The sequence below is a fragment of the Stenotrophomonas sp. Steno-Z1 genome (genome assembly GCF_056393175.1).
Genome location: NZ_JBWJPB010000005.1, coordinates 1 through 57,671 on the forward strand (window position 1 = coordinate 1; position 57,671 = coordinate 57,671).

At 69.5% G+C, this 57,671-nt stretch carries 33 protein-coding genes (1 of these 33 running past the window's edge); 19 read left to right on the forward strand and 14 right to left on the reverse strand.

The window, feature by feature from the left end:
- Positions 1-1,085 precede the first annotated feature (1,085 nt).
- The 3 genes from AC06FD_RS13985 to hemH all read right to left on the reverse strand — a co-directional run bounded on the left by AC06FD_RS13985 (position 1,086) and on the right by hemH (position 5,025).
- A complete protein-coding gene (locus tag AC06FD_RS13985; RefSeq protein ID WP_478078246.1) occupies positions 1,086-2,801 on the reverse strand; it encodes a methyl-accepting chemotaxis protein in 1,716 nt (571 codons plus the stop codon).
- Between the two features lie 416 nt (positions 2,802-3,217).
- The gene (locus AC06FD_RS13990) at positions 3,218-4,066 is read right to left on the reverse strand and encodes an alpha/beta fold hydrolase (protein WP_478078140.1); all 849 of its coding nucleotides are present in this window, start codon (positions 4,064-4,066) and stop codon (positions 3,218-3,220) included.
- Positions 4,063-5,025 (reverse strand): ferrochelatase, encoded by a 963-nt coding sequence (hemH, locus tag AC06FD_RS13995; protein ID WP_478078142.1) that lies wholly within the window; start codon positions 5,023-5,025, stop codon positions 4,063-4,065. Before hemH ends, AC06FD_RS13990 begins: the two co-directional genes overlap by 4 nt.
- Before the next feature lie 204 nt (positions 5,026-5,229).
- Here hemH and AC06FD_RS14000 point away from each other — a divergent pair, with 204 nt between their 5' ends.
- The 4 genes from AC06FD_RS14000 to tatC all read left to right on the forward strand — a co-directional run bounded on the left by AC06FD_RS14000 (position 5,230) and on the right by tatC (position 7,742).
- Positions 5,230-6,120, forward strand: a complete 891-nt coding sequence (locus tag AC06FD_RS14000) for a lipid-binding SYLF domain-containing protein (protein WP_259209321.1) — start codon at positions 5,230-5,232, stop codon at positions 6,118-6,120.
- Between the two features lie 75 nt (positions 6,121-6,195).
- A complete protein-coding gene (gene tatA, locus AC06FD_RS14005; RefSeq protein WP_259209323.1) occupies positions 6,196-6,423 on the forward strand; it encodes a Sec-independent protein translocase subunit TatA in 228 nt (75 codons plus the stop codon).
- Between the two features lie 15 nt (positions 6,424-6,438).
- Entirely contained in the window at positions 6,439-6,999 is a 561-nt protein-coding gene (gene tatB, locus AC06FD_RS14010) for a Sec-independent protein translocase protein TatB (protein ID WP_478078143.1), read from the forward strand.
- Positions 6,996-7,742, forward strand: a complete 747-nt coding sequence (tatC, locus tag AC06FD_RS14015) for a twin-arginine translocase subunit TatC (protein ID WP_259209326.1) — start codon at positions 6,996-6,998, stop codon at positions 7,740-7,742. The genes tatB and tatC overlap by 4 nt, the downstream gene beginning before the upstream one ends.
- A gap of 57 nt (positions 7,743-7,799) precedes the next feature.
- Here the strand turns inward: tatC and AC06FD_RS14020 are convergent, their stop codons facing one another.
- From AC06FD_RS14020 to AC06FD_RS14030, 3 genes are all read right to left on the reverse strand, one after another.
- Positions 7,800-8,705, reverse strand: a complete 906-nt coding sequence (locus AC06FD_RS14020; RefSeq protein WP_259209328.1) for a BPSS1780 family membrane protein — start codon at positions 8,703-8,705, stop codon at positions 7,800-7,802.
- 128 nt (positions 8,706-8,833) lie between these two features.
- The gene (locus AC06FD_RS14025) at positions 8,834-9,553 is read right to left on the reverse strand and encodes a glutamine amidotransferase (protein ID WP_259209330.1); all 720 of its coding nucleotides are present in this window, start codon (positions 9,551-9,553) and stop codon (positions 8,834-8,836) included.
- A complete protein-coding gene (locus tag AC06FD_RS14030) occupies positions 9,525-11,375 on the reverse strand; it encodes a GspE/PulE family protein (protein ID WP_259209333.1) in 1,851 nt (616 codons plus the stop codon). The genes AC06FD_RS14025 and AC06FD_RS14030 overlap by 29 nt, the downstream gene beginning before the upstream one ends.
- A gap of 117 nt (positions 11,376-11,492) precedes the next feature.
- On the opposite strand from AC06FD_RS14030, the gene glyQ reads away from it, so the two are divergent.
- From glyQ to AC06FD_RS14050, 4 genes are all read left to right on the forward strand, one after another.
- Positions 11,493-12,404, forward strand: coding sequence for a glycine--tRNA ligase subunit alpha (gene glyQ / locus AC06FD_RS14035; RefSeq protein ID WP_259209335.1), 912 nt, complete (start codon positions 11,493-11,495; stop codon positions 12,402-12,404).
- Positions 12,401-14,497 carry a glycine--tRNA ligase subunit beta gene (gene glyS, locus AC06FD_RS14040; RefSeq protein ID WP_449334735.1) on the forward strand — a complete coding sequence of 699 codons (2,097 nt, stop codon included), beginning with the start codon at positions 12,401-12,403 and terminating at the stop codon, positions 14,495-14,497. Before glyQ ends, glyS begins: the two co-directional genes overlap by 4 nt.
- A gap of 256 nt (positions 14,498-14,753) precedes the next feature.
- A complete protein-coding gene (locus AC06FD_RS14045) occupies positions 14,754-16,559 on the forward strand; it encodes an autotransporter assembly complex protein TamA (RefSeq protein ID WP_449334734.1) in 1,806 nt (601 codons plus the stop codon).
- Positions 16,556-20,398: a translocation/assembly module TamB domain-containing protein gene (locus AC06FD_RS14050; RefSeq protein WP_478078144.1), complete on the forward strand. Its 3,843-nt coding sequence runs from the start codon at positions 16,556-16,558 to the stop codon at positions 20,396-20,398. The genes AC06FD_RS14045 and AC06FD_RS14050 overlap by 4 nt, the downstream gene beginning before the upstream one ends.
- Positions 20,399-20,437: 39 nt before the next feature.
- Here AC06FD_RS14050 and AC06FD_RS14055 read toward each other — a convergent pair whose 3' ends face one another.
- From AC06FD_RS14055 to AC06FD_RS14065, 3 genes are all read right to left on the reverse strand, one after another.
- Positions 20,438-21,835: a hypothetical protein gene (locus AC06FD_RS14055; RefSeq protein ID WP_478078145.1), complete on the reverse strand. Its 1,398-nt coding sequence runs from the start codon at positions 21,833-21,835 to the stop codon at positions 20,438-20,440.
- Positions 21,836-21,905: 70 nt separating this feature from the next.
- A complete protein-coding gene (locus tag AC06FD_RS14060; RefSeq protein ID WP_478078146.1) occupies positions 21,906-23,429 on the reverse strand; it encodes a hypothetical protein in 1,524 nt (507 codons plus the stop codon).
- Positions 23,426-25,114 carry a molecular chaperone HscC gene (locus AC06FD_RS14065; RefSeq protein ID WP_259209347.1) on the reverse strand — a complete coding sequence of 563 codons (1,689 nt, stop codon included), beginning with the start codon at positions 25,112-25,114 and terminating at the stop codon, positions 23,426-23,428. The genes AC06FD_RS14060 and AC06FD_RS14065 overlap by 4 nt, the downstream gene beginning before the upstream one ends.
- Positions 25,115-25,242: 128 nt before the next feature.
- Between AC06FD_RS14065 and AC06FD_RS14070 the strand changes: the two genes are divergently transcribed.
- The 5 genes from AC06FD_RS14070 (at position 25,243) to AC06FD_RS14090 (ending at position 40,683) form a co-directional block, all read left to right on the forward strand.
- Positions 25,243-27,390, forward strand: a complete 2,148-nt coding sequence (locus tag AC06FD_RS14070; RefSeq protein ID WP_478078147.1) for a S46 family peptidase — start codon at positions 25,243-25,245, stop codon at positions 27,388-27,390.
- Between the two features lie 76 nt (positions 27,391-27,466).
- Positions 27,467-28,213 carry a response regulator transcription factor gene (locus AC06FD_RS14075; RefSeq protein WP_259209557.1) on the forward strand — a complete coding sequence of 249 codons (747 nt, stop codon included), beginning with the start codon at positions 27,467-27,469 and terminating at the stop codon, positions 28,211-28,213.
- 209 nt (positions 28,214-28,422) lie between these two features.
- Complete coding sequence (locus tag AC06FD_RS14080; RefSeq protein ID WP_478078148.1) at positions 28,423-36,309, forward strand: SdrD B-like domain-containing protein; 7,887 nt, start codon at positions 28,423-28,425, stop codon at positions 36,307-36,309.
- The gene (locus AC06FD_RS14085; protein ID WP_478078149.1) at positions 36,306-39,662 is read left to right on the forward strand and encodes a hypothetical protein; all 3,357 of its coding nucleotides are present in this window, start codon (positions 36,306-36,308) and stop codon (positions 39,660-39,662) included. Before AC06FD_RS14080 ends, AC06FD_RS14085 begins: the two co-directional genes overlap by 4 nt.
- 10 nt (positions 39,663-39,672) lie before the next feature.
- Positions 39,673-40,683 carry an OmpA family protein gene (locus tag AC06FD_RS14090; RefSeq protein ID WP_478048208.1) on the forward strand — a complete coding sequence of 337 codons (1,011 nt, stop codon included), beginning with the start codon at positions 39,673-39,675 and terminating at the stop codon, positions 40,681-40,683.
- A 12-nt stretch (positions 40,684-40,695) separates the two neighbouring features.
- On the opposite strand, the gene AC06FD_RS14095 is transcribed toward AC06FD_RS14090, so the two are convergent.
- A complete protein-coding gene (locus AC06FD_RS14095) occupies positions 40,696-42,627 on the reverse strand; it encodes a GGDEF domain-containing protein (RefSeq protein ID WP_478078150.1) in 1,932 nt (643 codons plus the stop codon).
- A gap of 148 nt (positions 42,628-42,775) precedes the next feature.
- Here AC06FD_RS14095 and AC06FD_RS14100 point away from each other — a divergent pair, with 148 nt between their 5' ends.
- Both AC06FD_RS14100 and AC06FD_RS14105 read left to right on the forward strand, forming a co-directional pair.
- Positions 42,776-44,143, forward strand: a complete 1,368-nt coding sequence (locus tag AC06FD_RS14100) for a sensor histidine kinase (protein WP_478078151.1) — start codon at positions 42,776-42,778, stop codon at positions 44,141-44,143.
- 33 nt (positions 44,144-44,176) lie between these two features.
- Positions 44,177-47,623: a hybrid sensor histidine kinase/response regulator gene (locus AC06FD_RS14105; RefSeq protein WP_478078152.1), complete on the forward strand. Its 3,447-nt coding sequence runs from the start codon at positions 44,177-44,179 to the stop codon at positions 47,621-47,623.
- 23 nt (positions 47,624-47,646) lie between these two features.
- On the opposite strand, the gene mntP is transcribed toward AC06FD_RS14105, so the two are convergent.
- From mntP to acs, 3 genes are all read right to left on the reverse strand, one after another.
- Entirely contained in the window at positions 47,647-48,231 is a 585-nt protein-coding gene (gene mntP / locus AC06FD_RS14110; RefSeq protein WP_394163074.1) for a manganese efflux pump MntP, read from the reverse strand.
- 404 nt (positions 48,232-48,635) lie between these two features.
- Complete coding sequence (locus AC06FD_RS14115; RefSeq protein WP_259209365.1) at positions 48,636-49,301, reverse strand: response regulator transcription factor; 666 nt, start codon at positions 49,299-49,301, stop codon at positions 48,636-48,638.
- Positions 49,302-49,499: 198 nt separating this feature from the next.
- Positions 49,500-51,443: an acetate--CoA ligase gene (gene acs, locus AC06FD_RS14120; RefSeq protein WP_478078153.1), complete on the reverse strand. Its 1,944-nt coding sequence runs from the start codon at positions 51,441-51,443 to the stop codon at positions 49,500-49,502.
- Between the two features lie 438 nt (positions 51,444-51,881).
- Between acs and AC06FD_RS14125 the strand changes: the two genes are divergently transcribed.
- The 3 genes from AC06FD_RS14125 (at position 51,882) to AC06FD_RS14135 (ending at position 56,614) form a co-directional block, all read left to right on the forward strand.
- A complete protein-coding gene (locus AC06FD_RS14125; RefSeq protein ID WP_478078154.1) occupies positions 51,882-53,309 on the forward strand; it encodes a DcaP family trimeric outer membrane transporter in 1,428 nt (475 codons plus the stop codon).
- 61 nt (positions 53,310-53,370) lie between these two features.
- Positions 53,371-55,026 (forward strand): MFS transporter, encoded by a 1,656-nt coding sequence (locus AC06FD_RS14130; protein ID WP_259209371.1) that lies wholly within the window; start codon positions 53,371-53,373, stop codon positions 55,024-55,026.
- 172 nt (positions 55,027-55,198) lie between these two features.
- On the forward strand, positions 55,199-56,614 hold the full coding sequence (locus AC06FD_RS14135) for a coniferyl aldehyde dehydrogenase (protein ID WP_478078155.1): 1,416 nt from the start codon (positions 55,199-55,201) through the stop codon (positions 56,612-56,614).
- 164 nt (positions 56,615-56,778) lie between these two features.
- On the opposite strand, the gene AC06FD_RS14140 is transcribed toward AC06FD_RS14135, so the two are convergent.
- Positions 56,779-57,114, reverse strand: a complete 336-nt coding sequence (locus AC06FD_RS14140; RefSeq protein WP_478078156.1) for a hypothetical protein — start codon at positions 57,112-57,114, stop codon at positions 56,779-56,781.
- Between the two features lie 94 nt (positions 57,115-57,208).
- Between AC06FD_RS14140 and xth the strand changes: the two genes are divergently transcribed.
- A protein-coding gene (gene xth / locus AC06FD_RS14145; RefSeq protein WP_478078157.1) for an exodeoxyribonuclease III crosses the window boundary here: on the forward strand, positions 57,209-57,671 show its 5' portion. Its footprint extends 305 nt past the window's final position; only the first 463 of its 768 coding nucleotides appear in the window; its start codon is at positions 57,209-57,211; its stop codon lies off the right edge, out of view.

Here is a 57,671-nt window from a genome sequence, read left to right on the forward strand (position 1 = left end):
TCTTTGTGCGTCTTCCCGGCGTCGATCGTGTTCCTGTCTCGGCACAGTCCCGGCGTCGCTTCAGCGTGTCCCTGCCTCGGTAGAGCCGAGCCATGCTCGGCTGCTTTCACGACACCGGTGCACGATCCCCACCGCTACGGTGCCGAGCATGGCTCGGCACTACCGGGCCGAAGGGAATGCGTTCACCTGAGGTGCGACGCATGGCGCGCTCCGCTCCCGGTGTCGGTTCCGCGTATCCCTGCCTCGGTAGAGCCGAGCCATGCTCGGCTGCTTTCCCGACACCTGTGCATGATCCCCAACGCTGCGGTGCCGAGCATGGCTCGGCGCTACCTGACTGCGGGGAATCGGCTCACCTGAGTTTCGCCACGCTCCCGGCGTCGGTTCCGCGTGTTCCCGCCTCGGTAGAGCCGAGCCATGCTCGGCTGCTTTCCCCACACCTGTGCATGATCCCCACCGCTGCGGTGCCGAGCATGGCTCGGCACTACCGCACTGCGGGGAATCGGCTCACCTGAGGTTCGCCGCGCTCCTGGCGTCGGTTCCGCGTATTCCCGCCTCGGTAGAGCCGAGCCATGCTCGGCTGCTGTCCCGACACCTCTGCATGATCCCCACCGCTGCGGTGCCGAGCATGGCTCGGCACTACCCCGATCGCGGGAAATGAACTCACCTGGGCTGCCGAGCATGGCTCGGCACTACCCGATCGCGGGAAATGAACTCACCTGGGTTGCCGAGCATGGCTCGGCACTACCCGATCGCGAGGAATGAACTCACCTGAGCTGCCGAGCATGGCTCGGCACTACCCGATCGCGAGGAATGAACCCACCTGGGCTGCCGAGCATGGCTCGGGACTACCCGGCACGGTCGTTTCACACTCCGCCCCCGATCCTGCCTGCGACCGCGTCGACGCATGGGCCTCTCCGGCGATCGATCAGGATGCGACGCTGCCAAGGCATGCAGTTCGGCCCGGACCCGCATCCTCATCCCGAGAAGGCCTTTGCTGCACGCACGCAGAAAAACGGCGCCCTTGCGGGCGCCGTTCGTCTGTCAGCCGTGCAGCAATGACCTGCCGCACTTCCGATGCCGCAGTGTCAGGCCGGCACGGCCTGCGCCTGGCGCAGCCGCGCGCCCGGTGGCGCCTGCTGCGCGTGCCGGAACACGGCCACCGCCTCGGTCAGTTCGGCGGCCTGTTCCTCCAGCAGGCGCGCGGCCGCGCTGGCTTCCTCCACCAGTGCCGCATTCTGCTGGGTAGCGTCATCCATCTGTGCCACGGTCTGGTTGACCTGGTCGATGCCGCTGGCCTGCTCCTGCGAGGCCGAGGAGATCTCGGCCATGATCCCGCTGACCGCGGACACGCTGCCGACGATCTCGGTCATGGTGCTGCCCGCATCGTGCGCCAGGCGCGCCCCATCGGCGACCTGCAGCACCGAGGCGTCGATCAAGGCCTTGATCTCCTTGGCGGCGTCGGCCGAGCGTTGCGCCAGGGTACGTACCTCGCTGGCCACCACCGCAAAGCCCCGGCCCTGCTCGCCGGCACGCGCGGCTTCGACGGCGGCATTGAGGGCGAGAATATTCGTCTGGAAGGCGATACCGTCGATCACGCCGGTGATGTCGCCGATCCGCCGCGACGCGGCCTGGATGGCCTCCATGGTGGTGACCACGCGCCCGACCACGTCGCTGCCGCGACTGGCCACGTCCTGCGCGCCCTGCGCCAGCGCAGTGGCCTGGCGTGCGTGCTCGGCATTCTGGCGCACGGTGGAGGTGAGTTCCTCCATCGAGGCGGCGGTTTCCTCCAGGTGCGCGGCCTGGCGTTCGGTGCGCTCGGAGAGGTCGCTGTTGCCGGTGGCGATCTCGCCAGCCGCCAGTGAGATGGCACCGGTGCACTGCTTGATGCGCTCGACCATGGCGGTGAGCTGCGCCGCGGTCGCATTGGCGTCGCGCTGCATGGCGGCGAACGCGCCGTCGAACTGGCCCTGCATGCGCTGGTCCAGGTCGCCCTGGGCCAGGGCGGACAGGACGCGACGGATCTCGCCGACGGTGCCGCCGACGCTCTCCAGCAAGTGGTTGATGCCGCCGGTCAGGCCGTCGAGGAAGCTGGTGCCCGCGTTGGCGGTCGGCAGGCGCTGGTCCAGGTCGCCCCGGGTGGCAGCGGCCACGATGTCGGCCACCGCCGTCTCCAGCTGCAGCTCCTGGGTACGGTCATGCCATTCCACCGCGAAGCCCAGGCGCGCGCCGGCCGCGTCGAACACCGGCGTCACCACCTGGGCGAAATGCACCGGACCGATCCGCACGCGACCGTGATGCACCTGCTGCAGCGTGTTGAGGATGGCGCGGATGCGGTCGGGGTCCACGTGGAAGCGATGGATGCTGCTGCCGACCAGGCGCTCGGCGTCGAAGTCCGGGAAGGCCTCGCGCAGGCTGACCTGCTGGTTGCGCAGCAAGGTCACCACGGACTGGTTGACGTAGCGGATGACGTGGTCGTTGTCGGCGATCATCATCGCGGTGCGCGACACGTCCAGCGCCTGGCGGATCTGCGCGTTCTCGGCGTGCCCCGCGGCGGCCCCTGCATGCACGTCGGCGCGGGCACGCGCGTCGCTTTCGGCGCGGCGTAGCTCGCGCTGCACCTTCTGGGCGTCCCGGCGCAGGCGTGCGCCCAGGATGCTCAGCACCACCGCGGCCAGTGCCAGCGGCAGCAACAACCACGGCTGTGACTGCCAGACGGCGGCACCGCCGGTGATGGCCAGCAGCAGCGCGGCGGCGATGCAGAGCAGGGTATGCGCCGTGTGGCGGACGACCGATGGCTGCATGGCGCGGACGGGATCGGGCGGGCGTGACGGGGCGAGCGGATGGGCAGACATGACGACTCCGGGGTCAGAAACAGGCGGAAAAGCCCATCGCGCAGCGATGCGGACAGGCCGGGGGAGCGCCGGTCACCGATACGGTGGGCGCTGCGAGGATGCGGAAGATGGGGGGGCGGCGCGCGGCGCACGTGGCCGCGGCGACGGTACGGAGCACCGCCGGCATGGCCCGGTCCTGTGGGCGGTGGCACGGCCAACACGGCATTGCGACGACGTTCCCTGAAGCCTTGGGGTGGTGCGCGGCTTCGCGGCGGCGGAGCATGCGACGGCACAGGACGAAGACATCGTCCTGCCTTATCGGTATCGGTCCAATCGCGTGGAAATTGAGTGCGTCAGGTTGTCGCAGTACCTCGCGACCGATGGGCTCAGTCGGCGAGGAACGCGTTGATCACGTCGCCGACGCGCTGCGGATGTTCCATGTGCAGGTGATGCGTGCCGGGAAACACCGCCAGCCGGCCATCGCGCAGCAGGCCGATGCGCTGGCTGCGCAGCGGCTCGGGATAGTAGGACTGCGCTGGCGTGGCATAGATCACCTGGGTGGGGCACTCGATGGCGGCGAGCAGATCGTCGATCTGCGCTTCGCTCAGGCGCATCGCCGTGGGCAGCATCAGGCGCGGGTCGCTGCACCAGCTGTACCCGCCTTCCACCGGCTTGACCCCACGCTCGACCAGCAGGCGCGCGCACGCCTCGCTGAGCTGATTGGTCATCATGCGGGCGCGGATCGGCGCGGCCAGGTCGGCAAACACGCGCAGGTTCTTTCCCGGCAACGCGCGGGCGGCACGTACGTGCTCGCGCAGGCGCGTGGCGGTTTCATCCTCCGGGCCGCGCAGGCCACCCAGCGCTTCGATGGCCACCAGCCGCTCCACCCGCTCCGGCGCGGCAGCGGCGGTGAGGCTGGCGATGCCGGCCCCCATCGAGTGGCCGAGCAGGGTGAAGCGATCCCAGCCCAGCGCATCGGCCACGTCGAGTACGTGGCAGATTGCACCGGGGGTGTTGTATTGGGTGCCGGCGGGCAGGTGCGCGCTGTGGCCATGGCCAGGCAGGTCGAGCGCGACCAGGTCCAGGCCCGGCAACTGCGCGGCCAGCGGCACGAAGCTGGCCGCGTTGTCGAGCCAGCCGTGCAGGGCCAGGACGCGCCGCCCGCCCGGGTTGGCGGCGCGCAGCCCGGCGGCAACGAAGCCGCCCACCGTCATGGAGAACGGCTGCAGGGTCATGCCAACGCCGCGATGCTCAGCCGCGACAAGGCCAGCGCGTGTCCGGGGGCATCATTGAGGCAGGGGATGTAGCGCATCTGCGCGCCACGTTCGGCCACGGTCTCGGTGAACCCCAGCGCGACTTCCTCCAGGGTTTCCAGGCAGTCGGTGGCAAACCCGGGGCACACCACGTCGATCCGGCGCACGCCGCTTTCGGCCATCGCCCAGAGGGTGGGCTCGGCATAGGGCTGCAGCCACTTTTCGCGGCCGAAGCGCGACTGGTAGGTAAGGCGCCAGGCGTCGTCGGGCAGCCCGAGCGCCTGCGCGATCGCCTGCGCACTGGCCTGGCAACGCTGCGGATAGGGATCGCCGGCGTCAGCCAGCCGCTGCGGGATGCCATGGAAGGAGAACACCAGCTGCTCGCCGCGACCGTGTTCGGCCCACCACTGGCGGATGCTCTCGGCTACCGCCTCCACCCAGTCCGGATCGACCGCGTAATCGCGCACCAGAGTGACCGTGACGCCCGGATGGCGCGGCTGCCAATCGCGGACCTGGTCTTCGATCGAGGCGGTGGTGGTGGTGGAGTACTGCGGATACAGCGGCAGCACCACGATCCGATGGATGCCCTCGGCCGCCAGCCGGTCCAGCTCGGCGGTCAGGGCAGGGGTGCCGTAGCGCATCGCATGGCGCACCCGCAGGTTGGGCATCAGGGCCTGCATGGCCTCGGCCAGCCGACGCGTGTACACCATCAGCGGCGACCCATCGGGCAGCCAGACCTGGGCGTACTTGGCCGCCGAGCGGCCGCTGCGCAGCGGCAGGATCAGCCCGTACAGCAGGGGTTTCCACAGGATCGGCGGGATCGCGACCACGCGGCGATCGCTGAGGAATTCAGCCAGGTAGCGACGCACCGCCGGGGCGGTTGGCGTCTCGGGCGTGCCTAGATTGACCGCCAGCACGGCGGTGTCGGGTGCGTCGAGCATGGGGCCATTCTCGCAGGTCTGCGCGATTGACGGGATGGAATCAACCAATGGATGTCATGTGTTTCGCATATCCATAGGCGGTATCACTCATTGCCGATTCATCGGCGTGCTTCTAACGTCGGGAAAGCATATTGATCGCCCTTGCGCGACGTTGCCCGCGCCGACTTGCTTTATCTTTGTATGAATCGACTTCTGGAGCCCACCATGCGCCGCCTTAGCCTTGCACTGTTGATCTCCGCCAGCCTGATGCTGTCCTCCCAGGCGATGGCCGGGCCGCAGGAAGACCAGCGCGCCCGCAACGCGGTGCGGGTGCTCAATGAAATCCAGGAGATCCCCGAGCAGGGCATTCCGGACAAGTTGCTGGATGAAGGCCGCGCGATCGTGGTCATTCCCGACACGATCAAGGCAGGCCTGGTGATTGGCGGGCGCCGTGGCCATGGCCTGATGTCGGTCAAGAACCCCGACGGGAGCTGGTCCAACCCGGTCTTCGTGAAGCTCACCGGGGGCAGCATCGGCTTCCAGGCCGGCGTGCAGTCCTCGGACGTGGTGCTGGTGTTCCGCAATGACCGCAGCCTGGACAATCTGGTCAACGGCAAGTTCACCCTCGGCGCCGATGCCGGCGTGGCCGCTGGCCCGGTCGGCCGCAATGCCGCGGCCGCCACCGATGGCCAGCTGAAGGCCGAGATCTGGTCGTGGTCGCGGGCGCGCGGCCTGTTTGCCGGCGTGGCGCTGGATGGCGCGGTGCTGCAGATCGATGATGCGGCCAACCTGGATGCCTACGGCACCAACACCACGCCCCGCATGGTGTTCGAAGGTCGCATGGGCGAACCGCCGTCGATCGACGTGGTGGCCTTCCGTGATCGCCTGGAAGAAGCCACCTATACGGCTCGCGAGAAGCGCGGTACCGCCGGCACGGCGCCGCCCCCGGCGGCACGCCAGGCCGCCCCGGTTGCCGCGCCCGTGACTGAACAGGCCCCGGTGGGTGGGGCGACCACCGCACCGCTGCAGCCGACCCCGGCCCAGCCGGCGCCGCAGCAGGGTTTCCAGTCGGTGGGTGAGGGCGAGGTCCGCACTGAATCGCTGGACGGCAACTGACTTTCGTCACGCGCGCCGGCCCATGGCCGGTGCGCTATGCTCAACCGTCTGATCACTACGTAACGCGAGCCGCTCATGGGCAGTTTCAGCATCTGGCATTGGTTGGTCGTGCTGGTCATCGTTCTGCTGGTGTTCGGCACCAAGAAACTGACCAGCGGCGCCAAGGACCTTGGCAGCGCCGTCAAGGAATTCAAGAAGGGCATGCGCGACGAGGACAAGCCGAACGCGCAGCTCGGCGACAGCTCGCGTCCGCAGGACTCGACGACGACGTCGCAGACCGAGCACGACCGCGACCCGCGTTGATCGGGACGGATCGGCGTGTTCGATATCGGTTTCAGTGAACTGCTGGTCATCGCGGTGGTGGCCCTGGTCGTGCTCGGCCCCGAGCGCCTGCCCAAGGCGGCGCGCTTTGCCGGGTTGTGGGTGCGCCGTGCGCGCAACCAGTGGGATTCGGTGAAGCAGGAGCTGGAGCGCGAACTGCACGCCGATGAGATCAAGCGCCAGTTCCGCGACGTGCAGTCGTCCGTGCAGGACACCGAGGCACAGCTGCGCGCCAGTGGCGAAGCGGTGCGCCGCGAGGCCGAGATGATGCGCCAGGACGTGGCACGCCACGGCGATGCGGTGGCGGCTGCGGCCAGCGACGAACCGGTGATGACCGGCCCGGCGCCGGGTTCGCCGGCCAGTGTTGCCCAGCACGTGGTGGCGCCGGATGCGGCCGACGCCCAGACGCCGCCGCGTGACGCGATGGCGCCGCCGGGTATCGATGGCACCTCGCCGCGCGCGACCCCGGCACCGGTCGCGCCGGACCCCGTGCGACTGCCGCACACCGACGACGCAGCGGCCGAACCGCCGTCGCCGGGCAACGAGGCGCCGCGATGAGCGACCACGAGTATCCGGAAAGCTCGCTGGTGGAGCATCTGATCGAGCTGCGTGCGCGCCTGGTGCGCGCGATCATCGGCCTGCTGGTGGTGCTGCTGCTGTTGCTGCCGTTTTCGCGCACGATCTATACGTGGCTGGCCGAACCGCTGATTTCGCAGCTGCCCAACGGGCAGACGATGATTGCGACCAATCCGGCCGGTGCCTTCTTCGCACCGCTCAAGCTGACCTTCTTCGTGGCTGTGTTCGTGGCGGTGCCATGGCTGCTGTACCAGCTGTGGTCGTTCGTGGCGCCGGGGCTGTACGCGCGTGAAAAACGCCTGGCGGTGCCGCTGCTGGTGTCGTCGGTGCTGCTGTTCTACCTGGGCTGCGCGTTCGCCTACTTCCTGGTGTTGCCGGCGGTGTTCCACTTCCTGACCACCTTCCGCCCGGAGGTGATCGCGATCACCCCCGATGCCAACGCCTACCTGGACTTCGTGCTGGCGATCTTCTTCGCGTTCGGCAGCAGCTTCGAGCTGCCGGTGGCGATGGTGATCCTGGTGCTGCTGGGCTGGGTGACGCCGCAGCAGTTCAAGGACAGCCGCGGCTATGCGGTGGTGGGTATCTTCATCGTGGCGGCGGTGCTGACGCCGCCGGATGTGGTGTCGCAGCTGTTGCTGGCAATCCCGATGTGCGTGCTTTACGAGCTGGGGATCCACGCGGCCAGGTGGCTGGTGCCCTCCTCGGTGGTGAAGCCGGCCGGGTGACGGGCCGCGTCAACAACAAAAAACCCCGGCCTTGGCCGGGGTTTTTTTGTTGGCGCATCAGGCCGCGAACACGTTGCCTGGGCCACCCGGTGCCGGGGGCGGCGGGGTGCGGCCGCGGTGCGCGAACATCTGCTTCCAGGCAGCGTACACGGCACCGACATACAGCGGCATGATCACCGTGGCCACCGCCAGCTGCATCACGAACGTCGCCGCACCCATGCCGCCGACCAGCAGCGCCACCTGCATCAGCACGAACACCAGGAAGTAGATGCACAGCGTGGCGATCAGGCCGAGCACCATGAACACCGCCATCGCGCCGAAGTTCTCCAGGCAGCCCTGCAGGCTCATGCGCAGCGCATGCATGCCGCTCTGGCGGTCGAACACGACCAGCGCCGGCTGGGTGAACATGGCCATGCTCAGCGCCACGAACGCGGCGAACGCGATCACCATCCACAGCAGGATGCGCTTGACCGGCACATCGGCCATCACGGCCATGATCTGATCGTTGCTGGGCTGGGCCGTGGATTGCTGCAGTTCCTGCAGCTTCTGCAGCATCTCGCTGGAGGCGGCCAGGCCTTGGGTACCGACCAGGGCCAACAGCAGGGTGCCCAGCGCGATCACCGCGATCAGCTGGATGGCCAGCGGCACCAGCAGGTGGGTGACGCGGCGATCGCGGATCGGCTGCAGCAGGTGGTTGGGCACGGCGCGGTTGCCACGGTCGATTTCGCCCACCGCCCACAACATGCCGCCGAACACCAGCGGCCCGACCGCGAGCGACAGCAGCTGCACCAGCACGCCGAGCCAGCCGGGCAGCATCTGCGCCAGCACCAGGATCAACGAGCTGACCAGCATGCCGATCACGCCAAGCACCGCCAACTGCATGGGGGCTCGGCCATACACGGAAAACGCGTCCAGCAGCCATTGGGCGCCCGCAGAGGCGGGCAGCTTGCGAATCTCGCTCATACCATTCCGGAACAGGGGAAGGGGCCTGTTGGCCCCGAATCCTTTGGATTATCCCTGTTTTCCGTGCGCGGCACCTGAAGGCCGGGTGGGTTGGCCGGGACACGCCATCGGCACACCCGGCGCGCGGCTCAGGCGTTGCGCGCCTGACGCACGAAACGGCGCAGCAACTGCCGCGCCAACGGCGCGGCGCTGACCCCGCGGGCGACGCTGCGCGCGCAGCCGCCGTGGCTGCGGATGCACTCGGCGCGGGCGCGTACATAGCCGCGCATGTGGTGGGTGGCGAACTCCGGATGGAACTGCACGCCCCAGGCCTGGCGGCCGAAGCGGAAGGCATGGCAGTTGTCCTGGGCCGAGCGCGCCAGGATCGCCGCCCCGTCCGGTGCGCGCAGCACCGTCTGCAGGTGGGTGGCGTGGGCCGGGAAACGCTCGGGCAGGCCGGCGAACAGCGGGTCGCTGCTGGCCGAGGGGTCCAGGGCCAGCTCGATGGTGCCGGACTCGCGGCCGGCCGGGTTGTAGGCCACCTCGCCGCCGAGGGCATGCGCCAGCAGCTGGTGGCCGTAGCAGATGCCGAACACCGGGCGCTCGTCGTGGACGGCGCTGCGCAGCCACTGCGCGCTGCGTTCGCTCCACTCGGCCCGGTCGGTGACGTAGGCCGCCGAGCCGGTGACGATCACGCCGGCGAAGTGGCGGTGGTCGGGCAGGGCACCCCCATGTTCGACGTCCACCACCACCGTTTCGTCCGCGTCCAGCCCGGCGGCCACGCGGATCCAATGCGGGAACCGCCCGTAGCGGCGCAGCGAGGCGACGGGTTGGCCGGTTTCAAGAATCAGGAACGGGGCGGAATTCATCCGGGGGCGGCAGCACTGACAGGACTTCCTCGATTGTAGTCAGCCCTGCGGCCACCTTTTCAAGTCCCGCGCGGCGCAGGGTTCGCACCCCTTCAGCACGCGCAGCCCGGTTGAATGCGGCCAGATCCATGTCCGCGCGGATCAGGCTGCGCAGGCGCGAGCCCAATGGCAGCAACTCATACAGCCCGACCCGACCCAGGTAACCGGTGCGTCGGCAGTCGATGCAGCCGGCCGGTGCATATGGCGTGGGTGCCTGAGGTAATGCTTCTTCGGCATCAGAAAGTACCGCCCATTGGGCGGCGCTGAGCGGGCGCGGCACCTTGCAGTGGGGGCACAGGGTGCGCACCAAGCGCTGGGCCAGGACGCCGTTGAGGGTGGAGGCCAGCAGGTAGTGGGGCACGCCCAGGTCGAGCAGGCGGGTGATCGCCGAGGGGGCGTCGTTGGTGTGCAGGGTGGACAGCACCAGGTGGCCGGTGAGCGAGGCCTGCACCGCCATCTGCGCGGTTTCGAGGTCGCGGATTTCGCCGATCATGATGATGTCCGGGTCCTGCCGCAGCAGGGTGCGCACGCCGCTGGCGAAGTCCAGGTCGATGTTGGTCTGCACCTGCATCTGGTTGAATTCCGGGGCGATCATCTCGATCGGGTCTTCCACCGTGCAGACGTTGACGTCCGGGGTGGCCAGGCGCTTGAGCGTGGAATACAGGGTGGTGGTCTTGCCCGAGCCGGTCGGGCCGGTGACCAGCACGATGCCGTGCGGGCGCTCGACCAGGGCGGTCCAGCCGGCCGCTTCCTGCGGGCTGAAGCCGAGCTGGTCGATGCTCTTGAACGCCGCATCCGGGTCGAAGATGCGCATCACGCACTTCTCGCCGAACGCGGTGGGCATGGTGGACAGGCGCATTTCCACTTCGCGGCCCCCCGGCGAGCGGGTCTTGATGCGGCCGTCCTGCGGGCGCCGCCGTTCGGCCAGGTCCATGCGCCCGAGCACCTTGATCCGGCTGACCACGGCGGTCATCACCGCCGGTGGTACCTCGAACACCTTGTGCAGCACCCCGTCGATGCGGAAGCGCATGCGGCCCATGTCGCGGCGCGGCTCCAGGTGGATGTCCGAGGCGCGCTGTTCGTAGGCGTACTGCAGCAGCCAGTCGACGATGTGCACGATGTGCTGGTCGTCGGCGTTGACGTCGCCGGCGCGGCCCAGTTCGACCAGCTGCTCGAAGCTGGGCAGGGTGCCGTTGGTTTCGCCGCGCACGTCGCCGCGGGCACCGCGCACCGAGCGGGTGACCCCGAAGAACTCCATGGTGTAGCGGTGCAGGTCGAGCGGGTTGACCATGGCCAGCTCGATCCGGCGCCGGGTCAGGTGCTGCAGGTCGCGCAGCCATTCCTGGGCGAGCGGTTCGCTGGTGGCCACCAGCAGGCGTTCGCCATCCACCGCCAGCGGCAGGAAGCGATGGCGGCGGGCGTAGGCATGGGAGACCAGCGCGGTGACCGAGGCGACGTCGACCCGGGTCGGGTCGATCCGCAGGTAGCGGCTGCCGGTACGTTCGGCCAGCCATTCGGTCAGCCGTTCCAGGCCCAGCTCGCCGCCGCCGCTGGCGGTCAGCTTGAGGTTGGCCAGCAGGACCAGCGGATGCACTTCGCTGGCGTTGCGCGCGCCCTGGGCGGAAAAACGGATCCGTTCCAGGTCGGCATCGGCGACCAGGCCGTCGGCGACCAGCGCGGTGGCGACCTGGTCGAAGCCGAGGCGGCCGGTCGGCAGTGGCACCGGGGCGGCCACCGCAGGGTCGGGGGCAGGGCCGGAAAGGTCCGGGGGGCGCTGGTCCATCCGCCAAAGTCCTCGTAGCGCGCCGGGCGCGCAGTAATGGGGTGGGGCCGTCCGGGAGGCGGCAACGCAGTCGCTGGCTATACTAGCGCACCCCTCCTGCAGGCAAGAATCCGCCGCATGTCCGTCACGAAGAGCGTTCCGATCACTTTCCAAGGCCTGATCCAGACCCTCAACCAGTATTGGGCGCAGCAGGGCTGCGTGCTGATCCAGCCGCTGGACCTGGAGGTCGGTGCGGGCACCTTCCACCCGGCCACGTTCCTGCGCTCGATCGGTCCGGAAAGCTGGAACGCGGCGTACGTGCAGCCCTCGCGTCGTCCCACCGACGGCCGCTACGGCGAAAACCCGAACCGCCTGCAGCGTTACTACCAGTACCAGGTGGCGATGAAGCCGAGCCCGGACAACATCCAGCAGCTGTACCTGGAGTCGCTCAAGGCGCTGGGCATCGACCCGCTGGTGCACGACCTGCGCTTCGTCGAGGACAACTGGGAATCGCCGACGCTGGGCGCCTGGGGCCTGGGCTGGGAAGTCTGGCTCAATGGCATGGAAGTCACCCAGTTCACCTACTTCCAGCAGGCCGGCGGCCTGGAGTGCAAGCCGGTGCTCGGCGAGATCACCTACGGCCTCGAGCGCCTGTGCATGTACCTGCAGAACTGCGACAACGTCTACGACCTGGTCTGGACCTACGGTCCGGATGGCACGCCGGTCACCTACGGTGATGTGTACCTGCAGAACGAGATCGAGCAGAGCACCTACAACTTCGAGTACGCCGACGTGGAGGAAATGTTCCACCGTTTCGATGCGTGCGAAAAGGAAGCACAGACGCTGGTCGACGTCGGCCTGCCGCTGCCGGCCTACGAGCAGGTGTGCAAGGCCAGCCATGCCTTCAACCTGCTGGACGCGCGCCGCGCGATCAGCGTGACCGAGCGCCAGCGCTACATCCTGCGCGTGCGCGCGCTGGCCCAGGCGGTGGCCAAGCTGTACGAGGCCAAGCGCCTCGAAGCCGTCGCCGCCAAGGAGGTGCAGGCATGAGCACGATGCTGCCGCTGCTGATCGAACTGGGCACCGAAGAATTGCCGGTGAAGGCGCTGCCGGGCCTGGCCCAGGCCTTCTTCGATGGCGTCGTGGACGGCCTGGGCAAGCGTGGCGTGGCCATCGAACGGGGCGATGCCAAGCCGCTGTCGACCCCGCGCCGCCTGGCCGTGCTGTTGCCCGGCGTGGCCGTCGAACAACCGGAACAGCACAGCGAAGTGCTGGGCCCGTACCTGAACATCGCGCTGGATGCCGAGGGTCAGCCGACCAAGGCGCTGCAGGGCTTCGCGGCCAAGGCCGGGATCGAGTGGACGGCGCTGGAGCGCACCTCCGATGCCAAGGGCGAGCGCTTCGTGCACCGCTCCACCACCCCGGGCGCGCGCACCGCGACGCTGCTGCCGGAGATCCTGCGCGAGGCGATCGCGGCGATGCCGATCCCCAAGCCGATGCGCTGGGGCAGCCATGCCTACGGCTTCGCCCGGCCGGTGCACTGGCTGGTGCTGCTGCACGGCAAGGACATCGTGGAGGCCGAGCTGCTGGGCCTGACGGCCGACCGCATGAGCCGCGGCCATCGCTTCATGCACGACAAGACCGTGTGGCTGTCCTCGCCGGAAGACTACGTGAGCTCGCTGCAGGCTGCCTTCGTGCTGGTCGATGCCGACGTGCGCCGCGCGCGCATCGTCGAGCAGGTCAATGCCGAAGCCGCCCGGGCCGGTGGCCAGGCGCGGATTACCGATGACAACCTGGAACAGGTGGTCAACCTGGTGGAATGGCCGGCGCCGGTGCTGTGCAGTTTCGAACGCGAGTTCCTGGCGGTGCCGCAGGAAGCGCTGATCGAGACGATGGAGATCAACCAGAAGTTCTTCCCGGTGCTGGATGCCGGCGGCAAGCTGACCGAGAAGTTCATCGGTATTGCCAACATCGAATCCAAGGACGTGGCCGAGGTGGCCAAGGGCTACGAGCGGGTGATCCGTCCGCGTTTCTCCGATGCCAAGTTCTTCTTCGACGAAGACCTCAAGCAGGGCCTGGACGCGATGGGCGACGGCCTGAAGACCGTCACCTACCAGGCCAAGCTCGGCAGCGTGGCCGACAAGGTGGCCCGCGTGGTGGCGCTGGCCGAGGCGATCGCGCCGCAGGTGGGCGCCGATCCGGTGCTGGCGCGGCGCGCCGCGGTGCTGGCCAAGAACGACCTGCAGTCGCGCATGGTCAACGAGTTCCCGGAGCTGCAGGGCATCGCCGGCCGCCACTACGCGCTGACCGGTGGTGAATCGCCCGAGGTGGCGCTGGCCATCGACGAGGCCTACCAGCCGCGTTTCGGCGGCGACGACATCGCGCTGTCGGTGCTGGGCAAGGTGCTGGCCATCGCCGAGCGCCTGGACACGCTGGCCGGCGGCTTTGCCGCGGGCCTGAAGCCGACCGGCAACAAGGACCCGTTCGCGCTGCGCCGCAATGCGCTGGGCCTGGCGCGGACGATCATCGAGAGCGGGTTCGACCTGGACCTGCGCGCGCTGATCGGTACCGCCATCGCCGGACTGCCGGCGGGCGTGCAGCCCAGTGCCGAGCGCAAGACCGAGGCGCTGCCGCAGGAGCTGTACGACTTCATCCTCGACCGCCTGCGCGGCTACTACGCCGACAAGGGCGTGCCGGCCACGCATTTCAACGCGGTGGCCGAACTGAAGCCGGCCTCGCTGTACGACGTCGACCGCCGCATCGATGCCATCGGCATCTTCGCGGCGTTGCCGGAGGCCGGGGCGCTGGCCGCCGCCAACAAGCGCATCCGCAACATCCTGCGCAAGGTCGAGGGCGACATCCCGGGCATGGTCGATCCGGCGCTGTTGGCCGAGCCGGCCGAGAGCGAGCTGGCCGAAGCGGTGGAAGCGGCCATCGACGACAGCAACGCCAGCCTGCACCAGAAGGACTATGTGAGCGTGTTGAACCGGCTGGCGCGCCTGCGCCCGCAGGTGGATGCGTTCTTCGATGCGGTGATGGTCAACGCCGAGGATCCCGCGCTGCGCGGCAATCGCCTGGCCCTGCTCAAGCGCCTGGGCGACCGCCTGGGCAGCGTGGCGGCGATCGAGCATCTGTCCAGCTGAGGTGGCCGGGGCATCCATTGCCCCGCGGAACCTCCGAAGGCGCGAATGGCCAACGCCGTTCGCGCCTTCTGTTTTTCCGGCGTCCCTCGCATCGTGGGGCCGCGTGGCGAGGGGCGGGCGAACCGTTGCGGACGGTTCTGTCCGACCACCTGCCGGCATCGATCAGGCAGTTAACGTCACACGCCGTCTTCTGGCCGATTTTAACGGGTCCTTCACTGCCGTTCTGAAACAGCCACGCCGATTTCGCATGCTTGCGATGGCCCGTTATGCTGTGTCCATGCAGCCAAAGAATTACGCCCTTCCCCTGATGTTCCTGTCGCTGGCCACCGCTTCGGTGGCACACGCCCGCGGAACGATCGACAAGGTGGACATCAACGGACTGGACAAGGGCGACGACGCCGAGATGATCGAGAACATCGAGGTCTCGCTGTCGCTGTACGACACCATCGGCAAGCCGCAGGGCGAATCGCGGTTGGAATACCTGTTGTCCCAGGCCGAGCGCCAGACCCGCGAGGCGCTGGAGCCATTCGGCTATTACAACCCGGTGATCAAGGTCGAGAGCCCGCGCGAGGGCGAGAACCTGCGCGTGGTGATCCACGTGGAAAAGGGGCCGCCGACCCTGGTGCGGCGCGAGAACATCGACATCACCGGCCCGGCGCAGAACGATCAATACCTGCAGGAAGACCTGGAGAAGTTCAAGCCGCGCAAGGGCCAGCGCTTCGAGCATACCCAGTACGAAGCCAGCAAGATCACGGTGACCCGGCGCCTGGCCGAGCGCGGCTATTTCGACGCCGACTACACCCAGCGCCAGGTGCAGATCACCCGCGCCGAGAACGCCGCGGACATCGACCTGACCTGGGACAGCGGCCGCCGCTACAACATGGGCGATATCCGCTTCCACCAGGACTATTTCGTCGATACGTTGTTCGATCCGCTGGTGTACTGGGACAAGGGCAGCTACTTCCACGAAGGCAAGCTGGACCGGCTGCGCGAGTCGCTGACCAAGCTGGACTACTTCAGCGTGATCGACATCCAGCCGCGCCCGGACCAGGCCGACGACAATGGCGACGTGCCGGTGGACGTCAACCTGACCCGCGCCAAGCGCACCATCTACACCGCGGGCCTGAGCTACGGCAGCGAGAGCGGCGCCGGTGTGCGCGGCGGCCTGGAGCGGCGGTTCCTCAACAGCCGCGGCCACAAGATGAACACCCAGCTGGACTATGCGCAGAAGCGCAAGAGCCTGGTCACCAGCTACCGCATTCCCGCGTTCGCCTGGCTGGACGGCTGGTATGCGTTCACCGCCAGTGCGTATGACGAGCAGACCGATTACATCGACCTGCGCAACTTCAAGCTGTCGGCCAGCCGCAGCGGCGAAATCAACGAACACTGGACCGCGATCGCGTCGATCAACGCACTGCGCGAGCGCTGGCGCTATGCCTCGGGCACCGAGTTCACCGACGCGGTCTACAACACCTCCACGCTGGTGTACCCGCAGCTGGTGGCCGACTACGTCAACGTGGACGACGACCTGTTCCCGCGTAGAGGCGTGAGCGGCAGCGCCACGCTGCGCGGCGGCGTGGAAGGGGCGGGCTCGGACACCAGCTTCGTGCAGGCCAACATGGTGCTGCGCTGGTACGTGCCGATCGGCGACAGCGACCGCCTGATCCTGCGTGGCGAAGGCGGCACGACGTGGACCAGCGACCTGGTGGCGATGCCGCCGAGCCTGCGCTTCTTCGCTGGCGGCGATCGCAGCATCCGCGGCTATGCCTACCGCGAAGTCGGCCCACGCACACCCGCACCGGATAAATACGCGCTGGGCGCGAAAAACCTGGTGATCGGCTCGGCCGAGTACGAGCATTATTTCAAGGGCGGGCCGTGGGGTGCGGCGGTGTTCGTCGATACCGGCAGCGCGTTCGACAACACCATCGACCTGCACACCGGCGTGGGCTTCGGCGTGCGCTGGAAATCGCCGGTGGGTCCGGTGCGCGTGGACATCGCGCATGGCTTGAATGACCCCGATTCGCAGTTCCAGCTGTACCTGAACATCGGAGCGGACCTGTGAGCACGCCGACGCCTCCCGCCACCCCGACACCGCCGCATCGCGTGCGTTTCTACCGCAAGCGCCGCTTCTGGGCGTGGTCCGGGTTCACCGTGCTGGGCCTGGTGCTGCTGGCGCTGCTGCTGCTGTACTGGCTGCTGCAGACGGTGGCCGGCCGCGACGTGCTGCTGGCCCAGGTGGTGGCGCGGTTGCCGGTCGGTGCGACGCTGACCTGGAGCAAGGTCGACGGCCCGGTGGCCGGGCCGCTGGTGCTGCACGACCTGGACTTCCGTTACGACGACATCCACTTCACCGCCGAGCGCGCTTACCTGGATCCGGACATCCGGCCGCTGCTCGGGCGCAAGCTGCAACTGGATGCGCTGCAGCTCAAGAACGCCACCTTGAACCTGGCCAAGAGCGATGAGCCGTTCGAGCTGCCGTCGTGGCCGGAGTCGCTGCCGCAGATCGAAATGCCGCTGGCGATCCAGGCCGACACCATCATCATCGATGGCTTCCGCATCACCCAGGCCCAGCAGCCGCTGATCGACATCGCCAAGGTGCGCGGCGGGGTGGAGATCGCCAACGGCGAGTTCCGCGCGAGCCAGCTCAAGGTCGACAGCGACATGGGCGATTTCCGCGTGGACGGGCGCTACCTGCCGCGCAGCGATTACGACACCGACATCACCATCGGCGCGCTGCTGCCGGCCCCGCGCGGGCGCACCCCGGCGCGCCTGGGCCTGGTCGCACGCGGCGACCTGGGCCATATGGAAGTGGCGATTGCCGGCAATGCACCGGCACCGCTGCAGGCCAGCCTGGTGTTCGACGGCCGCACCGACCCGGTGTGGAAGGCCGGCGCACGCAGCAGGGAACTGGATCTGGCACTGCTGGTGCCGGGCATGGACGCGACCACCCGTACGCCGATGGCGCTGGATGTGCAGGCCGACGGCAAGGGCGGCCAGGCCAACCTGCAAGGCAGCTTCAAGCAGGGCGACATCGCGGTGGAACTGGCCCCGTCCAAGGTCGGCCTGGCCGACCAGGTACTGACCGTGGCACCGCTGCAGATCAAGGCGTTCGGTGGGCAGGCGCGGTTGCAGGGCAAGGCCGATTTCACCGACAAGGAGAACGCAAGCCTGCGCTTCTCGGTGGTGGCCAACGACCTCACCTTCGTGCCGGCGCCCGACACCACCACCGCCGGCGCTGCCGCACCGGTGCCGGTGACGCTGAAGGAGGCCCGGCTGGGGTTGGCGGGCACGCTGAAGAACTGGGCGGCCGTGGGCAAGGCCTCGGTCGAGCGCGAGAAGCAGAGCGCCGACCTGCAGTTCGACGTGCGCGGCAATGACCAGGCCGCCGCGATCAAGCAGTTGCTGGCCAGCACCCCGGGCGGGTCGCTGGATGTGACCGGCCAGGTGGCCTGGGCACCGCAGCTGGATTGGGATGTGGCGGTCAAGCTGGCCGCGTTCGACCCGGGCTATTTCGTCCCGGGCTGGGACGGCAAGCTGTCCGGCGCGCTGGCCTCCAAGGGCCGGCAGTTGCCGGCACCGGCGGGCAGCCCGGCGGGCACCGCCGGCAGCTACGAGGCGACCGTCGACGTACCCGGGATCAAGGGCACGCTGCGCAAGCGCGCGGTGGATGCACAGGGCCGGTTCGCGTTGCGCGGCGAACAGGGCGAGGGCAACGTGAAGCTGGCGGTGGGCAACAGCCGCCTGACCGCGAAGGGCTCGGTCGGTGACCGGCTCGATATCGATGCACAGCTCGACCCGGTGCAGCTGGACGACCTGCTGCCCGGCAGCAGCGGCAGCCTGCGCGGCCACGTGCTGGTGAAGGGCCCGCGGACCGCGCCGGACATCACCGCCGACCTGGTCGGCAATGGCCTGCGCTGGGACGACTGGAGCGCCGAGGCGATCAGCATCAAGGGCCGCCTGCCGTGGCAGGGCGACAGCGGCACGCTGGCGGTGCAGGGCAGCAAGGTACAGGTGGGCATGCTGCTGGACAGCGTGAACGTGGACGCCCGCGGCAGTGTGTCCAACCTGCGGCTGGATGCGCAGACGAAGAACGAGCTGGGCGCGGTGGCGTTGAGTGGCAGCGTGCGCCAGCAGGGCCAGGCGTGGCGTGGCGAGCTGGGCGCGCTGCGCATCGCACCGGTCAAGGGCGATGCGTGGAGCCTGCGCGCGCCGGCGACCTTCAGCATGCAGGGCAGCAACGTCACCCTCAGCGACGCCTGCCTGGGCGCGGCCACCGGCGGTGCGCTGTGCGCCAGTGCCAACTGGCCGCGCGAGGGCCTGCTGGTACGCGGCGATGCGCTGCCGCTGGCGCTGGTGCAGCCGTGGCTGCCACCGCAATCCGGCCGCCGCATGTACCTGCGCGGCGAGCTGACCCTGGATGGGCGCATCCGCCCGCGCGGCAACGCGTGGGAAGGCAGCGCCAAGATCGCCTCGGCCGAAGGCGGGATCCGGCTGGGCGACAACGCGCGCGGTGAACTGGTGCGCTACGACCACTTCTCGGTGGACGTGGAGATGACCCAGTCGCAGATCAACGGCAAGCTCGGCGTCGGCTTCCAGGGCGACGGCTTCGTGGATGCCAAGGTGCAGACCGGCTGGGACGCCAACGCGCCGCTGACCGGCGAGCTGTACATGAACATCGCGCGGCTGTACTGGCTGGAGCTGTTCTCACCGGACATCGTGCGCCCGACCGGGCTGATCGAAGGCCACGTCAGCCTGCGCGGCACGCGCGGTACGCCGTCGCTGGGTGGCGAGGCCACGCTGAGCAAGTTCAAGGGCGAGTTCCCGGCGCTGGGCCTGACCTTCGATGAGGGCAAGGGCAGCTTCACCGCGCAGCCGGATGGCTCGGCCAAGATCACCGCGCAGGCCAATTCCGGGAAGGGCACGCTGTTCGTGGATGGCGGGCTGTCGTGGTTCGGCGATGCCCAGCCGCTGCAGCTGCACATCCATGGCGAGAACGTGCTGCTGGCCAATACCAGCGAGCTGCGCGTGATCGCCAACCCCAACCTCGACTTCACCCTGGCCGGCACCGCGATGCAGTTGCGCGGCAGCGTGCACGTGCCCGAGGCCGACCTCGACCTGGAGCGGCTGGATCGCGGCACCTCGGTGTCCGAAGACGTGGTGGTGCTGGACCCGGTGGACCCGGAAGAGACCCCGACCTCGCCGCTGGACATGGACCTGACCGTGAGCCTGGGCGACAAGGTCAAGATGAGCGGGTTCGGCCTGAAGGGCGCACTGGGCGGCAAGATGCAGGTGTGGTCGCGGCCGGGCCGTGAGATGACCGCCAACGGCGGGCTGGAAGTGAGCGGGCGCTACAAGGCCTACGGCCAGGACCTGACCATCACCCGCGGCAACCTCAACTGGAACTACATCGCGGTCTCCGACCCGCGCATCAACATCCGCGCCGAACGCACCATCGGTGATGTCGTGGCCGGTATCGATGTGACCGGTCGCGCGCAGTCGCCGCGCGTGGACGTGTGGTCCACCCCGGCGATGTCGCAGTCCGAAGCGCTGGCCTACCTGGTGCTGGGCCGCAGCCTGACCGGCGCCAGCAGCGACCAGGCCCAGCAGGTCAACGCGGCCTCGGCGGCGCTGTCGGCCGGCAGCGGCCTGCTGGCGTCGCAGCTGGGCGCCAAGCTGGGCCTGGACGATGCCGGGGTGAGCCAGTCGCGCGCGCTGGGCGGATCGGTGATCGGCGTGGGCAAGTACATCTCGCCCAAGCTGTACGTCGGTTACGGCGTTTCGCTGGTCGGCAGCGGCTCGGTGCTGACGTTGAAGTACCTGCTGCGCCGCGGCTTCGATATCGAAGTGGAGTCGAGCACGGTGGAAAACCGCGGGTCGTTGAACTGGCGGCGCGAGAAGTAAGGGGCGACGGCGCACCTGCGTCGGCGCGTCATCGGCGGCTCACGACCGGGGGTTGTGAGCCGTGCGATTGGACCAGCGCAGCCGGTCGCGGTGCTGGTGCAGGTCCTGCGCCCACCACACCAGCGCCATCCCCCAGGCGGGCACGATGGTCAGCAGCGCCAGCACCCGCCAGAGTCCCCGGAATTCATCGGCGTTGGGAGTGAAGGGACCGCAGCGGGCCAGCAGCCGCTGCCACGCGACGTGCAGGATGATCGCGTTGGCCACCAGCAGGCCCGCCAGCGCAGCCACCGGGATGCCGGGGGTCAGGCGCAGGGCCAGCCACAGGCTGCCCATGGCGCTGGCGACCAGCAGCGGAATGGTCAGGATGCGCAATCCGGGCAGGGCGGTGGGCATCTGTTCCGGCGCGCGCTGCCAACGCACCAGCGCGCGCAGGGCCACGCCGGACAACCACAGCGTCGGCACGAACAGCGTTCCGATCAGCATGATGAGGATGGCGCGCTGGGTGCCGCTGAACTGGCCATCGCCGGTCGGCGGCAACGGCCAGCTGCCCAGCACGCCCCACAGGCAGACCAGCCCGCAGAAGGCGGCCAGCGTGCCGGCGCGCAGCGCGCCGCTGAGCAGGTGGATGCGATCGCCTTCGTTGCCGAAGCGCGCCCAGAACGCGACCTGGGCGGGGGCCAGGCCAGGCGGTGTCTCCCGGGTGGTCCAGAAGTCCAGGGCGCGCAGCACGCCGATGGCTTCGTTGACGCGCGGGGGCACCAGCGTGGTCAGCAGGTTGCGCCACAGCGGGCGGTCCTGGCGCAGGCTGCGCAACACGCTGCTGTCGGGCAGCAGCAGGCTGTCGGTGACGTCCAGGTAGCGCTGGGCTAGGCTGGCGGCGCCCTGCGGCGACAGCAGCCAGGCCTGGTGCCAACGGCGCGCGGCGGCCTCCAGGTCCCAGCGATCGATGTCTCCGCGCAGGTCGTCCCAGGCGAAGCATGCGGTGAGGCAGGCGACCACCGGCGGCGGCAGCGGTGGGTCGCCGGCCTGGAGGGCCTGCAACACGGCCTCGCCGATGGCCGGCTTGTCGCCGAGCGACCACAGTTCCGGTTGCTGCTGCAGCCAGGCCTCGAGCGTGGCGGCGTCGTGCTCCCTGGCGAAGGCGGCGATGCGGCTGCCTACCGCGCCGACATCCACCGCCGATGCCCATGGCCGGGCCGGGGCGGCTGCAGGCGCGTCGGCACGGGCAGGGACGCCCCGGCCGGGAGGGGGAGGGCCATCGTCCTGCGCCTGCACCCAGGCCAGCGCATCCTGGTAGGCCGCGTGCAGGTGCTGGAACGCCTCCGGATCGTCGTCCGGCCGGGTAACCCGCAGCCGTTGCGCGTACGCGCGCTTGACCGCGCGCACGTCGACCGGTGTGCCGTCATCCAGGCCCAGCCAGGTCAGGCCCCAGCTCATGCGCGCTGTTCAAGGGGCAGCGCGCCCGCGGTGCCCGGACGCGCCGGCCGGGAGCGCGCTGCGTGGCGCCTCACCGATGCACGACCTTGGTCATCGCATCCACCGTCCAGGCCAGCAGCGCGCCGACCACGGCGATCTCGCCGAACATCAGCGCCAGCCCGCCCAGTTTCAGGAACGGCCAGATCCCGAGCAGCAGCCAGCCGTTGAACTGGAAGACGTAGCCGGCGCGATGCCACCAGCGCCGGATCGACAGGCCGAGCGTGGCCCAGGCCAGCGCGCTGCCGGCGATGCGCGCATCGCCGAGGTGGATGATCAGCAGCGCGCCGATCGCCAGGAGCGGGATCAGCCACAGCCGCAGCAGCGGCCAGCGCACCGGCGGGTGTTCCTCGGCGAGTTGCCATTGGCCGAGGCTGCGCAGGGGCAACAGCAAGGCGCCCACCCCCATCACCAGCAGCGCCGCGTACACACCCTGCATCGCGACGGCGGGAGCGCGCCCCAGCACGCCGAGCAGCGTCATCACCGCAAGCACCACCAGCGCGCACAACGCACTGCGCAGCAGCGCCAGCTGCATGCGTGGCCAGCTCAGCCGCTGGCCATCGGCGAGTGCGCGCCAGAACGCGACCTGTGCCGGCCGCAGCGGCGGGACCGCATCGTCGGCATCGTGCACGCCGAGCAGGTCGAGGGTGTCGCGCATGGCGGCCACGCGATGTGCCGGCCATGCGTCCCAGAGCGCACGCCAGGGTTGCCACGGACGGGTCAGGCGCTGCAGGCGGGTGCGCGCCTCGTCCGCATTGACCGGTGCCTGCGGGCGGTGCAGGTAGCGCGCCAGCCCGTGCTGGTTGCGCGGCTGCAGCACCCACAGCCGATGCAGTCGCAGCCGGCACGCATTCGCTTCGTAAGGGTCCAGGCCGCTGCCCACGTCGTCCCAGCCGAAGCACTGGGCGAGCAGGTCGAAGTTGTCGGCGCAGATCGGCGCATCGTGGGTCAGCAGGTGGTGCAGCACGTGGTCGCCGATCAGCGGCTTGTCGCGCAGCGACCACAGTTCCGGGCGCAGCTGCAGCCAGCGCTCGAACGCGGCCGGTTCGGACTGCTGGGCTTCGGCGATGACCCGCTGCGCGAAGGTGCCCGGATCGAGCTGCGCCGCTGCCGGTTGCGGCAGCGGCTCGGTCGCACGCGCGGGTGCGGCCGGGGCAGCGGGCGGGAAGGTGGTGTCACCCCGGTCCAGGATGCGCACCGGGTCGTGTGCGTCCGCGTCATCGACCACGGCCGTCCAGACCACCTCGGCCGGCGCCGCGGTGGCGTCGTGGGCGAACGAGCGCGCCAGCGCCTGGTCCAGCGGCAGCGCTTCTGCGATGCCGCTGGCCTGCGCGGCGGACAGGTCGTGCCCGCGGTTGTCCTCGTCCTCGTCTTCGTCCTGCCAGTGCGCGCGATGGCGCGCCCAGTCCAGCGCGGCCTGGTAGGCCTGGTGCAGCTGCTGGAACGCGGCCGGGTCATCGTCGGGCCGGGTGGTGCGCAGGCGCGCGGCGTAGGCGCGCTTGACCGCGCGCTCGTCGGCATCCTCCGCCAGGTCGAGGGCCGCGTGGCCCCAGCTCATGCGTCGCGTTCCAGCGCGTCCATCGCCGCGGACAGCTCACCGCGGTGCTGGTCGATGCGCTTGATGTCCTGGCTGTCCAGCGCGTGCCGGAACTGCTCCAGCCACGATTGCAGCAGGTCGCGCTGGTCCAGGTACTCCTCGTACAGGCGCTCGGCACGGGCCACGGTGGCCAGGTTCTGCTGCTGGTCGCGCGGGTGGATCTTCAGGTCCTGCAGGGCCAGCAGTCGCTCACGGATGTCCTGCGCGGAGAGCAGCCCGGGATTCTGTTCCAGGATCAGTTCGTGGCGGGTGCCGCTGGCGTCTTCGGTGACTTCCACCTGCAGCAGGCCATTGACGTCGTAGGTGAAGCGGGTGGTGACGGCCTTGTCGGCGGCCGTGCCCTGGCGCGACAACGGCACGCGCAGTTCGCCCAGCTTGATGTTCTTGTCCACCGTCGGGCTTTCGCCCTGGTAGATGTCGATAACCACCTCGCGCTGGTCGTCGCGCATGGGGAAGAAGCGGTCCTCGCGGCTGACCGGGACCACGCTGTTTCGCTGGATGATCGGGTGGAAGTACCCGCTGCGCTCGCTGCCGTCCGGCCCGCGCCGCGATACCTGGGTGCCCAGGGTGTAGGGGCAGACGTCGGTGAGCACGATCTCGCGCAGGCTCTGGTCGCGGTCCTTCAGGCCCGCCGCCACGGCCGCGCCCAGCGCGATCGCCTGGTCGGGGTGGATGTGGCGCAGCGGCAGCCGGCCGAACATGCGGGTGACCAGGCGGCTGATCATCGGCATGCGCACCGCGCCGCCGACCAGGACGATGTCATCCAGCGCCTCCGGCTTGAGCCGGGCGTCGCGGATGGCGCGTTCGATGGGCGCCCGCATGCGCTGCAGCAGCGGCTCGCACAGCTGGGCGTAGCGGGTTTCGTCGAGCTGCCAGGACAGCTCGCGGCTGCCCAGCGCGATCTCCAGGCGACCGTCGCCCTGCTGGCTCAGCTCGCGCTTGAACAGCTCCAGCCGGCGCAGCAGCTGGGCCTGCTCGGCGCTGGACAGGCTGGCCGGGTCCAGGTCGTTCTCGGCGTGGAAGGCCTGGGCCAGCACGTGCAGGAAGTCTTCGCCGCCGAGGAAGTTGTCGCCGGCGCTGGCATGCACTTCGATCACGCCGTCGAACAGCTCCAGGATCGAGACGTCGAAGGTGCCACCGCCGAGGTCCAGCACCAGCACGCGGCCCTCCTCGTCGCGCTGCTGCAGGCCGTAGGCGAGCGCCGCGGCGGTCGGTTCGTTGATCAGCCGTTCCACGCGGATGCCGGCCAGCTCGCCGGCCGCGCGCGTGGCCTTGCGCTGCGCATCGGAGAAGTAGGCCGGCACGCTGATCACCGCTTCCTCCACCGGCTGCCCGAGCGCGGCTTCGGCATCGGCCAGCAGCGAGCGCAGCACCAGCGCGGACAGCTCCTCCGGCCGGAACCGGCGGCCGCCGAGGCGGACCTCGCGGTCGCTGCCCATCCAGCGCTTGAAGTTGGCCACGCTGTGCTGCGGGTGGCTGACCAGGCGGTCGCGGGCCGGCTGGCCGACCAGCACGGCGTCATCGACCAGGCTGACCACCGAGGGGGTCAGCAGCTCGCCGTGCGCGTTGGGGAACAAGCGTGGGCCATCCGTGCCGTGGATGCCGATCAGCGAATGGGTGGTGCCCAGGTCGATACCGACGATCATCTGCGTCCGTCCGTTGTGTGCAGAAAAACGCGATTGTAGGAGCGCAGCGCACCCCTGACCATCGGGCGTTGCCCGACGCCGCCCCAATGGCTATGGTTCCGGCTCGTTCTGACGTACCGGATGTGCCCATGTCGCCACGCAACCCCCTGACCGCCGCCCTGGCCCTCGGCCTCACCCTCGCCGCCGGCGCCCACGCCGATGAAGGCATGTGGATGCCGACCCAGCTGCCGGAACTGGCCAAGCCGCTGAAGGCGGCCGGCTTCAAGGGCGACCCGGCCGACCTGGCCAACGTGACCGCCGCGCCGCTGAGCGCGGTGGTGCGGGCCGGTGGCGGTACCGGTTCGTTCGTGTCCGGCGACGGCTTGCTGCTCACCAACCACCACGTGGCGATGGGCGTGATCCAGTACAACAGCTCGCCCGAGCACAACCTGATCGACGACGGCTTCATCGCCCAGGGCCGCAGCGACGAACGCGCCGCCAATCCGGACTTCCGGGTGCTGGTCACCACCGGCTTCGACAAGGTCACCGAGCAGGTGCTGGGCGCGGCGCGCGGCAAGACCGGCCGGGCCTATTTCGATGCCGTGGACCGTGCCAGCAAGCAGCTGGTGGCCGACTGCGAGAAGGACGGCAACGTGCGCTGCAGCGTGGCCGACATGTACTACGGCACCGATTTCTACCGGATCCGCCAGCTGGAGCTGAGCGATGTGCGCCTGGTGTACGCACCGCCGCGTGCGATCGGCAACTACGGCGATGAGATCGACAACTTCATGTGGCCGCGCCACACGGGCGATTTCACCCTGCTGCGCGCCTACGTGGGCAAGGATGGCAAGCCGGCCCCGTACAGCCCGGACAACGTGCCCTACCAGCCGCCGGCCCACCTGAAGATGGCCATCGATGGGCCCAAAACCGGCGACTACGCGATGCTGGCCGGCTACCCGGGCATCACCTACCGCCACCGCACCGCCGCCGAGTTCGCCGGGCAGATCGATGCGGTGCTGCCGCGCCGTGTGGCGGTGTTCCAGCAGATGATCGACACCATCGAGGCGGCCACCGCCAAGGATGCGCAGGCGCGCACCCGCTATGCCTCGCAGCTGCAATCGCTGAAGAACAACCGCAAGCGCGCCGCCGGCGAGCTGGAAGGCCTGCTGCGCAGCGATGCCAAGGCCCAGCGTGCCGCCGATGAAACGGCCATGCTCAAGGCCACCGACGCGCGTTACCAGGGCGACATCCAGGCCCTGCTGGGCTCGCTGTCGCAGGGCGCCTCGGTGGGCGAGCGCGACCTGCTGCTGGACCTGCTCTCGACGCAGAGCCAGCTGCTGCGTTCGGCACTCACCCTGGAACGGCTGCGCATCGAGTCGGCCAAGCCCGATGCCGAGCGCGAGAGCGGCTACCAGCAGCGCGACCTGGCGCTGATCGAAGGCGTGCTCAAGCAGGTCCAGCGCCGCTATGCGCCGGCGGTGGAAAAAGCCCTGCTGACCAGCCTGCTCACCCGTTACCAGCAGCTGCCCGACGCGCAGCGCGTGCCCGAGTTCGATGCGGCCTTCGGCCGCACCCCGGCGGCGTTGGCCAAGGCGCTGGATGGCCTGTATGCCGCCACCACGCTGGGTGACGAGGCCCAGCGCCTGTCGCGCTTCAACGCGGCCAAGGAAGGCAAGCCACTGGCCCGTGATCCGCTGATCGACCTGGCCGGCCCGCTGGTGGCCGCGCAGTTGCGCCTGGACGACCAGGCCAAGGAGCGCGCCGGCGAGCAGCTGCGCCTGCGCCCGGCCTACATGCAGGCCCTGTTCGCCTGGCGCGCCAGCCAGGGCCGTGCGGTGTACCCCGATGCCAACCGCACCCTGCGCATCAGCTACGGCAAGGTGGAGGCGCTGTCGCCGCGCGATGCGGTGCATTTCGACCCGGTGACCACCGTGGCCGGGATCGTCGAGAAGAACACCAACGCCTACCCGTTCGATGCGCCCAAGCCGCTGCTGGCCGCGATCGCCAAGGGCGACTTCGGCTCCACCGCCGATCCGGTGCTGAAGACCCAGACGGTCAACTTCCTGACCAACCTGGACACCACCGGCGGCAACTCCGGTTCGCCGGTGCTCAATGCCAAGGGTGAGTTGATCGGGCTGAACTTCGACAGCAACTGGGAGTCGGTCAGTGCCAGCTGGTGGTTCGACCCGCGCTACAAGCGCGCGGTGCACGTGGACATGCGCTACCTGCGCTGGCTGCTGGCCAAGGTCTACCCGGCGCCCGAGCTGCTGAAGGAAATGGGCGTCCCGGCCGAATGACCCGCGGGTAGGCCACGACCGCCGGTCGTGGCCTACACTGCGTGCTGGCGCTGGGGAGCGGACACACGTGGTGGCAATGCAGGACGAGGACGACGGCACGACGCCGACGACGGCACGGCGGGATCTGCACGGGCTTCGGGTCTGGGTGGTCGAGGATGATCCGGAGCTGCTCGCGCTCAGCGTGGACGACCTGCGCTGGCGTGGCGCCGAGGCGATGGGGCTGGACAGCGCCGAGGCGCTGTACCGGGCCCTGGCGGTGGGCCGTTGCGACATCGTGGTCCTGGACGTCGGCCTGCCGGGCGAAGACGGCTATGCCGTGGCCCGGCACCTGCGCCGGATCGCCGATATCGGCATCGTGATGCTGACCGGGCGTGGCAGTTCCCATGAGATGGCCCACGGGCTGTCGCTGGGTGCCGATGTTTACCTGGTGAAACCGCTGGACGGCGACCTGCTGGCCGCCGCGCTCACCAGCCTGCGCCGCCGCCTGCCCGCGGCGGCACCGATCGCGCATGCCGCACCTGCAACCGGTACCTGGCGATTGCAGGCGGACGGGTGGGACCTCTGCGCCCCCAACGGCGCGGTGTTGGCGATCACCCGCGCCGAACGTGGTTTCCTGCGGGCGCTGCTGGCCGCGCCCGGCCGCCCGGTCGAGCGCGACGCGCTGATCGCCGCGGTCACCGATGAACCCTGGGACTTCGATCCGCATCGGCTGGAAGTGCTGGTGCATCGGCTGCGCACGCGGGTGCGCGGGGGGATCGGCCTGACCCTGCCGGTGCGCGCGCTGCGCGGGGCCGGCTACCTGTGGACCGACGAGGCGTCCTGAGCCCGACCCATGGGGTGCGTGTGAGCAAGTGAGAGCAACCGTGAGGTGCTGGTACTGCCTTTGCACGCCGCCCTCACCAGAATCCCTGCCGCCTCCGGCCAACCGGCCGAGGCCGCGCGTCCGTCGTCGACGGCGCGCCATGAATGCCAGGGAGGCGGGTCTGCAATCGCGGCTGCGGCCCTGGCTTTGTCGCCAGCAGGGGAACAGTCGTGCACAAGCAGCAGGTTCGGACGGATGCCGTCGCAGGCATCGCATCGTCGTGGGGTTCGTCGTGGCGCGTACGCGGCTGGCGGCTGCTGTGCGGCAGCCTGCTGGGCTGCCTGCTGGCACCCGCCGCCATGGCCGCCAACCTCAGCGTGTCGCAGCTGTCCGACTCGACCAGCGGCTGGCTGCGTGGGGATGGCACCGCCTCGGGCACGGCGAGCAGCGATCCGGCGCCGGTCGGGGCGATCGTGGTGTACGACGTCACCCTGTCCAACAGCGATACCGCCGCAGCCAGCGGCGTCGCGGCGATCTTCGACCTGCCGGCCAATACCCGCGCCTACCAGCTGCCTGCCGCCTGCACCGCGCAGACCGATACGCGCATCGTCTGCCGCTACGCCAGCTTCCCCGGCCAGGCGGCCGGTGGCATCAGCTTCCAGCTCAAGGTCGATACCCAGAACGCGCAGCCGGGCACCACCAAGGTGGTGGCGGCGATCGGCAACGAATCGGCCCTGCCGCCGTCGACCACGCCGGTCGCCAGCCTGACCAACGCCGATCCGTTCTTCGCCGGTGACAGCAACCCGGCCAACAACCGCCTCGAACAGAACACCACGCTGACCGCCGGCGCCGACCTGGGCCTGACCAAGAGTGGCAACCCCGCCTCGGTGATCGCCGGCGGCGAGGTGACCTACACCCTCACCGTGCGCAACGCCGGCCCCAGCCCGTCCACCAACTTCCAGGTGATCGACACGCTGCCGGCCGGCTTCGCGGTGGTCCCGGGCAGCTTCAGCGGCACCGGCTGGACCTTCAATTACGGCTCCACCACGGCCACCCACGCCGGCAGCCTGGCCAATGGGCTGACCAGCACGTTCACCTTCCGTGCCAAGGCCAACGTGTCCAGCGGCGCGGTCACCAACTCCGCGCGCGTGGCCGCCAACGGCACTCCGGACCCCCGTCCGGACAACGACGTGGCCACCGCCAACACCGTGGTGACCACCGGTGCCGACGTGACCGTGGCGATGGTCGCTTCGCCGGCCCCCGCCGCCACCGACGGGCCGGTGGTGTTCACCGTCACCGCCGACAATCTTGGCCCGGAGGCCTCCAGCGGCGTGAGCGTGACCGGCCAGCTGCCGGCGGGCTTCAGCTTCACCGGCACCGGCTCGCTGCCGGCCAACTGGACCTGCACCAGCCCGACCCCGACCACGTTCTCCTGTTCGCGCAGCGGTGCGATGCCGGCCGGCAGCAAGGACATCCTGCAGATCCAGGCGACGGCCCCGGCCACGCCCGGCAATGTCACGGCCACCGTGCAGATCCAGTCGGCGCTCACCCCCGACCCGAACGATGCCACCCATGGCACCAACAACAACATCGCCACCACCGCGCTGACCGTGCTCGCCGATGGCGCCGACCTGCGCCTGGCCAAGAGCAAGCTGGGCAGCAACGAAAACGGCGAAGTGGTGCCGGTCGGGACCACCTCGGCCAGCAACATGACCTCCACCCTGCGCCTGTGGAACAACGGCCCGGCCCGCATCACCGCCGGTGCGCAGATCGTGGACGTGCTGGCCGATGGCGAGGAATTCATCGCCACCACCGGACCGTTCAGCTGCTCGGCAGTGCCGGCCGCGTACACCCCGGGCACGCGCCAGGTGGTGACCTGCGATTTCACCGGCACCTACCCGGTGGCCGTCGCCACCGGCACCGGCAATGGCAACGCGTTCGCCACGCTGGTGATGACCACCCGCGCGCGCGCGGCCGGGGTACTGACCAACAACGCCTGCACCGGCGGTTCGGCCCCCAGCGGTGGCCCGGCCTCGCTGGAGCCGACCACCGACAGCGGCGTCAACCAGGACAAGATCACCGGCAACGACTGCGCCGGCAGCGGCATCCGCGCCACCGACGATGCGGCCAACCTGTCGATCACCAAGGTCGCCAGCACCGAAGCCGGCGGCGACAAGGTGGTGGGCGTCACCGAAACCTGGGCCGAGTACCTGCTGACCGTGCGCAACAGCGGTGCCGATACCGCCGGCGTGGTGGTCAACGACCCGCTGCCGGGCTTCCTGGACAACAACCGCACCGTGGTGGACATCACCGCGCCGGCCGGTTGGCCGGCCGCCAACTGCCGCATCAACAGCGGCAGCCTGATCTGCGAATCGGGCAACGTGGTGCTGGCCCGCAACGCCACCGCGGTGATCCGCCTGCGCCTGCGCACGGCCGGCAACACCCCGGGCATCCTGTTCGACAGCGTCGGCAAGACCGCCGCCAGCGGCGCCAACGCGGCCTGCGTGGCGGCCGGCACGGTACCGGCGTCGGGCCACTTCCATTGCAACCGCGCCGGCGTTGGCGTGGACGGTCGCATCACCGGCTCGGTGGGCGAGTCGGACTGGAGCGACAACTACGCCACCGACTGGCTGCGCGTGGAACGCGTGGCCAACATGCAGACCGTCGAGAAGGTGATCACCAGCGGCGACAACAGCGGTCGTGCCGGCGTGGTCGCCGACTACCGCATCCAGTACCGCAACCAGGGCCCGTCGGCGATCCCGCGGGTCGCCTTCACCGATACCTTCACCCTGCCGGCCGGCGACAGCGGCTTCGTGCTGGTCAACGCGCGTCTGGCCTCCAACAACCAGGCCTGCACCATCACCGCGATGGAGACGGGGATCACCGCCAGCAACACCGCCGGTGGCATTTCCTACCGCAATACCGATACCGCGAACCCGCGCACGCTGACCCTGACCTGCCCGGCGGTGGCGTTGGCCAATGGCGCGGTGGACACCGTCAACCTGGGCATCCGCCCGAACGTCAACGCCAGCAACACCGGCCGTGTGTTCGACAACGTGGCCGGTTTCAGCTTCCCCGATGGCGCCACCGGCAGCGATGCCAACGGCAGTTGGAACTACAACCTGGTCAGCACCGCGGCCGATGACACCCGGCAGGCGCGGCTGACCTTCGGCGAAGGCCGGGTCGACCTGCTGGTGCAGAAGAACGACCAGGGCTTTGCCGGTGGCATCGACCCGCTGGGCTTCGACCCGCAGGTGCCGGCCAACAACTACCTCACCTATCGGGTGACGGTGGGCAACCAGGGCCCGTCGCTGGCCAGCGATACCCGCATCCGCGACAGCCTGGTGCCGCCGGATGGCCGCACCGTGACCTTCATCGGCGCATCGACGACGGCCGGCGGCAGCTTCAACGTGGCCGGCTGCAGCGTGGTGGAAGGCAGCAACCCGTTTACCGGCAACGGCAGCAGCGCGATGGTGCTGGACTGCCTGATGCCGGGCGCCGGCTTTGCCGGCAGCAACGAGGACGGCACCGTGGCCGCCGGCGCGGAGAGCGAACTGTTCCTGCGCTACCGCTACGACAGCGCGCCGGGCGGCGGTGGCGATACCTTGAGCAACACCGCGCTGGCGCACTCGGCCGAAACCCGCCAGGGCGCCGACCTGACCGCCGGCGATGCCAACCGCGCCGACAACAGCACCACCGAAACCACCAGCGTGTTCATGCGCTCGGACATGACCGTGCGCAAGACCATGGTGACCGTGTCGCCGGGGGCCGCCCCGAGCGTGGCACTGCCGGCCAGCGTGGCCGGCGTCACCGTGCGCCAGCCGTTCTGGTACGTCATCACCGGCGTCAACAATGGCCCCGGCCAGAGCCTGTCGCGCGACCGCAGCGCCACCGCGCAGCTGCGTGGTACCGGCACCGTGGTGGTGGATACGCTGCCGGCCGGCGTCCAGGTCACCGGCCCGGTCACCTGGCAGAAGCAGGGCCCGGCCTACGCCGGGGCGACCCCCGATGGCAGCGGCACCTGCAGCGTGCTCGACCGGGTGGTGACCTGCGAAGTGGGCGACACCACCTTCGCCACCGGCAACCCCGGTCAGGTCCGCATCCTGGTGCCGGCGATGTGGCCGCAGCTGCCGGCCGGCAGCACCGCACCGCGTGGCAGTGCCAGCAACCATGCGCAGATCAGCACCGAGCAGGTCGACGAGAACCCGGCCAACGACAGCGTCGATGTGCCGCTGGACGTGGTCAACCTGTCGCTCGCCGGCAAGGTGTTCGTGGACAGCGACCAGGCCGCCGGCAACGGCGGCACCGTGCAAGCCGGTGAAGCCGGCATCGCCGGTGTGTCGATCCGCCTGAGCGGCACCGATGCCTACGGCCAGGCGGTCAACCTGACCGTCACCACCGATGCCAGCGGCCAGTACCGCTTCGACAACCTGGCCCCGTCCGACGCGGCCGGCTACACCGTGCTGGAAGTGCAGCCGGCCGGCTATGCCAATGGCCGCATCGATCCGCCCACCAGTGGCGCGCAGGCCGCGACCTTCAACCCGGACAGCTACCAGGCCGGCAGCCCGGACAGCCGCTACGTGGTGCTGCTGGGCACCGACGTGGCTGTGCCCGGTGGCACGATCGGCAGCGTCGGCGCGGTGGCGGTGAACTACAACTTCCCCGAAGTGCGGCGCCCCAGCCTGTCCGGCTACGTCTACGTGGACCTGGACTTCAACAACCAGCGCACCGTGGGCACCGACAACGCCATCGTCGGTGCCAGCGTGGAGCTGCTGGATGCCAACACCGGCGCGGTGCTGGCCACCGTGCAGACCGACGCCAACGGCCACTACCGTTTCGACGACCTGGACCCGCACCTGCTGTACGCCGTGCGCGAGCCCTTGCCCAATGGCCCCTATACCAACCGGCCGAGCGCCGTGAACGCGGGCACCATCGGTGCCGCGGCCTGCGCCGTCGGCACGTGCGTGGTGGGCACCGGCGTGGCCAGCCCGGGCGGGCCGGACGCGGCCAGCACCGACCGCATCACCGGTATCGACCTGGGCACCGGTGCCGATGGGGAGAACTTCAATTTCGGCGAGAACCCCAACGGCAGCTCGATCGCCGGGCGGGTCTGGCTGGACCTGGACAACGACGGCGTCATCGACCCGACCGAAACCGGCCTGGGCGGCGTGGAGATCGTGCTCACCGGCACCGACCGCAACGGCCAGCCGGTGCAGTTGACCACCACCACCGCCGCCGACGGCAGCTACGCCTTCGTCGGCCTGCTGCCGGGCACCTACGTGGTGACCGAACCGACCCAGCCGGGCAACACCCTCAACGGCACCACCGTGCCCGGCGACAAGGGCGGCGCCGCGACCTCGCCGGAGACCGTGCCATCGGCGATCAGCACGATCGTGCTGGGCAGCAACGAAGCGGCCGCGGCCTACAACTTCGGCGAGATCCCGATCGCCTCGATCGCCGGCCGCGTGTACTACGACAACAACGACAACGGCAGCATCGACGCCGACGAAACCGGCATCGCCGACGTGCAGATCGTGCTCACCGGCACCGATGACGCCGGGCAGCCGGTCAACCTCACCACCCGCACCGATGCGCAGGGCAACTACAGCTTCCCCAACCTGCGGCCGGGCAGCTACGTGCTGACCGAACCGGACCAGCCGGCCTACACCACCAACGGCATCACCAGCGCCGGCACCGTGCAGGGCAGCGTGGTGGGCGTGGCCACCGACCGCACGACGGTACCGTCGGCGATCAGCCAGGTGGTGCTGGGCGCGGGCATGCAGTCGGTGCAGAACAACTTCGGCGAAGTGGCCGACACCCCGGACCTGGTGGTCAGCAAGCGCGCCACCACGGCCGTGTTCACCGTCAACCATGCAGCCGAGTACCAGATCCAGGTGCGCAACATCGGCCCACGCCAGACCTTGGCCGGCTACGACGTGCATGACCGCCTGCCGGTCGGCCTGACCCTGCTCGACACGCCGACCGGCAACGGCTGGCTGTGCGAGGGTGCGGCCGGTGCGCAGCGCTTCGTGTGCCGCAGCAGCACGCTGATCGCTGCCGGTGCGACCCTGCCCGATGCGATCACGGTCAAGGTGAAGGTGGGCGCCGACGCGGCCAATGGCAGCACCGTGCACAACGCGGTGCTGGTCCAGGGCGGTGGCGAAGATGCGCCGCACGGCCCGAGCCCGGCCGAACGCGCGGCGTTCGAGGGCGATGTCACCGCGCTGCCCGAGTGCGATCCGGCGATCACCCTGAACGTGTGCCGCGTGCCCAGCAAGGTGCAGCTCAGCGCCTCGGTGGGGGGCACGGTGTGGTACGACGTGGGGGGCGATGACCAGCTGCTCGATGGCGGCGACCAGCGCCTGCCGGCCTGGATCGTCGAACTGGTCGACCCGGCCACGGGCGAGGTGGTGGCCAGCCAGGTCACCGCGGCCGATGGCAGCTACCGGTTCAACGACGTGCTGCCGGGAGTGAAGTGGAACATCCGCTTCCGCGACCCGCGCTCGAACATCGTCTGGCCGCACCCGGTCACCCGCGAGAGCGTGGCCGGCGTGCAGGCCATCTGCGACGCCGCCGGCGCCATCGCGCGCGCCGGTACCAGCGCCTGCCAGGTCAACGACAACGCCAGCAGCGTGCTCGAGGTGGTGCTGGCACCGGGCCAGTACCTGCCGCAGCAGAGCCTGCCGGTGGATCCGTCCGGCGTGGTCTACGACGCGGTGTCGCGCGACCCGGTCCCGGGTGCGATCGTGACCCTGTCGCCGGTGGGCATGTGCAGCGGTTACGACCCGCGCACCGCCGTGCTCAATGCAGGCCAGGGCGGTTACCGCATCGAGGGCAACACGATCTCGATGACCGTGGGCAGCGAGGGCTTCTACCAGTTCGCCTTCGGCCCCGCCGCGCCGGCCCGCTGCGAGTTCCAGCTCAGCGTGACCCCGCCGGGCGGCTATGCGTTCGTGTCCACCCTGATCCCGCCGCAGGACGGTACCTTGTCGCCGCTGGGCGGCGGCGGCGCCAACCACGTGGTCCAGCCCAACACCGCAGCGCCCACCGGCGCGGTCGGCACGGCCACCCAGTACTACCTGGGCCTGTTCGGCGGTTCGGACACCGCCGCGATCGTGCACAACCACCTGCCGCTGGACACCGCGGTGGCCACCGGGCTGGCGATCAGCAAGAACGGTGACCGCCAGACCGCCGAGATCGGCGACACCGTGCAGTACACCATCACCGTGCGCCAGACCGCCGGCAGCGCGCTGCGCACCGTCAACGTGGTCGACCGCCTGCCGCGTGGCTTCACCTACATCGACGGCACTGCCCGTGCCGATGGCCGCGCCGTGGTCGACCCGGACGGCAAGCCGGGTCCGCTGCTGGGCTTCCGCCTTGGCTCGATCAGCGTGGGGGGCCAGATCGTGCTGACCTACCGCGTGCGGGTCGGCGTGGGTGCGCAGCAGGGCGATGGCATCAACCGCGCGCAGGCGTTCGGTTGCGCCTTCGACGGCGGCTGCATCAGCACCGACAGCCTCACCCCGCTGCCCGGCGCGCTGCCCTCCAACCGCGCCGAGTACCGCGTGCGGGTCACCGGCGGCGTGTTCACCGACCAGGCCTGCGTGCTCGGCAAGGTGTTCGTGGACTGCAACAACAACCACGTGCAGGACCGCGAGGAACTGGGCATCCCCGGAGTGCGCCTGTACTTCTCCGACGGCACCTGGGTGATCAGCGATTCGGAGGGCAAGTACAGCTACTGCGGCCTGCCACCGCAGAGCCACACCCTGAAGGTGGATGCCGCCACCCTGCCGCTGGGGGCGCGCCTGACCACCAGCAGCAACCGCAACCTGGGCGATGCCGACAGCCTGTTCCTGGACCTCAAGAACGGCGAGCTGCACCGCGCCGACTTCATCGAGGGCAGCTGCGCCAACCCGGTGCTCGAGCAGGTCAAGGCGCGCCGCACCCAGGGCGAGGTGCGCGCACCGGAAACCGAAACCGGGCAGCCGCCGTTGCGCTTTGACAGCAAACCCGCGCGGGCGCCGCAGCAGGCGACCGACTCGGCCAACCAGAGACCGATCGTGCATCCCAGGACCCTCCCGCCTGCCGCAGGCGCCGCCGTGGAGGTGCAGCCATGAGCCGCCGCCATCCGCTGACCCGCCTGCCGCGGCTGAGCCTGCTGGCGTGTGCGCTGGCTGCCGCGCCGGCGATGGCGCAGAGCGTGGGCACCCCGGGCCGCTTCACCCCGGTGCTCGGCGAGGCCTCCAGCCTGTATCCGCGCAGTGCCACCAGCACCGACGCCGCGCCGCGCGCGCTGGACGGTGCCGCGGCGGGCACCCTGGACCGCATCGTGGTCGAGCTGGATCGCGACGGCGTGCCGGCCGATGGCCAGAGCGCCGTGCACGTGCGCGTGCAGCTGCTGGATGCGCAGGGCCGCGCGCTGAGCGGCAGCCGCTACGCCACGATCGAACACAGCGCCGGTCGCATCCGCCTGCCGGGCTCGCGTACCGATGAGCTGGGCCCGGGTGCACTGGATGCCGACACGATCACCCCGGGCGTGCAGCTGCAGGTGGTCGATGGCCTGGCCGAGTTCGACCTGCTGGCCCCGCATGATCCGCAGGACGTGCTGCTGCGGGTCACCGCGGGGGCGGAGACTGCGCAGGGCAGCATCGCCTTCCTGCCGGAAATGCGCGAGATGCTGGCCACCGGCCTGATCGAGGGCGTGGTCAACTTCCGTCGTCGCAACACGGCCGGGCTGGTCGCGCCGGTGGACCACGACGACGCGTTCGACCGCGATATCCGCCGCTGGGAACGCCAGTTCAACAACGGCAAGGCCAATGCCGCCGCGCGCACCGCGTTCTTCGTCAAGGGCCGGATCAAGGGCGAGTACCTGCTCACCGCGGCCTACGATTCGGACAAGGACACCCGCGGCCGGCTGCTGCGCGACATCCAGCCGGAGGAGTTCTATCCGGTCTACGGCGACGCATCGCTGCGCGGCTTCGACGCGCGCTCGGCCGAACGCCTGTACGTGCGCGTGGACAACCGCCGCAGCTACCTGCTGTATGGCGACTTCCAGACCGGCGACGGGCTGGCCACGGCCACCGGCATCGGCGGCAGCGGCGCGCTGCCGCAGCGCAGCCTGGGCACCTACAACCGCACCGCCACCGGCCTGGGCTGGCATTTCGAAAGCGAGCGCGTGCGCAGCAACGTGTTTGCGATGCAGGATTCGCTGCGCCAGGTGATCGAGGAGTTCCGCAGCCAGGGCAGCGGCCCGTACGCGCTGCGCAACAACGCCGTACTCGAAGGCAGCGAGCGGGTGGAAGTGATCGTGCGCGACCGCAACCAGCCCACCCGCATCGTCTCGGTGCGCGCGCTGGCGCGGCTGGTCGACTACAGTTTCGAGCCGTTCTCCGGGCGCATCCTGCTCAACCAGTTCCTGCCGGCGTTCGACAGCGACCTCAACACGGTCTCGCTGCGCATCACCTACGAACTGGACCAGGACACCGAGAAGTTCTGGGTGGTCGGTGCCGATGCCCAGGTCAAGCTGGGCGAGCGCATGGAAGTGGGGGCGGCGGTGGTCGACGACCGCAACCCGTATGCCGAGTTCAGCATGGGCAGCGCCAACGCCAGCTACCGCTTCGGCGACAGCACGCTGCTGGTGGCCGAGTTCGCGCGTACCCGCAGCGAGGTCAACACCAACACCATCAACCAGGTCACCTCGCAGGGGCTCAAGGACGTCACCGGCGAGGTCGAGGGCGATGCGTGGCGGGTCGAGTTCGCGCATGACGGCGCGCGCTTCGACGCGCGTCTGTTCGCCGCCCGCACCGATCCGGCCTTCAATAATCCGGCGGCGCCGTTGTACGGCGGCCGTGGCGAATACAACGCCCGGCTCGGCTACCGGGTCGGCCCGAAGCTGGAGCTGTACGCCGAAGGCCTGCGCAGCGAAGACCGCAACCCGGACGGTGGCAAGCGCGACGCCGGCGGTGCCGGCGTGCGCATTGGCGCCAGCGAGCGGCTCACCGTGGACGTGGGCGTGCGCAGCATCCGCGAGACCATCGGCGTGACCTCGCCGTGGTCGTCGGGCGTTCCCTTCGGTGACGCGGGCGGGCTCACCGGTGGCTTTGCCACCGGCAGTGGTGGCGGCGCGCTCGGCTACGGCCAGCAGGCGCTCGATCCGCTCACCGGGTTGATGGTGATCAACGGCAGCAGCAGCGGCAGTCCGATCACCAGCGACCTGCCGGTAGGCACCGAGCTGGCGTCGGACAGTGCCCGCGTCGGCCTGGGTTATCGCGTCAGCGATCGCCTCAGCGCCGGTGCCGAGGTGGAGCAGAGCGTCAGCGGCGAAGATCGCAAGCGCCTGGCCGCCGGCCTGGATTACCAGGTGTTCGAACGCAGCCGCGTCTACGGCCGGTACGAGAAGCAGACCGGCCTGACCAGCGCGTATGGCATCACCACCACCGACCGCGAGGCCGATGCGCTGGTGTTCGGCATCGACAGCAGCTACCTGCGCGATACCCAGACCTTCAGCGAGTACCGGTTGCGCGACTCGATCAGCGGCCGCGACGTCCAGGCCGCATCGGGCATCCGCAACACCTGGGATATCGCCGAGGGCCTGCGCCTGGGCAGCTCGGCCGAGCACGTCAAGGTGATCGACGGCAGCGCCGGCGACACCACCGGCCTGGCGCTCGCGCTGGACTACAGCGCCAACCCGCTGTGGCGCGGTGCGATCCGCGCCGAGCACCGGATCTCCGAGGATGTGCCGGACACCGCGACCAACGAGGCCTTCAACACCACGCTGCTGCAGGCCATGCTGGCCCGCAAGCTCAGCCGCGACTGGACGCTGCTGGCCCGCAACTACCTGCTCAGCACCCGCTACGACGCACGTGGCGACGTGCTGCAGGACCGCTTCCAGCTCGGCGTGGCCTACCGCGATACCGACCGCAACCGGATCAATGCGCTGGCCCGCTACGAGTACAAGCTCGAACGCGATGAGAGCGGGCTGACCCTGTCCGACGGCGTGGCCGTGGATGGCAGCAGCCAGGACGTGCGCACGCGCGCGCACATCGTCTCCACCCATGCCGACTGGCATCCGTCGCGGCCGTGGTGGCTGACCGGGCGCATTGCCGGCAAGTGGCAGCAGGACCAGTTCGCCTACGGCGACGGGGTGCGCGTCAACAGCCGTTTCCATGCGGTGCTGGTGTCCGGGCGGGTGGTGTATGACATCACCGAAAACTGGGACATCGGCGTGCTCGGCTCGACCTTCCGCGGCCAGACCGGCGCCAACCAGTACGCCTGGGGCATGGAAGTCGGGCGCCTGCTGCGCCAGAACCTGTGGCTGTCGGCCGGTTACAACTGGAGCGGTTTCACCGGCGACCGCGATCTCAATGGCTACGAGTACACCCAGCAGGGCGTGTTCGTGCGCCTGCGCTTCAAGTTCGATGAAGACCTTTTCCGGCCGGACCCCGTCCGCTACCGCGACCCGGCACGCTGAGGATGCCCCGATGACCACGCTTTCCCCGATTTCCCGAGTTGTCCCCGCGCTGCTGGTGGTGGCCATCGCCACCACGCTGGCCGGTACCGCCGCTGCCCAGCAGACCCGGCTGCGGCCGGAGCAGCAGCGCATCACCGATGCGGCCATCCATGCCGACCACCAGGCCTACGAAGCGACCCAGGGCCGCATCCAGGCGCTCAACGACGGCGGCCGGCCGATCCGCGACTACCACCTGTCCAAGGCGCAGTGCTGGCTCGACGTGTCCTTCCACGAGTACAGCCGCAACGACCGCAGCGACTTCCCGCAGCAGGCGCTGACCGAGTCGGAAACGCTGATCGTGGGCATGGAGCAGGGCACCTCGCCGCTGCCGACCGACACGCCGCTGGTCAATGGCGCCAAATACCTGCGCGATGACCTGTGGCAGCGCCTGCGCGTGCTGCACGGCGCGCCGGGGTTCAGTTGCGCGCAGCAGCAGGTGGCCTGTGGCGAGGTCGAACTGGTGCATGCCGGCAACGAGTTCAACCAGCAGCAGTGGCGCCATTCCAAGCCGTACATCCAGATCGCCGAGGAGCTGGTCAACGATGCCGAAGCGGCGGCACGCCAGTGCGCGGTGGGCACGCCGGCCGCGGCGTCACCGACCCCGCTGGTGGCCAACGTGCTGTTCGAGTTCGACCGCGACGGTTACCGCGACATCCGCACCTATTCGCTGGAGAGCGTGGACCGCGCACTGGCCAGCGTGCGCAGCGAAGCGCTGCAGCTGCGCGGCATCGCGCTGGTCGGGCACGCCGACCGCATGCAGGGGCGTGGCTTCGATGCCAACCAGGCGCTGTCCGAGCGGCGCGCCCGCACCGTGCGCGATCTGCTGGTCGGCCGCGGCATCGACCCGGCGTTGATCCGCTACGAGTACCGCGGCGATACCCAGCAGGTGCAGCAGTGCGATGGCGTGCGTCCGCGCGCGGCGCTGCTGGAATGCCTGCTGCCCAATCGCCGGGTGGAAGTGCGTTTCGACGTGACGCGCTGAGGCGACAGGCCCTCAGTCGCGGGGCCCGGTTGCCGCCTCGGTGGTAGCCGGGTGGGGCCGCGCCGGCTCCGGCCGCGGCGGCGTCCACGGCAGCGGCCGGCTGCCGGCCAGCGTCACCCAGCCCAGCACCTGCGCTTCGGTCGGATCGTGCAGCACGCTGTACAGGTCGACCTCCCTGCCGGTGGCTGCGCCCCAGAGGCTGGCCCAGGCGTTGCGGCCGCTGCGGCGCGCGCTCTGCAGGGCGCGGTCGGCCGCGCGCAGGCTGTCGTCCAGGTGCGCGGGTTGGTCGGCGAACAACGGCAGCGGGGCCAGGCCCAGGCTGGCGCTGAGGGTGATCGGCTGCCCGGGGCGGGTGTCCACCAGCAGGTGCTCGATGCGGGTGCGCAGGTGGTTGGCCAGCGCCTGCGCGGCGGCCTCGGAGGTGTCGTGACGCGCGACCAGGAACCGGGTGCCACCCCAGCGGGCCACCAAGTCGCCGCGGTCCACGGCGCTGCGCAGGCAGCGCGCCACCGCGCGCAGTACCGCATCGCCGCCCGCCTGGCCGTGGCGGTCGTTGAGTGCCTGGAAGTCGTCGATCTCCAGCAACAGCAGCGCACTGCGCCGCTGGCCCGATGGCCGGGCATCGCCCAGCAGGCGTTCGGCCTCGTGCCGGCTGGGCAGCCCGGTGACCGCATCGGTCCGGCTCAGCGCCGCCAGTTCGTGGCGCTGGCGGCGCAGGCGCAGGATCAGGACGGCCGCGATCGCCAGTACCGCCAGCAGCGCGGCCACCGCGCTGTTGCGGACCACCCGCACCCGTCCCAGGTCCTGTTCGGCGTTGACCTCGGCCGGTGCGATGTGGCGCTCGGCGCTGGCCTGCAGCCTGGCCAGGCGGTTGAGGGTGTCGCCCTTGCTGCGCGCCTGGTCCAGGTCGCGTGCCTGGCGGGCCACCTGCAGCGCCTGCTGGCGCAGGCCGAGCAGCGTGTAGGCATCGCCGAGCACATCCAGGCCATGGCGGATCTCATCGGTGAAGTGGCCGCTGTCGGCCAGCGCCTGCGCCTGTTCGGCCAGGGCCAGGCCCTGGGCGGCCTGGCCGCGGTCGAGCGCCACCCGGGCCAGGCGCTGCAGGGTGATGATCCGGCCCTGCGCGTCCTGCGTGGTCTGCCAGGCCAGCGCCTGGTCCAGCCCCTTCTGGGCCCGGTCCAGTTCGCCGCGCACGCGCTGGATCTCGGCGCGGTGGCTGCCGATGCGGTGCATCAGCAGCTCCTGGCCATTGAGGCGGGCGCCGATCGCGGCGGCACGATCGAAGGCGGTCTGCGCCTCTTCGTAGCGTTGCATCGACAGCAGCGCATAACCGACGTTGTAGTGGATCAACAGGTCGCCCGGGTTGGGCGGCCGGCGCAGGTGCTCGCTCAGCGCGGCGGCCTTCTGCAGGTAGGTCAGCGCGCCCTGGGCATCGCCCATCGCATCGCCGCGGATCATCGCGATCTGCATCAGCGCGCTGATCTGGCCGTGCACGTCGCGGGTGCGTACCGCGTCGTCGAGCAGGGTGCGCGTCAGCTCCAGGGCCTGGGCCTGGTCGCCGCGCCACAGCAGCAGGTGCGCGGCCAGCGCACGTGCGCGCTGGGTGTCCTCGGCGCTGGCATCGGCGCGTGCGGCGGCGGCCAGCAGGCGCTCGGGCAGGCCCTCGGTCTGCGCCAGGCGGCCCTGCGAACGCAGCGCCATGCCCAGGCAGCCGATCGCCCCGATCTCCACCGAGGTGGGCAGCGTCGGTCGCGCCAGCAATGCCGTGGCGATCTGCAGCGATGTCTCCGGGGTGCTGGCCAGCAGGGCATTGCACTGCTCCACCTGGGCGATCAACGGCCGGCCATCGCCCGGGCGCTGTGCCTGCGCAGGCAAGGTGGAAACGGCAAGGGCAACGCACAGCAGCGCAGGCAGACTGCGCCGGACACGCGACAAGCAGTTCATGGTCCACAACATCCTGGCGGCGATCCGGCGGAGGCGGGCGTGGCGGCGAGAAGGCTGCCGCCAATCGGGGGTGCCGGATCGTGGAAGGCTAATATACCGGCGTTGTCGACAAAACTTGACGCTTCTGGCCCGTTCGGACCCGCCGTACATGCCGATTACCCCGTTCTCCTCCCTCCTTGACGATGCGCCTGGCGCGGCCACACCGGGCCTGGGCGAGCGCACCGACGCCATGTTGCGCGGCCTCTGGCTGCTGGTGGCGGCCTTCCACCTGCTGACCGCCAGCTGGTTGCTGCTGCGCCTGGGCGACGGAGTGGACACCCTGGTCCTGGCCCTGGCGGGGGTGCACCTGGCGGTGTGCGTGGGCTGCCTGGTCGAGCAGCGGCGCGGCCGTGGGGTGCGTGCGGCGACGCTGTTCGTGGTCGGCCAGTTGCTGCTGCTGTCGGTGACCGAAGGCTATTGGGGCCTGGCGTCGCTGTCGCGGGTCCAACTCGTGCAGGTGGTGCCGGTGCTGCTGGTGGCGGCGCTGCTGGGCGCGGCGCCGTTGCGCTGGGCCACGCTCTGGGCGTGCCTGGCGATGCTGCTGGGCGCCTGGATCGACCTGGCCGGCATCCTGTTCCGCCCCGACCGCGTCGCGCACGTGGTCACCGATCTGGGCGTGTGCGTGTTCGGCTGCGTACTGGTGGCCTGGCTGCTGCACCACAGCGTCACCGGCCTGCGTGAGAGCCTGCAGGTGGCGCGGCAGCACGGCGTCGAGCTGGCGCGCAAGCGCGATGAGCTGCAGCTGGAAATGCAGGAGAAGGAGCGCTCGCGCGACCAACTGGTGCACGCGATGAAAATGGAAAACGTGGGCCGGCTGGCCAGCGGCATCGCGCATGACTTCAACCACCTGCTGGCGCTGGTGCACGGGTACGTGGGCAAGGCGCGCCGCGCGCCCGACCCGGCGACCGTGGCCGAGGCATTGCAGGGCATCGACTCGGCCGCCCGCCGGGCCAGCGCGGTCAGCCGGCGGCTGCTGGATTTCAGCCGGCTGGAGGCAAGCCGGCCGCAGCTGCTCGATGCCGCCGCGACCATCGACGCGATGGCGCCGACGCTGCGCCAGGTCTTCGGCGAGAGCGTCCACTGCCATGTCGATAGCGGCCAGGTGCAGTGCCGCGTCCACTTCGACCCGGCGCAGCTGGAATCGATCCTGCTCAGCCTGGCGGTCAACGCCGGCCAGGCGATGCCCGAGGGGGGGCGCTTCGCGCTGCGGCTGGGGTGGTTGCCCGACGCCGGCGAGCTGTCGATACAGGCCGCCGACACCGGCCTGGGCATGAGCGAGGAGGTCCGGGCGCGCTGCCTGGAACCCTTCTTCACCACCAAGCCGGTCGGGCAGGGCACCGGGCTGGGGCTGGCCGTCAGCGCCAGCCTGGTGGCGGCCGCCGGTGGCCGCATCGAGGTGGAAAGCCGGCTTGGCCACGGCACCTGCGTGGACATCCGCCTGCCGGCGCGCGCTGCCCCTGTCGAGCAAGCGTCGTGATCTACTAGCGGTCTGCTCGCACGGAATCATCCCGTGGTCTCCAGTTGGATCCTGCTGTTGGTATCGGTGGCCTACGCCGCGCTGTTGTTCGGCGTGGCGTGGTGGGGCGACCGTCGCCCGATGTACCCGGACCGGCCGTGGCTGCGCCCGGTGGTCTACAGCCTGGCGCTGGCGGTGTACTGCTCGTCGTGGACGTTCTACGGCGCGGTCGGCACCGCGGTGCGCAACGGCATCGGCTACCTGCCGATCTACCTGGGGCCGTTGCTGTTGTGGCTGTTCGGCTGGCGCATCATCGAACGCCTGGCGCTGGTCGCGCGCAGCCAGAACGTGGTGTCCATCGCCGACTTCATCTCCTCCCGCTTCGGGCGCTCGCGGCGGCTGGCCGCGCTGGTGGCGGTGATCGCGCTGATCGGCATCGTGCCGTACCTGGCGTTGCAGTACAAAGCGGTGGCGATGAGCCTGCAGGTGCTCACCGGCAACGTCGGGCCGACCGGTTTCTTCACCGATCCGGCGCTGTACGTGGCGCTGCTGATGGCGCTGTTCGCCACGCTGTTCGGCACCCGCCAGGTGGACGCCACCGAGCACCACCACGGCATGATGCTGGCCATCGCGCTGGAATCGATGATCAAGCTGATCGCGATGGTCGCGCTCGGCCTGTTCGCCTACCTGTGGCTCAACGACCATACCGATGCGGTGCTGCAGTCCGCGCACACGCTGTTCAGCGGGTTGCCGCCGGTGGGCTTCATCTCGCAGACCCTGCTCAGCTTCCTGGCGATCATCTGCCTGCCGCGCCAGTTCCACGTGGCCGTGGTGGAGTGCGGCGACGTGCGCGACATCCGCCGCGCGCGCTGGATGTTCGGTGCGTACCTGGTGATCATCTCGGCGATGGTGATCCCGATCGCCACCGCCGGCGTCACCCTGTTCGGCACCGGTGGCAGCGTCGCCGACGACAGCATGGTGCTGGCCCTGCCGCTGGCCGAGGGCCGCAAGTTCCTGGCGCTGGTGGCCTACGTGGGCGGCTTCTCGGCGGCCACCGGCATGGTCATCGTGGCCTCCATCGCGCTGGCCACCATGGTCAGCAACGACCTGGTGATGCCGGTGCTGCTGCGCCGCAGTGGCGACCACCAGGAAGCGGCCGACGTCGCCTCGCGCGTGCTGTGGATCCGCCGCACCGCGATCCTGCTGCTGGCACTGGTCGCCTACAGCTACTACCGCGGCAGCAGCAACGACAGCACCCTGGCCTCCTACGGGCTGATGGCGTTCGCCGCGGTGGCCCAGTTCGCGCCCGGGCTGATCGGCGGCCTGTACTGGCGCGGCGCCAGCCGGCGGGGCGTGGAAGTGGGCATGCTGCTCGGCTTCGGCACCTGGGTGTACACCCTGCTGTTGCCGGCGCTGACCCACGCCGGCTGGATGGACGCGACGTGGCTGGTGCAGGGGCCGTTCGGCATCGCCTGGCTGCAGCCGCAGCACCTGTTCGGCATGAGCGGCTGGGATCCGCTGACCCATGGCACGTTCTGGTCGCTGCTGGTCAATGTGGCGGCGATGCTGCTGGTCTCGGTGCGCTGGCGCCCGGGCGTGGACGAGCGCCTGCGCGCGGCGCCGTTCCTGGACCCGTACGCGCAGCGGCCCTCGGTGGCCGGCGCGTGGCCGGGCCACGTGCACGTGGAAGACCTGCTGGCGCTGGCCTCGCGGGTGGTGGGCGACCGGCACGCGCGGCGTTCGTTCCTGGAGCAGGCCCAGTCGATGGGCCGCGAACTGCAGGCCTCGGCGCCGGCCGACCGCGCCTGGGTGCAGTTCACCGAGCGCCTGCTCGCCGCCTCGATCGGCGCGGCCTCGGCGCGCCTGCTGCTGACCAGCCTGCTGCGCGGCTCGGGCATGGACCTGGGCGAAGTGGTGGCGGTGCTGGACGAGGCCGGGCAGGAACTGCGCTTCAACCGCGAGATCCTGTCCACCACCCTGGAAAACATCAGCGCCGGTGTCAGCGTGGTCGACCCGGACATGCGCCTGACCGCGTGGAACCGCCGCTACCAGCAGATGTTCGGCTACCCCGACGGCATGCTTTACGTGGGCCGCCCGGTGGCCGACCTGATCCGCTACAACGCCGAGCGCGGCGAGCTCGGCGAGGGCGACATCGAGGTGCAGATCAACCGCCGCATCGGCTACATGCGCGCCGGCTCGCCGCACATCTTCGAGCGCACGCGCAGCGACGGCAAGGTCATCGAGATGCGCGGGCAGGCGTTGCCCGGCGGTGGTTATGTCACCAGCTACAACGACATCACCGATTACAAGCACGCGGAGAAGGCACTGCTGGAGGCCAACGAAACGTTGGAGCAGCGCGTGGCCGAGCGCTCGCACGAGGCCGAGGTGGCCCAGCAGTCCAAGACCCGCTTCCTGGCCGCGATCAGCCACGACGTGCTGCAGCCGTTGAACGCCGCACGCCTGTTCGCGTCGGCATTGCGCGAGAGCCACCACCACAACGAAGAGCAGCGGCATCTGGCCGAGCGCGTGGACGCTTCGCTGCGTGCCGCCGAAGAACTGCTGGACGGCCTGCTGGACGTGTCGCGGCTGGATGCCGGCGGATTGCACCCGGTGATCGGCGATTTCGACGTCAGCCTGTTGATGCGCGAGCTGGCCGCGCAGTATTCACCGGTCGCGGCCGGCCGCGGGCTGCGCCTGGACCTGTTCGCGCGCCCGGCCTGGATCCGCAGCGATCGCCGCCTGTTGCGGCGCGTGCTGCAGAACTTCCTGGCCAATGCCTTGCGCTACACGCGGCAGGGCCGGATCGTGCTGGCGGTCCGGCATCGGGGCGACGAGGTGGAACTGCAGGTCTGGGACACCGGGCCGGGCATTCCCGAGCACCACATGCAGCAGATCTTCGACGAGTTCCACCGCTACCAGCAGCCGTTCGACTGGGGCGAGCAGGGCCTGGGGCTGGGGCTGTCGATATGCCAGCGCATCTCGCGCCTGCTCGACCACCGCCTCAATGCACGGAGCCGGGTGGGCAGTGGTAGCATGTTCTCGATCATGCTGCCCCGGGTGGAGGCGCCGGCCCTGCCCCAGGCCGCGGCCTCCGCGCCCGCGCCACCGCCGCGCACCGATTCGCTGGCCGGCATGCGGGTGCTGTGCGTGGACAACGACCAGGAGATCCTGGATGGCATGCGCGCGCTGCTCGGCCGCTGGCAGGTGGAGGTGATCACCGCCAGCACCGTGGACCAGGCGCTGGAAAAGGTGGATGCGCAGCCGGATGTCATGCTGGTGGACTACCACCTGCACGACCGCCTGGACGGGCTGGACACGCTGGTGGCGATGCGCGACAAGGCCGGCCGGGCGATTCCCGGGGCGTTGCTGACCGCCGACGGTCGCGACGAGTTGAAGCGGATGGCGCGTGAGCGGGGCTATCGCCTGCTGACCAAGCCGATCAAACCGGCCTCCCTGCGTGCCTTCCTGGCCGCCTTCCACGCGCCGCGCGGCGACCTGTAGCCACGCGGCGCCGGGCCGCGCCGTCAGGCCATGGCGCCGCTGAGGTGTTCGTACAGGATGGTGGCGCCGATGATGATCAGGATGATGCCGCCGATGATCTCCGCGCGCTTGCCCACCATGTTGCCGAGCACGCGGCCGAGCATGACCCCGGCGGTGACCATGGTGAAGGTGCACAGGCCGATGACCAGCGCCATCACTCCGATGTGCACATCCAGGAAGGCCAGGCCGATGCCGACCGCCATGGCGTCGATGCTGGTGGCGAAGCCGGTGACGGCCAGGCGCCAGAAGCCGTGATGCTTGCGGGTGTCCTCGTCTTCGTCCTCGTCGCCGTCATCGGGGCGGATGCCGTTGATGATCATGTGCACGCCCAGCGCGCCGAGCAGGCCGAAGGCGATCCAGTGGTCGAATGCCTCGACGTACTGCAGGGCGGCGCGTCCCAGCAGCCAGCCAATGATCGGGGTGATGGCTTCGATCACGCCGAAGATGAGACCGGCGCGCAACGCATCGGGGAACCGCGGCTTGCGCATGGCCGCGCCTTTGCCGATCGCCGCGGCGAAGGCATCGGTGGACATGGCAAAGCCGATCAACAGAATCGAGAGGGGGGACATGGGGACACGGCAGGTTGGGCAATGGCAGGCAACGGACCGCGCTCGCGCCCAACCTGTCGTTGCGCACGCGGACCGCTGGTCTCGCCAACCATCATGGCTACCCGCACCACGGCGCACTGGCCGAGTATGTTGATGCGGGCGATTCCTGCAGCAGGAATCAGGCTACTCCCCAAGGGGACGCGAAGCTTAGCACCGGGCCTGCGGATTGGAGCGTTCACCGGCAATTGCGCAGGCAACGCTGGATTTCATAGCCCCGGCTATAAGCCCAATCGCGTAGATCCACGCCATGCGTGGATGCTTTTCGTTCCGGCATCGCGCCATCCGTGGATGCTCTCCGTTCCGGCATCGCGCCATGCGTGGATGCTCTCCGTTCCGGCATCGCGCCATCCACGCGTGGCGTGGATCTACTCTTCTTCCGGCGGCAACACGATCTGTTCGTCGTCGATCGCCAGCTTGCCGGCCATCAGCACCGCCTGGGTGCGGTTGGTGACGCCGAGTTTGCGCAGGATCGCGGTGACGTGGGCCTTGATCGTCGCCTCGGACACGTTGAGGTCGTACGCGATCTGCTTGTTGAGCCGGCCGGCGCCGAGCATCTGCAGCACACGGAACTGCTGCGGGGTGAGCTCGCGCAGGCGCTGGCCGATCTCGCGCTCCTCGCGCCCGGTCGGCGGCACGTTGTGCGCCTCCGGCGGGGCCCAGGTCTCGCCATCGAGGATGGTGCCCAAGGCGTGGCCGATGGTGTCCGAATCAGCGGATTTGGGGATGAAGCCGAACGCGCCATGGTCGAGCGCGCGGCGCATCACCGTGGCTTCCTCGCGCGCGGACACCACCACCACCGGCAGCTGCGGGTGCAGGGCGCGCATGTGCACCAGCGCGTTGAAGCCCTGGGCACCGGGCATGTTGAGGTCCATCAGGACCAGGTCGGCATCGGTGTGCTGGTCGGCCAGCTGGTACAGCGCTTCCACGCTGTCGGCCTCGAACAGCTGCACGCCGGGGATGACGCGTTGCACGGCCCCGCGAAGGGCTTCGCGGAACAGCGGGTGGTCGTCGGCAATCAGGAGGGTTGTCATGGTGGGGGCCATGTTGCGGAGGAGTGCAGCGACGCAACGAAAAAGTGTAGCGAGAGGCCAGTCCCCTGAGTCAGGGGGCGGCCGCGAAGCGGCGGGATGCGGGTGCGGGTGAGACCGGGCCCACGATCCGGTTGCGGAGGTGGGCGCGGCAGCGCACATGCGCTGACGCGGTCCCATTCTGCGCCGGGTGCCGGAGGACTATTTCACCTTGCGCTCTTCCACCAGCGACGCCACCACCGACGGATCGGCCAAGGTCGAGGTGTCGCCCAGCTGGTCCGGCGCGTTCTCGGCGATCTTGCGCAGGATGCGGCGCATGATCTTGCCCGACCGCGTCTTGGGCAGGCCCGGCGCCCACTGCAGGTGGTCGGGCGCGGCGATCGGGCCGATCTCCTTGCGCACCCAGGCGATCAGTTCCTTGTGCAGGTCCTCGCTGGGGGTCTCGTCGGCAATCAGGGTGACATAGGCATAGATGCCCTGGCCCTTGATGTCGTGCGGGAAGCCGACCACGGCGGCCTCGGCCACCTTCGGGTGCGAGACCAGGGCGCTTTCCACTTCGGCGGTGCCGATGCGGTGGCCGGACACGTTGATCACATCGTCCACGCGGCCGGTGATCCAGTAGTAGCCGTCCTCGTCGCGACGGCAGCCGTCACCGGTGAAGTAGCTGCCCGGGTAGGTGCGGAAGTAGGTGTCGATGAAGCGCTGGTGGTCGCCGTAGACGCTGCGCATCTGGCCCGGCCACGAATCACGGATGATCAGGTTGCCCTCGGTGGGGCCGTCCTGGATCTCGCCCTCGGCATTGACCAGCGCCGGCTGCACGCCAAAGAAGGGACGGGTGGCCGACCCGGGCTTGAGGTCGACCGCGCCCGGCAGGGGGGAAATCAGGATGCCGCCGGTTTCGGTCTGCCACCAGGTGTCCACGATCGGGCAGCGGCTGTCGCCCACCACGTCGTAATACCAGCGCCAGGCTTCGGGATTGATCGGCTCGCCCACGCTGCCCAGCAGGCGCAGCGAGGCGCGCGAGGTGCGCTTGACCGGGGCATCGCCTTCGCGCATCAACGCGCGGATCGCGGTCGGGGCGGTGTAGAAGATGCTCACCTGGTGCTTGTCGATCACCTCCCAGAACCGCGAGGTGGTCGGGAAGTTCGGCACGCCTTCGAACATCAGCGAGGTCGCGCCGTTGGCCAGCGGCCCGTACACGATGTAGCTGTGGCCGGTGACCCAGCCCACGTCGGCGGTGCACCAGTAGATGTCGTCCTCGCGCAGGTCGAACACCGCCTCATGGGTGTAGGCGGCGTACAGCAGGTAGCCGCCGGTGGTGTGCAGCACGCCCTTGGGCTTGCCGGTGGACCCGGAGGTATACAGGATGAACAGCGGGTCTTCGGCGTTCATCCGCTCCGGTTCGCACTGCGCCGGCTGCGGGTCCACCACGTCGTGGAACCAGCGGTCGCGCGGGGCCTGCATGTCCACCGCACCGCCGGTGTGGCGCACCACCAGTACCGTTTCCACGGTGGTGGTGCCGGGCAGTTTCAGCGCGGCGTCGACGTTGGCCTTGAGCGGCACCTTGCGACCACCGCGCAGGCCTTCGTCGGCGGTGATGATCAGCTTGCTGCCGCAGTCGATCACCCGGTCGGCGATCGAGTTGGGCGCGAAGCCGCCGAACACCACCGAGTGCACCGCACCGATGCGCGCGCAGGCGAGCATGGCCACGGCTGCGTCGACGATCATCGGCAGGTAGATGGTGACCCGGTCGCCCTTCTTGACCCCCAGGCTGCGCAGCGCATTGCCGAGCCGGCACACGCGCTCATGCAGCTGGCGATAGGTGACGCCCTGCGCGGGCGCATCCGGGCTGTCCGGTTCGAACAGCAGGGCGACCTTGTCGCCGCGCGTGTCGAGCTGCCGGTCCAGGCAGTTGACGCTGGCGTTGAGTTCGCCGTCTTCGAACCACTTGATGCGGAAATCGTCGAGGTCGTAGCTGACGTTCTTGATCGTGGTCGGCTTCTTGAACCACTGCAGGCGCTCGGCGGCCTTGCCCCAGAAAGCATCCGGGTGCTCCACCGACTCGCGGTAGAGCGCTTCATACGTGTTCTTGTCAATGCGCGCCTTGGCGGAGAAATCCGCCTTGACGGGGTAAAGATCGGCCATGGCACCCTCACTTGCACTAGGACTTGGGTTGTGCGATCGCAGCATAACCCGCGACCCTTCCCCCTCAGTTTGCCGCATCCACCCTCCTTCGCGTTGCCTGGGTGGTTAGACCTTGGTCGAACGCGGGAGACCCCGGGCAGGGCGCGACGCCGGGCGTGCGGCAGGGCGGCCACGACCGACGGTCGACGGGTACGCGGCGCGTTTGCGGCGGCGGTGCGTTGGTGTGGCCTCGTCTGCGGGTGAAAGCGTACCGGCCAACGGTCGGAACCCGCCCGGGTGTCGGCGGCACCTGCCGTTCGCCCGCGGCGCCCGGGTCGTGCTCGCCCGGTGGGGCGAGTACGACTAATGGCCAATAGCCGCTGCCGGTGGCACAGCCGCACTGTCGGCTCGACCGTGCCCAGCGCGGCGTTCGCATTGCCACCCGGGAGAGAGGGCAACATGAGCCACCGTTTACTGAAGACGACACGCCGGCCGTTGGCGGCCGCCCTGTTCGTTGCATTGATCGCGCCAGGCATGGCGTTCGCCGACACCGCCAAAGAAAAGGCGCTCGAAGCGCGCATCGCCGAGCTGGAGCGCCAGGTGCAGATGCTGGTCAACACCAGCCAGCAGCAACAGACCCAGATCAGCCAGGCCCAGACGGATGTCACCGCGGTCAAGACCGTGCAGGCCCAGCAGCCGGCGGCCGCGCAGGTGCCGGCAGGCAAGCAGCCGATCCAGGTCACCACCATCACCCCGGGCGCCGCGCCGGGCACCACGGTCAAGATCGGTGGCTTCATCAAGGCCGACTTCCTCGCCACCCAGACCAGCGATGGCCAGTTGGCCGACGATGCCACCGGCCGCGCGCTGTACCTGCCCGGGCAGACCCCGGTCGCCGGGGCCGGCGGCAGCGGCAAGCGCTCGGACGTGGACTACAACGCCCACGCCAAGTTCTCGCGCTTCAACCTGGGTATCGACAACGTGAGCGATGCCGGCAACAAGGCCGGTGCGTTCTTCGAGATGGACTTCTTCGGCAACTCGCTGGGCAACCAGACCGCCACCAACACCTACGGCGTCACCCTGCGGCATGCCTACATGTACTGGAACAACTGGCTCGCCGGCCAGACCTGGTCCAACTTCATGGACGCGGCCTCGCTGCCGGAAGCGGCCGATTTCGTCGGTCCCACCGACGGCGTGCTGTTCGTGCGCCAGGCGCAGATCCGCTATACCCAGGGCGGCTTCAGCGTCGCGCTGGAAAACCCGGAAACCACCCTGCTCACCGGCACCCGCAACCCGATCACCGGGGCGTGGACCAACGTGGCCAGCAACTCCGACCGCGGCGCGCTGCCCGACCTGACCCTGCGTTACGGCTGGAAGGGCGATTGGGGCACCTTCGGCGTCGGTGCGGTGGTGCGCCAGCTCAAGGTGGACAACCAGGCCACCGGCGCCGACGCGGACAAGATCGGCGGCGGCCTGACCCTGGGCGGCAAGTGGGTGATGGGCAGCACCGATACCCTGCACTACCAGATCAGCGGCGGCGAAGGCATCGCCCGTTACGTCGGCCTTGGCGTCACCGCCGATACCGCCTATGACGTGGCCCGCGACGAGCTCAACCCGACCGGCGTGCTGGCCGGCTACGTCGGCTGGCGCCACGCCTTCACCCCGAAGCTGCGCACCAACCTGATCTACGCGCGCAGCGACTACGACAACGACGGCAGCCTGGGCCCACTGGTCACCAAGAGCGTGCAGAGCATCCGCGGCAACATCTTCTACACCCCGATGCCCAAGGTCGATATCGGCGCCGAGTACATGTACGGCGTGCGCGAGATCGAGGACGGGCGCAAGGGCGACATCAACCGCCTGCAGTTCACCACGAAATACAGTTTCTAAATGAGTGCCGACCCACGGTCGGCACCTGCCAACAACGATTGCTTCGGAGGGGAAGCGTCCCATGTCAACAACACCTGCACCGGCGAAAGCCCAACTTACCCAGGGACACAAGAAGGTCATCTTCGCGTCCAGCCTGGGTACCGTCTTCGAGTGGTACGACTTCTTCCTGTATGGCTCGCTCGCGGCGATCATCGCCAAGCAGTTCTTCAGTGGCGTCAACGAAACCACGGGCATGATCTTCGCCCTGCTGGCCTTCGCCGCCGGCTTCTTCGTGCGCCCGTTCGGCGCGGCGTTCTTCGGTAGCCTCGGCGACCGCATCGGCCGCAAGTACACCTTCCTGGTCACGATCCTGATCATGGGCATCTCGACCTTCCTGGTCGGCGTGCTGCCCAACTACGCCTCGATCGGCTTTGCCGCCCCGGTGATCCTGATCATCCTGCGCCTGGCCCAGGGCCTGGCGATGGGCGGCGAGTACGGTGGCGCGGCCACCTACGTGGCCGAGCATGCCCCGGTCGACAAGCGTGGCCTGTACACCAGCTTCATCCAGTGCACCGCGACGCTGGGCCTGTTCATGTCGCTGCTGATCATCCTCGCCTGCCGCTATTTCCTCGGCAACGAGGCGTTCGAAGCCTGGGGCTGGCGCATTCCGTTCCTGGTCTCCATCGTGCTGCTCGGCGTCTCGGTGTGGATCCGCCTGCAGCTGAGCGAATCGCCGCTGTTCCAGCAGATGAAGGCCGAAGGCAAGGGCTCCAAGACCCCGTTCCGTGACAGCCTCAAGGACGGCAACCTCAAGCTGATGCTGCTGGTGCTGCTGGGTGCCGCCGCTGGCCAGGCCGTGGTCTGGTACGGCGGTCAGTTCTACGCGCTGTTCTTCCTGAGCAGCATGCTGAAGGTCGATGCCACCACCTCCTACCTGCTGATCGCCGCCGCCCTTGCGCTGGGCGTGCCGTTCTTCATCTTCTTCGGCTGGCTGTCCGACCGCATCGGCCGCAAGAAGATCATCCTGGCCGGCTGCCTGCTCGCGGCCGTCACCTACATCCCGATCTTCAAGGGCCTGACCCACTTCGCCAACCCGGCCATCGAAGAAGCCCGCTCCAGTTCGCCGGCGCTGGTCGTGGCCGACCCGAACACCTGCTCGTTCCAGTTCGATCCGGTCGGCATGCGCAAGTTCACCAGCTCCTGCGACGTGGCCACCGCGGCCCTGACCAAGGCCGGCGTGCCGTATGAGGTCAAGCCGGCCGCCGCCGGTACCCTGGCCATCGTCAACGTGGGCAGCGCCAGCGTCACCTCCTACGAGGCGGCCGGGCTCACCAAGGAAGACGGCAAGGCCAAGGCCGATGCGTTCGGCGCCGAACTGAAGACCGCGCTCACCGCCGCCGGTTACCCGGCCAAGGCCGACAACGCGCGCATCAACATCCCCGGCACGATCTTCATGCTGTGGCTGCTGGTGCTGTACGTGACCATGGTCTACGGCCCGATCGCCGCCTACCTGGTCGAACTGTTCCCGACCCGCATCCGCTACACCTCGATGTCGCTGCCGTACCACATCGGCAACGGCTGGTTCGGTGGCTTCCTGCCGGCGATTTCCTTCGCGCTGGTGGCCGGCACCGGCAACCTCTACTACGGCCTGTGGTACCCGATCATCATCGCGTTGATGACGGTCGTGGTCGGTGGCCTGTTCCTGCGCGAGACGCGCGGGGTGGACATCACCAAGTAACGGTGCACCACACGGTATGAAACAGGGGCCGCGATGCAGATCGCGGCCCTTTTCATTCCGGCAGTGCCGGCCGTTGGCCGGCAACCAGGCAACCCCATCCGGCAGCGCAGGACGTCCCCGCCCAGCGGCCGGCACGACCGCCCATCACACCCCCTGCCGCTATAGTCGCCGCATGAGCGAAGCCCACACCGATCCCGCCGCGCTACCCGCGATCCTGCACAGCCTGCGCAGCGCGTGGCAGGCCCAGCGCCCGTCGCTGGACCAGCGCCGCGGCGACCTGCAGCGCCTGCGCGCCGCGCTGAAGGCACGGTTGCCGCAGATGGCCGAGGCCATCTCGGCCGACTTCGGCCACCGTTCCACCCATGAATCGCTGATCGCCGACGGCATGACCGTGCTCGGCGATATCGACCACCTGTGCAGCCACCTGCGCGGCTGGATGCGGCCGCGCCGGGTCGGTGTCGGCTGGCGGTTCTGGCCGGCGCGCGCGCAGACCCGCGCGGTGCCGCTGGGCGTGGTCGCGGTGATCTCGCCCTGGAACTACCCGGTCAACCTCGCGCTGATCCCGCTTGCCACCGCGATCGCCGCCGGCAACCACGTCATCCTCAAGCCGTCCGAGCACACCCCGCGCACCAGCGCCTTCCTGCAGGCGCTGCTGGCCGAGGTGTTTCCGCGCGATCGCGTGGCGGTCGTGCAGGGCGACGCCGCGCTGGCCAGCGCGCTGGCCGGCTCGCCGTTGGACCACCTCGTGTTCACCGGCTCCACCGCGGTGGGCCGCAAGGTGATGGCCGCCGCGGCCGAGCACCTCACCCCGTTGACCCTGGAGCTGGGCGGCAAGTCACCGGCCATCGTCTGCAGCGACTACCCGCTGGACAAGGCCGCCGCACGCCTGGTCACCGGCAAGTGGTTCAACGCCGGCCAGACCTGCATCGCGCCGGATTACGTGCTCATCGACGGCGCCCGCCAGCGCGAACTGGTGCAGCAGCTGCAGACCCAGGTGCGCGCGCGTTACGGCGATTTCAGCGATGCGTCGGACTACACCCGGATCATCCATGAAGGCCAGTACCAGCGGCTGCGTGGCTACCTCGACCAGGCCCGCGAGCGTGGCGTACCGGTGATCGAACTGGCCAACGTGGATCCCGAGCGCGCGCGCCGCGAGCGCCTGATCGTGCCGACCATCGTGCTCGATCCGCCGGCCGACCTGGACCTGATGCGCGAGGAGATCTTCGGCCCGATCCTGCCGGTGTGCGCCTACCCGGACCTGGATGCGGCACTGGCCGAGGTGCAGGGCCGCGACCGGCCGCTGGCGTTGTACGTCTTCAGCCAGCAGCGCGACAGCGTCGAGCGCGTGCTGGGCCAGGTGGTGGCCGGTGGCGTCACCGTCAACGACACCCTCCTGCATTTCGCCGTCAACGACCTGCCCTTCGGCGGGGTGGGGCCGAGCGGCATGGGCGCCTACCATGGCCGCGCCGGCTTCGATGGCCTGAGCAAGCAGTTGCCGATCCTGTGGCAGTCGCGCTGGGCCGCCAGCGACCTGCTCAAACCGCCGTATTCGAAGATCGCCGGGATGTTGAAGGCACTGCTGCGCTAGCGGCAGCCAACCCTAAGGGTAGAGCCGAGCCATGCTCGGCTGCGCCTGGCACCGCCCATGACCCCGCAAACCGCGTCGGATGCGCCAATGGCCCGCCTCTTCGGCTCACGCGACCGCGCAACCACGTCCGGACCGGCCCGAATCAGCCCGACTGACAGGAACGATCAGGATCCAGGCCGCGAGCGCCGCCCTTCGTGGAACCACGCATAGGCAGCAGCCTCCAGATCGCCTTCTTCCGCGACCACCGAGCCATCTTCGTCCAACAGCGTGTAGTGGCGCTGGTCGCCTCCCAGTGCGGCGCTGCCATCCAGTCCGAGCAGCAGCGTGTACATGGCATCGCTGATGAACACGTCGAGCATGTCCCGCAACGCTTGCGCCTGCCCGGGTGACAGCGCCATGGACGCGATCCTTGCCGCGGACGCCGTGCCCGGGGTCCAGGCGGCGGCCAGCAGCTGCTCTTTCTCGGCGTACCAGTTGGCGACGAAGGTGTCTGCGTCCATGGGGTCTGCGTGCGATGAGGGCCCACAGCCTAGCGTGGAACCAGGCCCCACGGCTGCCGGCCAACGGCTGGCACGACCCGGTAGAATGGCGCCCATGAAAATCGCCTCCTGGAACGTCAATTCGCTCAACGTGCGCCTGCCGCACCTGGAACAGTGGCTCACCGCGTTCGCGCCGGACGTGGTCGGCATCCAGGAAACCAAGATGGAGGACCACAAGTTCCCCGACGCGGTGCTGGCCGGGCTGGGCTACCGCAGCGTGTTTACCGGGCAGAAGACCTACAACGGCGTGGCGCTGCTCTCGCGCGAGCCGGCGCAGGACGTGCAGATCGGCATCCCGGGCTTCGAGGACGAGCAGAAACGCGTCATCGCCGGCACCGTCAACGGCGTGCGCATCATCAACCTCTACGTGGTCAACGGCCAGGACGTGGGCACCGACAAGTACGCCTACAAGCTGCGCTGGCTGGAGGCCGTGCACGCCTGGGTCGAGGCCGAGCTGGCCACGTACCCGGAGCTGGTGGTGATGGGCGACTTCAACATCGCCCCGGACGCGCGCGATG

What these genes read in the sequence shown, in the direction of transcription:
- AC06FD_RS13985 (WP_478078246.1), bottom strand. Translation starts at nt 2,801, where the DNA reads ATGCAGCCATCGGTCGTCCGCCACACGGCGCATACCCTGCTCTGCATC.
- AC06FD_RS13990 (WP_478078140.1), bottom strand. Translation starts at nt 4,066, where the DNA reads ATGACCCTGCAGCCGTTCTCCATGACGGTGGGCGGCTTCGTTGCCGCC.
- hemH (WP_478078142.1), bottom strand. Translation starts at nt 5,025, where the DNA reads ATGCTCGACGCACCCGACACCGCCGTGCTGGCGGTCAATCTAGGCACG.
- AC06FD_RS14000 (WP_259209321.1), top strand. Translation starts at nt 5,230, where the DNA reads ATGCGCCGCCTTAGCCTTGCACTGTTGATCTCCGCCAGCCTGATGCTG.
- tatA (WP_259209323.1), top strand. Translation starts at nt 6,196, where the DNA reads ATGGGCAGTTTCAGCATCTGGCATTGGTTGGTCGTGCTGGTCATCGTT.
- tatC (WP_259209326.1), top strand. Translation starts at nt 6,996, where the DNA reads ATGAGCGACCACGAGTATCCGGAAAGCTCGCTGGTGGAGCATCTGATC.
- AC06FD_RS14020 (WP_259209328.1), bottom strand. Translation starts at nt 8,705, where the DNA reads ATGAGCGAGATTCGCAAGCTGCCCGCCTCTGCGGGCGCCCAATGGCTG.
- AC06FD_RS14025 (WP_259209330.1), bottom strand. Translation starts at nt 9,553, where the DNA reads ATGAATTCCGCCCCGTTCCTGATTCTTGAAACCGGCCAACCCGTCGCC.
- AC06FD_RS14030 (WP_259209333.1), bottom strand. Translation starts at nt 11,375, where the DNA reads ATGGACCAGCGCCCCCCGGACCTTTCCGGCCCTGCCCCCGACCCTGCG.
- glyQ (WP_259209335.1), top strand. Translation starts at nt 11,493, where the DNA reads ATGTCCGTCACGAAGAGCGTTCCGATCACTTTCCAAGGCCTGATCCAG.
- glyS (WP_449334735.1), top strand. Translation starts at nt 12,401, where the DNA reads ATGAGCACGATGCTGCCGCTGCTGATCGAACTGGGCACCGAAGAATTG.
- AC06FD_RS14045 (WP_449334734.1), top strand. Translation starts at nt 14,754, where the DNA reads ATGGCCCGTTATGCTGTGTCCATGCAGCCAAAGAATTACGCCCTTCCC.
- AC06FD_RS14055 (WP_478078145.1), bottom strand. Translation starts at nt 21,835, where the DNA reads ATGAGCTGGGGCCTGACCTGGCTGGGCCTGGATGACGGCACACCGGTC.
- AC06FD_RS14060 (WP_478078146.1), bottom strand. Translation starts at nt 23,429, where the DNA reads ATGAGCTGGGGCCACGCGGCCCTCGACCTGGCGGAGGATGCCGACGAG.
- AC06FD_RS14065 (WP_259209347.1), bottom strand. Translation starts at nt 25,114, where the DNA reads ATGATCGTCGGTATCGACCTGGGCACCACCCATTCGCTGATCGGCATC.
- AC06FD_RS14070 (WP_478078147.1), top strand. Translation starts at nt 25,243, where the DNA reads ATGTCGCCACGCAACCCCCTGACCGCCGCCCTGGCCCTCGGCCTCACC.
- AC06FD_RS14075 (WP_259209557.1), top strand. Translation starts at nt 27,467, where the DNA reads ATGCAGGACGAGGACGACGGCACGACGCCGACGACGGCACGGCGGGAT.
- AC06FD_RS14085 (WP_478078149.1), top strand. Translation starts at nt 36,306, where the DNA reads ATGAGCCGCCGCCATCCGCTGACCCGCCTGCCGCGGCTGAGCCTGCTG.
- AC06FD_RS14090 (WP_478048208.1), top strand. Translation starts at nt 39,673, where the DNA reads ATGACCACGCTTTCCCCGATTTCCCGAGTTGTCCCCGCGCTGCTGGTG.
- AC06FD_RS14095 (WP_478078150.1), bottom strand. Translation starts at nt 42,627, where the DNA reads ATGAACTGCTTGTCGCGTGTCCGGCGCAGTCTGCCTGCGCTGCTGTGC.
- AC06FD_RS14100 (WP_478078151.1), top strand. Translation starts at nt 42,776, where the DNA reads ATGCCGATTACCCCGTTCTCCTCCCTCCTTGACGATGCGCCTGGCGCG.
- mntP (WP_394163074.1), bottom strand. Translation starts at nt 48,231, where the DNA reads ATGTCCCCCCTCTCGATTCTGTTGATCGGCTTTGCCATGTCCACCGAT.
- AC06FD_RS14115 (WP_259209365.1), bottom strand. Translation starts at nt 49,301, where the DNA reads ATGACAACCCTCCTGATTGCCGACGACCACCCGCTGTTCCGCGAAGCC.
- acs (WP_478078153.1), bottom strand. Translation starts at nt 51,443, where the DNA reads ATGGCCGATCTTTACCCCGTCAAGGCGGATTTCTCCGCCAAGGCGCGC.
- AC06FD_RS14125 (WP_478078154.1), top strand. Translation starts at nt 51,882, where the DNA reads ATGAGCCACCGTTTACTGAAGACGACACGCCGGCCGTTGGCGGCCGCC.
- AC06FD_RS14130 (WP_259209371.1), top strand. Translation starts at nt 53,371, where the DNA reads ATGTCAACAACACCTGCACCGGCGAAAGCCCAACTTACCCAGGGACAC.
- AC06FD_RS14135 (WP_478078155.1), top strand. Translation starts at nt 55,199, where the DNA reads ATGAGCGAAGCCCACACCGATCCCGCCGCGCTACCCGCGATCCTGCAC.
- AC06FD_RS14140 (WP_478078156.1), bottom strand. Translation starts at nt 57,114, where the DNA reads ATGGACGCAGACACCTTCGTCGCCAACTGGTACGCCGAGAAAGAGCAG.